Origin of the sequence: Paramesorhizobium endophyticum (assembly GCF_014640615.1) — a bacterium.
Lineage (GTDB): Bacteria > Pseudomonadota > Alphaproteobacteria > Rhizobiales > Rhizobiaceae > Paramesorhizobium > Paramesorhizobium endophyticum.
Genome location: NZ_BMHH01000003.1, coordinates 286,213 through 336,374, shown reverse-complemented (window position 1 = coordinate 336,374; position 50,162 = coordinate 286,213). Strand labels below are relative to the sequence as shown.

Genomic DNA, 50,162 nt, shown 5'->3' with positions numbered 1-50,162 from the left:
CGCCATGGCAAGATCAAAGGCAGACCGCCTTCGACTTTGCCTTGGGCTAAACCGGACAGTAGTGGGACAAGCCCGAGGATGACGGCGAGAGGGCGCTGCTTCAAGCTAATTCTGACAGACACTAAATGGGGTTGAACGTGTATGTTCTATGTCGCCCCCCTCTGCCCTACCGGGCATCTCCCCCGCAAGGGGGAGATTGGCTGGCATTGATGACGGCTTCATTCTTACAACATTGGCGATCGGCGCCGCGCGCCAATGAAGGCGTAATCTCCCCCCTCGCGGGGGAGATGGCTGGCAAGCCAGAGGGGGGCGCTGTCCCGCCAGCATTTTCGCAAAAAGCGAACCCGTTTCCCGCTACCGCCCCGTCGCCCCCAGCGCCGGCACCGATTCCGTGTTCGCCACCTTCGGCGCGCTGTCGAGGCGTTTCAGGCGCTTTTCCTCCGCTTCGATATAATTGCGCGTCAATGGCACGGCGTCCTGCCGGTGGGCGATCTGGATCTGGAACACCATCATGTTCTGCCACCGGAAGGCGCTTTCGGAGGCGGCGAGGTAGAACTCCCACATGCGGCAGAAACGTTCGTCATAGATCGCCTTGGCCTTGTCCCGGTTGGCCATGAAGGCCTCGCGCCAGGCTTTCAGCGTTTCGGCATAGTGCAGGCGCAGGATTTCAATGTCGGTGACGATCAGTCCCGCCCGCTCGATATGCGGCAGCACTTCCGAGAGGGCAGGGATGTAACCGCCGGGGAAGATATATTTGCGAATGAACGGGTTGGTCGCCCCCGGCCCGTCGCTGCGTCCGATGGCGTGCAATAGGAACACGCCGTCAGGTTTCAGCAGCCTCGCCGTGTGCTGGAAATATTCGGCGAAATGGTTGACGCCCACATGCTCGAACATGCCGACCGAAACGATGCGGTCGAACGGTTCCTGCAGCGTGCGATAATCCTGCAGATTGAAGCGCGCCTGCCCTGACAGTCCTTCCTCCGCCGCGCGCTTGTTCGCGACCGCATGCTGCTCCTGTGAAAGCGTCACGCCGGTCACATCCGCGCCGAGATATTTCGCCATGTAGAGCCCGAGGCCGCCCCAGCCGCAGCCGATATCGAGCAGCTTCTGGTCAGGCTTGACCAGGAGTTTTGCCGCGAGGTGCCGCTTCTTCGCCAACTGCGCTTCTGCAAGCGTCGTGTCCGGTGTCTCGAAATAAGCGCAGGAATATTGCATGTCGGGATCGAGGAACAGCCGGTAGAGATCGCCCGACAGATCGTAATGGTGCCGCACATGCCCGGAGGCAAGGGCGATGGTATTGATCTGCTGCAAACGCCGGCCCGCGCGCCGCGCCGCATCAATCGCCCGCATCCACGGTTCCTTGGCGGCGACCGGGCCGGCATTCTCGAAGACGAGCTGGAGGAGCCCATACATGTCGCCTTCTTCGAAATCGACATTGCCGGCCATATAGGCTTCTGCGAGCTTCAGCTCGGGATTGATCGCGACGGCGCGCTCCGCCCGGCGGGATGTGAACTTGATCCCGATGGGATCGCCGGTCCTGTCGCCAAACCGATGCGTGACGCCGTCCGCGTCGGTTACAGTCAAATCCCCCCGTTTGATCAAATGATTCAAAACGGTACGTAAAAGCGCATTCATGACCAATCTCCAATTACAAGACCGGCCCCGGTTTTTGAATTTACGGAAGATGCGGAAATAAACGGTTGACGCGATACCACCGCACCATCCGCGAAATCCCGTGAGGGGTCGCGAAAAGTGGTAAGATAGGCGCTTTTTTGCGTCTGAAAAGTGAAAATGCCCGGCTTTGAGGCCGGGCATGATCATTTATAGTTTACTGATTCGAGATGATCAGGCGTTGTCTTCGCCTTCTGCGTCGTCCTCGTCGTCGAAGACTTCGTCGGAAAGCGGCTCTTCCTCGATGCCGTAGATGGCCTGGGCGGAGGTCAGGTCCTCACCCTTCGCCTGGCGTTCGGCTTCTTCCGCCGAGCGGGCGATGTTGATGGTGATCGTGACTTCCACTTCCGGATGCAGCGCGATCTTCACCTTGTGCAGACCGATGGTCTTGATCGGCGTGTTGAGCTCGACCTGGTTGCGGTTGACGGTGAAGCCGCCCGCGGTCAGCGTGTCGGCGATATCGCGCGTCGAGACGGAACCGTAGAGCTGGCCGGTCTCGCCCGCCGAGCGCACGACGATGAAGCTCTGGCCATCAAGCTTCTCGGCAACGGCCTGAGCTTCGTTCTTCCGCTCGAGGTTGCGGGCTTCGAGTTGGGCGCGCTGGCCTTCGAACTTCTTCTTGTTGGCCTCGTTGGCGCGCAGCGCCTTGCCCTGCGGCAGAAGGAAGTTACGGGCGTAGCCGTCCTTGACCTTCACGGTGTCGCCCATCTGGCCGAGGCGGGAAATGCGTTCAAGCAGAATGACTTCCATGGGTTTGTCCTTTCAGTTTTACTTGTCGTTGGGAGGGGTGAGTTTCGTCATCGGCGCATTGCGGGATGTGTCGAACAATCCGGCGATGAGGAAGAGGAAAAGCACGAAGGCGAAGAGCGCCACGGCGAGATAGGCAAGCCACAGCGCGACGGGCCGCCAAGGCTGGCCGCGCGTGCGCATGTGCATGGTCGCGAAGCCGGCAAGCATGAAGCCTGCGCCGAGCGCGCCTGCGACTGCGGTTGCCGCATGCCCGATACCGCTGCCAAGAAAGGCAAGCGTGAGGCTGACGGCGAAGACGAGAAGCCCGATACGCGGCATTCTGAGCGTCGCTGGCCAGTCGTCGCGCGGGCGGCGAAGACGGCCCGAGATGGAGGTCAGCCGCAGCGCCAGATAGAAATTGGCGACAAGCGCGATCAGGCAGGTGGCCGCCTGGATAGCCGGAAGCAGGACGACCATGGTCGCGGCGAGGTTGTCGCGCATTTCAGGGCTGGCGGTGAAATCGGGATTGGCCTGGGTGAGGGCGGCCATGATCGCGTCGGCGAATTCACGCGCCAGATCCTGCCCGAAACCGATGATGATGCCGATGATGATGAGACCGCCTGCGACCATCAATCCGAGGCGGAAGATGATATCGGGCAGGGGATACCAGACGATCGCATCCTTGGGGCCGCCCATTTCGCTCGCGGGACGGGCGAGACCGGCCAGGTAAGCACCGGCAGCGGCGGGAATGATGCTCGTCAGCGCCACGAGTAGCGCGCCCATCGGCGCAACGATGGCGATGGCGGCGGTCGCAGCGATGGCGGCGATAATGCCGGCGGCGGTGCCCCAGCCAAGCGCGGCGATGAAAATGGGCAGCGGCGTCAGGAAATAGAGGAACATCGCCACGCCCGACTGGACGATGGCGCCAGCCGACAACAGCGCGGCTGCTAGCCCCGCCAATATGCCGACACCGGCCGATGTTGCGTCGAATTTCATAAGCGCTGTCCTGCCGGAGCAGTTAGAGGTGACGGCCTTGGCGCGTTACACCCCAACTTGGGTTTTTGATTTCACCGACCGCGCCCATCGCGGAAGGTAGAATGGAATGGAATGGGAGTAGGGGAGTAGGGGAATATGTGAAAACATACTCCCTTATTCCCCTACTCCCTTATTCCCTTACTTCACCACGTAAGGCAGCAGGCCGAGGAAGCGCGCGCGCTTAATCGCCTTGGCGAGTTCGCGCTGCTTCTTCTGGCTGACGGCCGTGATGCGGGACGGAACGATCTTGCCGCGCTCGGAGATGTAACGCTGCAGGAGCTTGACGTCCTTATAATCGATCTTCGGAGCGTTGGCGCCGGAGAACGGGCAGGTCTTGCGACGGCGATGGAACGGACGCCGGGTCGGGATCTGGTTGATGTCGACCATTATTCGGCTCCTTCCACAGCTTCGTTGTCACGCGGACGGCGCGGGCCACGGTCACCATCGCGGGGACCACGGTCGCCATCGCGCGGGCGGCGCGGACGGTCATCGTCGCGGCCGAAACGGTCGTCGCGGTCGCGGCGGTCGTCACGGCGGGCGAGCATGGCCGACTGGCCTTCCTCGTGCTTCTCCACGCGGATGGTCAGCGAACGCAGCACGTCTTCGTTGATACGTTCCTGGCGCTCCAGCTCGGCAACGGCTGCCGCCGGGGCATCGATATCGATCAGCGTGTAATACGCCTTGCGATTCTTCTTGATGCGATAGGTGAGGGGACGCAGACCCCAGTTTTCGATACGCCCGACTTTACCGCCATTGGCCTCGATGACACCCTTGTACTGTTCTACAAGCGCGTCGACCTGCTGCTGCGATATGTCCTGTCGGGCAAGGAGCACATGTTCATAAAGAGCCATTGTCTCTGCCTTTCTTCGTTTATCATCGCATGGCCCCAGCGGCTAAGCCTCTGCGACTTCCCTTAAGCCGGAATACCGGAGAAGAAAGGACGCGTGGTCGAGACGATCGAGAGCGGAGACACGGGAGGCTGAAGCGCTTTCGGCTTCTCGGATATTATCCGGCCCTCCGTTCAGCCCCCAGCTGGAGCGAGCGATGAACGGGCGGGCTAATACGGGATTTTCCGGTGTTTGGCAACAAAGGATTCGAATTTCCGACCGTTTCGCGTTAAATGTAACTGTAGGCTTGGGTGGGGGTAGGCATGGAAAATAGAAGCAATATGCGCTACGTTATAGAGGTGAAGGCATGAATGCTATGTCTGGAAACCTCTATCGGGCTTTGAAATCGGCAAATGTTTCCGATGATCTGGCCCAGAAGGCAGCGGAAGAATTGGTGAACTACGATCAACAGCTCGTGGATATCCGGTTGGACCTTGCAGCTATTAAAGCGGAGCAAATGGTCCAGCGCTGGATGTTGGGCGTAGTGGTCGCGGGCGTCATCGCTTTGATTTTGAGAAGTTTCTTCTGAACAGTAGGCTGCCATGATAGCGACCGCCGTTCATTTTGACGACGCGCAAATGTGGGTTGGCCTTGAAGATGGCCGAACTATTGGTATCCCTCTCCTCCGGTTCCCTCGATTGCAGCACGGCGCGCCGGAGGACCGCGCCAATTATTTCATCAGCCCAAGCGGCATCCATTGGGATGATCTGGACGAAGATATTTCAATCGATGGGTTGTTGGCCGGGCGGGGCGATCAAACTCGATCAAAGTCGCAGCAAAAATGAGAAATATTCGGTGGTGTTGCCGCCCTCATTATGAATTCAGAAAAAACAAACGCCGACCTTCATCAGCCGGCGTTTGTATTGTGAGCGCGGGCATCATCGTGGCGTGACGCTCTTGCACAGGCTGTCTACATTATCACTATAGAGAGCCTTGTTCTGGTTCATGGCGTTGCAGTTGGCGCGCACCCGGTCTCGCTCCCCCGGCGTCATGGCCTGCCAGCGGGCATTGAAATCGTCATTGCGGATGGAGCCGGTAGGCGCGGTATCGAGGGCAGGTTGTTCGACGCCGCGGTTCGGTTCCGTGGGGCCGAAGGTTTCCGGTCTCGGGAATGTCCGTCCGCCTTCATCTCCGGACGGGGCGTTTTGCGCTAATGCAACACCGGCACTCATCGAGAGTGCCAGAAGCGCGGCAGCGGTCGTTTTCAGGTCGAGCATGATCTTCTCCTGAATGATTGTGTTGTCTTGGGTTTTGAGTTTTTTGACAGTCAAGCCTGTCGCGCTTGACTTCTCCGTACTGTGATTGAACGGTGGTTGGGAGGATTGGTTCCCCGTTTTTGCGGCTGCCACTATTCGTAAAAAGAATCAGGGCAACCCGCATTTTTGCCCCTCTTTCTGCGCGCTTGGCGTGATTTTGCCGTGTTTTCCCTTGACTTCCAACGGCGGCAATGGTCACACCGCGCGCCAAAATGTATGAATAGAGTATTAAGCATGGTCCCGGAAAGTTGCACGCTTCCAGGATAAGGCCATGCTCAAATGAAGAGGACGGGCATGGCCGTAGTATTCACATTTCCGGGGCAGGGCAGCCAGGCGGTCGGCATGGGCAAGGCGCTGGCGGAGAATTTCGCCGAGGCGCGCGCCGTGTTTGACGAGGTGGACGAGGCGCTGGGGGAAAAGCTGTCCGCCACCATGTTCGAAGGCCCCGAGGAAACGCTCACCCTGACCGCCAACGCGCAACCCGCGCTGATGGCCGTATCCATGGCTGTTATCCGCGTACTGGAGGCGAGGGGCCTCTCGCTCAAGAACAAGGTCGCCTATGTCGCCGGCCACTCGCTGGGCGAATATTCGGCCCTTTGCGCGGCAGGCACCTTCTCACTCGCCGATACCGCCCGCCTGCTGCGCATTCGCGGCAACGCCATGCAGCGCGCCGTGCCGGTGGGCGAGGGCGCGATGGCGGCGATCATCGGGCTGGAGCATGGCGATGTGGTTGCGGTCTGCAACGAAGCGTCCGCTGAAGGCATCTGCCAGATCGCCAATGATAATGGCGGCGGCCAGATCGTGATATCAGGCACGAAGCCGGCAGTGGAAAAGGCCGCCGCGCTCGCCACCGAAAAGGGCGCGAAGCGGGCGATCATGCTGCCGGTCTCGGCTCCCTTCCATTCGGCCCTGATGCAGCCCGCGGCGGAAGCCATGCGCGAGGCGCTGGCGGAGGTGAAGAAGAACGACCCTATCGTGCCGCTCATCGCCAATGTTCGCGCCGCGCCCGTCATTGACGCCAACGAAATCGCCGCTTTGCTGGTGGAGCAGGTCACCGGGCAGGTCCGCTGGCGCGAAACCGTCGAGTGGTTTGCGGTGAACGGCGTCACCGCACTTTATGAGATCGGCTCCGGCAAGGTGCTGACCGGGCTCGCCCGCCGCATATCGAAGGATGCCACCGGAACCGCCGTCGGCACGGCGGAGGAAATCGAAGCCGCACTTGCCGCATTGAATTCATAGGCCATGGTCCCAAAAAGTTGCAGAACTTTTGGATAGGATCATGACCAAGCAACTTAGTAACGGGAAGGAACCCCGCTATGTTTGATCTGACCGGCCGCAAGGCCCTTGTCACCGGCGCCACCGGCGGTATCGGCGAAGCCATCGCCCGCACTCTTCATGCTCAAGGCGCCATCGTCGGCCTGCACGGCACCCGAGTGGAAAAGCTGGAGGCGCTCGCCGCCGAACTGGGCGACCGTGTGAAGATTTTCCCGGCCAACCTTTCCGACCGCGAGGAAGTGAAGGCGCTGGGCGAAAAGGCGGAGGAGGAACTCGAAGGCATCGATATTCTCGTCAACAATGCCGGCATCACGAGAGATGGCCTCTTCGTGCGCATGAGCGATGCTGACTGGGATGCAGTTTTGAATGTCAATCTTACCTCGGTCTTTAACCTTACCAAGGAAGTGATTCACCCTATGATGCGCCGTCGCCATGGGCGGGTGATCAACATCACGTCTGTTGTAGGCGTTACAGGCAATCCGGGGCAGGCAAATTATTGCGCCTCTAAGGCCGGTTTGATCGGCTTTTCCAAATCGCTGGCGCAGGAAATCGCGGTTCGCAACGTGACGGTGAACTGCGTCGCTCCCGGCTTCATCGAATCGGCCATGACCAGCAAGCTGAACGAGAAGCAGAAGGACGCTATCATGGGTGTCATTCCCATGAAGCGGATGGGCACAGGAGCGGAAATCGCCGCCGCAGTCGTCTATCTTGCCAGCGACGAGGCGGCCTATGTCACCGGGCAGACGCTGCACGTCAATGGCGGCATGGCGATGATTTAAATACCGTATTTCGCCGCAAATTGGCCTGAAATGGGCGGATAAGCGGGCAAAATGCGCTTTGCGCGGGACTGGAACCGTGGTAAGGCGCGCGCAGAATTGGCGTTCCGCTATGGTTGCGGGGCCGATCCTGTTCCGAAAGGAATATCCACAGGGTGCCCGTCGCCCCGCAGACACGGCAAGCGGCGGATATCTTATAGCTTGATTAGATCCACCCATGCCGCTAACCAAGGCAAGGGAAACAACAAACAGGTCGAGGTTCGGACATGAGCGACACCGCAGAACGCGTCAAGAAAATCGTTGTTGAGCATCTCGGCGTAGATGCCGACAAGGTTACGGAAGGCGCAAGTTTCATTGATGATCTTGGCGCGGACAGCCTCGACACCGTCGAGCTCGTTATGGCTTTCGAGGAAGAATTCGGCGTTGAAATCCCCGATGATGCCGCCGAAACGATCCTGACGGTCGGCGATGCCGTCAAGTTCATCGACAAGGCCAAGGCCTGATTTAGCTATTGTTCGGGCTGGAGCCGTCTGGCGTCCGGCCCGGATTCTATCTGCTGGATGTGTTTTAGCGGAGACGTTTGCGGGACAGCGCCCCCCTCTGTCCTGCCGGACATCTCCCCCGCGAGGGGGGAGATTATCTGATACGACTCATGACTCTCATTCTGCTGCGCCGGCGATTGATGCCAACGTCAATGAAGGCTCAATCTCCCCCTTGCGGGGGGTGAGGAGCGTTCGGTCGAAGGCCGAGGAAAAGCCAACGATTTGGCTCTTCTAGCGACGAACGCGCGGAGCCATAGCGGAGCGCTGGCAACCGGCAGGACAGAAGGGGGGGCGCCTAGCGATTCCGGCAAACAGGAATTGCTCTAAGGAACATTAGAAGGGTGGAATATGAGGCGTGTCGTAATCACGGGTCTGGGGCTGGTGTCGCCGCTGGCAAGTGGCGTGGAAGAGAGCTGGTCCCGGCTGCTCGCCGGCAAGAGCGGCGCGCGCCGCGTGACCGAGTTCGAGGTCGATGATCTGCCCTGTCAGATCGCCTGCCGCATCCCAGTGGGCGATGGCACGGACGGCACCTTCAATGCCGATCTCCACATGGAGCCGAAGGAGCAGCGCAAGGTCGATCCCTTCATCGTCTATGCCATGGGCGCGGCGGACCAGGCGCTCGATGACGCCAACTGGCACCCGGAAAGCGATGAGGACCAGACCCGCACCGGCGTGCTGATCGGCTCGGGCATCGGCGGCATCGAGGGCATCGTCGAAGCCGGCTATACGCTGCGCGACAAGGGGCCCCGCCGCATTTCGCCCTTCTTCATTCCCGGGCGCCTCATCAATCTCGCCTCCGGCTATGTCTCCATCAAGCACGGCCTGCGCGGGCCGAACCATGCCGTCGTCACTGCCTGCTCCACCGGTGCGCACGCCATTGGCGACGCGGCTCGGTTCATTGCCTTCGACGATGCCGATGTGATGGTCGCAGGCGGTACCGAATCGGCCGTCAGCCGCATTTCGCTCGCGGGCTTCGCCGCCTGCAAGGCGCTCTCGACGGAGCGCAACAACGATCCCACCGCCGCATCCCGTCCGTGGGACAAGGATCGTGACGGCTTCGTCATGGGCGAGGGCTCGGGCGTCGTCGTCCTCGAAGAGCTTGAACATGCGCTGAAGCGCGGCGCGAAGATCTATGCCGAGGTGATCGGCTACGGTCTTTCCGGCGACGCCTTCCACATCACCGCGCCGACCGAGAGCGGCGAGGGCGCGCAGCGCTGCATGGAAATGGCGCTGAAGCGGGCGGGAATCACCCCGGATCAGATCGATTACATCAACGCGCATGGCACCTCGACCATGGCCGACACCATCGAGCTCGCCGCTGTCGAGCGCGTCGTGGGCGGTGCCGCGTCGAAGGTCTCGATGTCCTCGACGAAATCGTCCATCGGGCATCTCCTGGGCGCGGCCGGCGCGGCGGAAGCCATCTTCTGCACGCTTGCCATCCGCGATAATGTCGCGCCCGCGACGCTTAACCTTGACAATCCCGCGGTTGAAACGAAAATCGACCTCGTTCCGCATAAGCCGCGTGAACGCAAGATCGATATCGCATTGTCGAATTCGTTCGGGTTTGGGGGCACGAACGCGTCGCTGGTCCTGCGCCGCTTTGAAGGCTGAAAGCATGGCGGACGGTTAAGTCCTTGTGGACATGACTGTTCGCAGGCTTTCCAATAAGGCTTCGTCCGCGCTTTTGCCGTAATCGCCCCCGACCTTTGGAGAGATTCTGAGTGCGCTCAGACAGGGATGGGAACTGAGGTGATCGAGTGAATTCAGACGCGAAGCCCGAGAACGAGGCCCCGGAAAACCAGCTTCCCGGAGAAGTCACGGAACAGGTTTCCACCGGCCCTGCGGATGCCGCGCCGGCGCACAAGCCGATCGTGCCGAAATCCGCGAGCGAGGCGCTGCGTCCCGAGCCGGGAACGCCGCCTCCGCCTCCCTCGCGGCGCTCCCGCCATGCGCGCAGCCAGATCGTCGTCTTCGCCAATTTCATGCTGTCGCTGCTGGTGCTGGCGGCTGTCGGCGCGTGCGCGCTTTTCTATTTCGGCAAGCAGCAGTTCGACGGGCCGGGCCCATCGGCGGTTGCCAGCACCTATCTCGTCAAGCGCGGCAGCGGCATCGTCGAGATCGCCGATGGGCTGGAGCGGCGCGGGCTCATCTCCGATGCGCGCATTTTCCGCTATGGCGTGCGCGCCTACGGCCATGAGAAGGATATGAAGGCGGGCGAGTATGCGATCCCGGCCAATGCTTCCATGCGCGAAATCATGGAAATCCTGCGCAGCGGCAAGACGATCCTCGTCTCGCTGACGATCCCCGAGGGACTGACGGTGCAGCAGATATTCGACCGGATTGCCTCCCACGAGGCGCTGTCAGGCGATATGCCCGCTACGCTACCGCCGGAGGGAAGCCTGTTCGCCGATACGCTGCGCTTTACCCGCGACACGACGCGCCAGGAGATCGTCAGCAAGCTGCAGGCCGAACAGAAGAAGCTGATCGACGATATCTGGGCCACGCGCAGTCCCGACTTGCCGCTGAAGAATGTCGAGGAATTCGTGACGCTCGCCTCCATCGTAGAGAAGGAAACCGGCATCGACGCGGAGCGTCCGCGCGTTGCCGCGGTTTTCATCAATCGGCTGCGCAAGGGCATGCGCCTCCAATCCGATCCCACCATCATCTACGGGCTGTTCGGAGGCAGGGGAAAGCCCGTCGACCGTCCGATCTTCAAATCGGATATCGAGAAGCCGACGCCCTACAACACCTACATTATCAACGGCTTGCCGCCCACACCCGTCGCCAATCCCGGCCGCGCGGCGCTGGAGGCGGTCGCCAATCCGATCAAGACCGACGATCTTTATTTCGTCGCCGACGGCACGGGTGGCCATGTCTTCGCGACGACGCTGAAAGAGCACAATGAGAATGTGCGCCGCTGGCGTTCGGTCGAGCAGCAGAAAAAGGACGAAGCTGCTGGGGATGCGGGCAGTGCGCCGGGCGGGGAGGTTGCGCCGGAGCAGGAGCCGGTTCAGGGGCAGTAGGGGAAGTAATTATTGTGTCTGGTAAAATTTAAAGGTGGAATGGAAATGTCGGCGCTCTACGTTGCCCCCTCTCTCCTGCGGGGCCGAGTTTGCGCCCTCCTTCCCCCTTGCGGGGAAGGTGCCCGCGTTAGCGGGCGGATGGGGGTGGTGACGATTATAGCTTACCATTAATCGTAGCGCGCTGCCTTTACCACCCCCACCCGACCCTTCGGGCCACCTCCCCGCAAGGGGGGAGGGGGGCGCAAACTTGGATCGGCAGGGCAGAAGGGGTGCCTAGTGGCAACAACATCAAAATAAGGCGGGGACACAATGACACTACAAAGCATGACCGGATTTGCCCGCCACGCCGCCGTCCACAGCGGCGGAGAGGGCGCCCAGAACGATGCCCGTATCGTCTGGGAGGTGCGCTCGGTCAACGGCAAGGGACTGGATGCGCGGTTTCGGCTGCCGCAAGGCTTCGAGACCATCGAGCCGCTCGCGCGTGCGGCGCTGGCGAAGCATTTCTCGCGCGGCAATTTCCAGGCCGGTCTTACCGTCGAGCGCACGGCTCCCAAAAGCGAACTCGTGCTCAACGAAGCCTATCTTGCCAATCTCCTCTCCTTGAGCGAACGCCTGCGCGCGCAATATGGCCTGACGCCGGCAAGCGTGGATGGCATCCTTTCCCTGCGCGGCGTGCTGGTCGAGCCGCAGGAGACGGAGGATGAGGAGGCGCGGGCAGGGCTGGAAAGCGCGATCATGGCCGCGTTCGACGGTGCTCTTACGGCATTGGCCAAGGCAAGGCGCGCCGAAGGAAGCTCCATCGGCGCGATCCTTTCCAGCCAGATCGACACGATTGCGGACCTCGCCAACCGCGCCCGCAACGACCCGTCGCGCGGCGTCGAGGCCATCCGTGCCCGGATCGCGGCGCAGGTGGCTCTGCTGCTCGAATCGACCAGCGGGCTCGATGAAACGCGGCTTCATATGGAAGCGGCCTTTCTTGCCACCAAGGCCGATATTCAGGAAGAGCTAGACCGGCTCGACACCCATGTCGCATCCGCCCGCAAGCTGATTGCCGAGGGCGGCCCCATCGGGCGGAAGCTCGATTTCCTCAGCCAGGAATTCAATCGCGAAGCCAATACGCTGTGTTCGAAATCGAACGCCGCGTCGATCACCGCCATCGGGCTTGAACTGAAGGCGGTTGTCGATCAGTTTCGCGAGCAAGTGCAGAATCTGGAGTAATTTTATGGCATTCCGTTCCATCGAAGGCGGCATCAAGCGTCGCGGTCTCATGATGGTGATTTCCTCGCCCTCCGGCGCGGGCAAATCCACCATCGCCCGCCTTCTGCTAGAAGACAAGGAGATGGACCTCTCCCTGTCGATCAGCGTCACCACCCGCCCGCGCCGCCCGAGCGAGATCGAGGGCGTGCATTACCATTTCATTTCGGTGCGCGAATTCGAGCGCTTGCGGGATTCCAACGCGCTGATCGAATGGGCCGAGGTCCATGGCAATTTCTACGGCACCTTACGCGAAACCGCCGAGAACGCGCTTGCCGATGGCCGCGACATGCTGTTCGACATCGACTGGCAGGGCGCCGACCAGTTGCAGGAGAAGATGCCGGCCGATGTCGTCTCGATCTTCATCCTGCCGCCCACCATGCGCGAATTGCAGCAGCGCTTGAACCGCCGCGCCGAGGATACGCCCGATGTGATCGAGACGCGCCTGCGCAATGCCCGTTTCGAGATCGAGAAGTGGAGCAAATACGATTATATTGTCATCAACGAGGACCTGAACCGCTCCTACGCCTCGGTGAAGGCCATCGTCACCGCCGAACGCCTCCGCCGCGACCGCCGCCCGGGGCTGTTTGAGTTCGTGCAGGGGCTGCTGGAGGAAAAGCCGTTTTAAGAGCCATTCATATTTTGATGGAATCAAAGCCAAGCGCCCTCGTGGTTCGAGGCTCATTCCGCTTCGCTCCAATCGCACCTCACCATGAGGGCTATTGCGACGTTGCAACCCTTCACCCTCATGGTGAGGTGCGAGCGCCAGCGAGCCTCGAACCACGGGGGTGAAGGGCGCACAGTTGGTTCCGTGCAAAACAGGGAAACTCGCTCCTCATCCCCCCGTCACGCTCATGTGCCGCGCCACGGCGGGGCGGTTGTGGCGGCGGTCGATGATGAAGTCATGGCCCTTGGGCTTGCGGCCAATGGCTTCGTCAATCACATCAGACAGAAGATCGTTGCTTTCCGAGGCGCGCAGCGCGGCGCGCAAATCCGCCGCGTCTTCCTGACCAAGGCACATATAGAGCGTGCCGGTGCAGGTGAGGCGGACGCGGTTGCAGCTCTCGCAGAAATTATGCGTCATCGGCGTGATGAAGCCGAGCCTGCCGCCTGTCTCCGCCACCTGCACATAGCGGGCCGGCCCGCCTGTTTTATATGGGATGTCGGCCATGGTGAACTGACGCCCCAGCGCCGCGCGCAGGAGCGATAGCGGCAGATATTGGTCGGCCCGGTCGAAGCCGGTTTCGCCCATGGGCATGGTTTCGATCAGCGTCAGATCCATGCCGCGGCCATGCGCCCAGCGGATCATGTCGGGGATCTCGTGCTCGTTGATGTCTTTCAGCGCCACGGCGTTGATCTTCACCTTGATCCCCGCCGCCTGCGCCGCGTCGATGCCGCGCATCACCCGCTCCATATCGCCCCAGCGGGTGATGGTGCGGAATTTCTCCGGGTCGAGCGTATCGAGCGAGACATTGATGCGCCGGACGCCGCATTCGGCCAGTTCCGCCGCATGGGTGGCGAGCTGCGAGCCGTTGGTGGTGAGCGTCAGCTCCTCGAGCGCACCGGAGGCGAGGTGCCGGGAGAGGGCGCGGATCAGGTGCATGATGTTCTTGCGCACCAGGGGCTCCCCGCCCGTCAGCCGCAATTTGCGCACGCCCTTTTCGACGAAGACGGTGCAGAGCCGGTCGAGCTCCTCCAGCGAGAGCAGGTCCTTCCGGGGCAGGAAAGTCATGTTCTCCGCCATGCAATAGGTGCAGCGGAAATCGCAGCGGTCCGTCACCGACACACGCAGATAGGTGATCGCGCGCCCGAAGGGGTCGATCATTGCCGGCTCGGCGTGCTGCACATCCGGTTTCGCGGTCAAAACGATACCTCATCGCGGCAAGTCCGTGAAAAGCGTAAAGCAGTCCAGACTTGCGCTAAACAATGCATTGATATGCCGCTTGTAGCCTGGACGCAATCGGCCTATCACGCTTTGATTTAGACACATGATCTTATTCGAAAAGTCGGCAGCTTGTCGCGATCATGGGTGAAATGGAGGGTGCCGTGGCGGATGTATGGCCCAAGGAATTGCGCGTCTCGCCGGATCGCAGGACGCTGACGATCAGTTTCGACAATGGCGAGGCCTATACGCTGCCGGCGGAGATGCTGCGTGTGCTCTCGCCCTCGGCGGAAGTGCAGGGCCATTCGCCGGAACAGCGGGTGACCGTGCCCGGCAAGATCGATGTCACGATTCTCAGGATCGATCCGGTCGGCAATTACGCCATTCGCATCACCTTCGACGACAGGCACGATACCGGGCTTTTCACCTGGACCTATCTGCGGCAGCTCGGGCTGGAAAAGGAAACCCGCTGGCAGGCCTATCTCGATGAGCTGGCTCAAAAGGGACTGAGCCGCGAGCGGTGAAAGGGCTGAAAGGGAGGAGACGATGACGATCATCAGGACGGTCGAGGAACTCGAAGCGATCTATGGCAAGCCGGGCGAGGCGTCGATTATCAAGGAAATCGACCATCTTATCCCGGAATATGCGGCCTTCATCCAGGCCTCGCCCTTCGTGTCGCTTGCAACGTCAGGACCGGAGGGGCTCGACTGCTCGCCGCGCGGCGATCTCCCCGGCTTCGTCCGCATCAGGGATGAGCGCACCCTGCTGATGCCGGATCGGCACGGCAACAACCGCGCCGATTCGCTGAAGAACATTCTCCGCGACGACAGGGTAGGGCTGCTCTTCCTGGTACCGGGTTCGGGAACCACGCTGCGCCTCAATGGCCGCGCCGTGATTTCCGTCGATCCCGAGCTTTGCGCCTCCTTCACGATGCAAGGGAAGGCGGCGCGCTCGGTGATGATCATCACGATAGAAGCGGTCTATTTCCAGTGTGCCCGGGCGATCCACCGCTCCGAACTCTGGAACCCTGAAAAGCATGCCGATCCGAAAAGCCTGCCAACTCCGGGTCAGATGCTGGCGCGCAGCCGCGACGGTTTTGACGGCGAAGCCTACGATGCCGCCTGGTGGGAACGGGCGAAGGCGACGATGTGGTAGGAGCTATCACTCCTCTTTCAGCATCTCGCTGATCCGGCGCATCATGTCGCCCATCATGTCGCATTCCTCGGGGCTCGACTGGCTCATCACCCGGTCGATGAGCTGGGTGTAAACGTCCAGCGCCTGCATCAGCCGCTTTTCGCCTTCATCCGTCAGATAGAGGCGCATGACGCGTTTGTCCCTGGGGTCGCCTTCGCGGCGCATCAGGCCCTGTTTCTCCATCTGCGGCAGGAGCATGGTAACGTTGGACCGGCCCACCAGCAACCGCCGCGCCAGATCGTGCTGCGACTGGCCGGGATGGCGGTAAAGATTGATCATCGCGTCGAACTGCGCAGGCTTCAGCTCGAACGGCGCCAGCACCCGCGTGAGCTCCCGCGCCACCGCCTTTTCCGCGCGCATCATCGCAACCCAGTTCTTGAAACGGGGATTGTCCCAGGGCAGCGACGGCGCGTCTTGCTTTTTGTTCATGTTTGTACAATGTTGTTCATGGTTGAACATTTTAGCATGATCCCGCAAAGTTGCAGACTTCCAAGTAAGATCATGCGGGTAAGAGATGGAAATTCGACTATGGCACCCTTCGCTCTCAAAATCACCCGTCTCGGTTTCGATCTTTATGGCCGCGTCGCGCCGAAGCGGGCGGGGCGCGCCGCGTTCCGGCTGTTCTGCCGCACGCCGGGGCGAAAGCCGAAAACGAAAGCCCACGCGGAAAAGCTGGCGCTTGCAGAGCCGAAATTGCGCAAGGCGCGCCGTCTCGACCTCACCATCGACCGGGGCGGTTTCACCTCCTATCTGTTCGAGCCGGCGAGGCCTTCGGAAAGCACATCGCTCGTCGTGCATGGCTGGGGCTCGCGCGCGGTGGAGATGATGACGATCGTCGATGCCTTGCTGGAAGCGGGCGAACGGGTCGTCGCCATCGACCTGCCGGGGCATGGCGCCTCGCCGGGCAAGGCGCTCAACATGATGCAGGCAATTGCCGCTGTGGATGCCGCGTGGCGGCAATATGGGCCGTTCAACGCCATGATCGGCCACTCCTTCGGCGGCGCGGTCGTGGTCAATGCAGCGGCGGGCGCGATGGCCTGCTATCCGGCGCACAGGCCGCGAAAGCTTATCACCATCGCCTCGCCGCATTCGATGACGGAGGTGTTCGACGGTTTCGGCAAAATGGTGGGTTTGAAGCCCGCCGTGCGCAACGCCATGGATGACGAGGTGCTGCGGCTCGCCTGCCGCCCGCTCGCCGGTTTCGACACGCCGCAGCATTTGCGCCAGATGGCAATCCCCGCGCTGGTCATCCACGCCCGTGACGACAAGGAAGTGCCGGCGCGGTCGGCGGAAGCCAAGGCTAAGGCCGGCCCGCATGTTGTGCTCCATTGGGCGGATGGGCTGGGCCACCGCCGGATTATCGCCAGCGCTGAGGTGGCCGCCCGCGTGGCGCGGTTTGTGAGGAGCGGGGAGGCAGTTGGGGCGGCGGCTTAGTTTCTATCTTGGCGGAAGCGCTTGCGATGTGCCCCTCACCCTTACCCTCTCCCCGCACGCGGGGCGAGGGGGACGTTAGCGCCAGTGTCTCGTTGTTTGTCTTTGGTGCCTGGCAAAAACCAAGAAAGGCGTGCTGAAAAGTCAATGTCCCCCTCGCCCCGTTTTACGGGGAGAGGGTAAGGGTGAGGGGCACTTGGCGGTGGCCCCAAACCATATTTACCCCAAATTCAACTCCTTGAAGAAATCATTCCCCTTATCGTCGATCACGATAAAAGCCGGGAAATCCTCCACTTCGATCCGCCAGATCGCCTCCATGCCGAGTTCGGGATATTCCACGACCTCGACCTTCTTGATGCAATCCTGCGCGAGGCGCGCGGCGGGGCCGCCGATGGAGCCGAGATAGAAGCCGCCATGCTTGCCGCAGGCTTCGCGCACCTGGCGCGAGCGGTTGCCTTTGGCAAGCATCACCATCGAACCGCCGAAGGATTGGAACTGGTCGACATAGGAGTCCATGCGGCCCGCCGTCGTTGGCCCGAAGGAGCCGGAGGCATAGCCGGCGGGCGTCTTGGCGGGACCGGCATAATAGATCGGGTGATTCTTGAAATAATCAGGCATCGGCTCGCCGCGCTCCAGCCGTTCGCGGATCTTGGCATGCGCGAGATCGCGGGCCACGATGATGGACCCCGAGAGCGAAAGCCGGGTTTTCACCGGATGCTTCGAAAGTCCGCTCAGGATCGCGCTCATCGGCTGGTTCAAATCGATCTTCACCACATGGGAGGAGAGCTTCTCCTCGTCGATGTCGGGCATGTATTTGGCAGGGTTCGTCTCCAGCTGCTCCAGGAAGATGCCATCCTTCGTGATCTTGCCCTTGGCCTGACGGTCGGCAGAGCAGGAGACGCCGAGACCGATAGGCAGCGAGGCGCCATGGCGGGGCAGGCGGATGACGCGCACGTCATGGCAGAAATATTTGCCGCCGAACTGCGCGCCGACGCCGAGCGACTGCGTCAGCTTGTGGATTTCGGCCTCCATGGCGAGATCGCGGAAGGCGTGGCCGCTTTCGGAGCCTTCAGTCGGCAGCGTGTCGAGATAGCGCGTCGAGGCGAGCTTCACCGTCTTTAGGTTCATCTCCGCCGATGTGCCGCCGATCACCACGGCGAGGTGATAGGGCGGGCAGGCGGCGGTGCCGAGCGTCAGGATCTTCTCCTTGAGGAAGTCGATCATCCGGTCATGGGTCAAGAGCGACGGCGTGCCCTGGTAGAGGAAGGTCTTGTTGGCCGAGCCGCCACCCTTGGCGACGAACAGGAAGTTATAGGCGTCTTCGCCTTCTTCGTAGATGTCGATCTGCGCCGGCAGATTGTTCTTGGTGTTCTTCTCCTCGAACATGGAGATGGGCGCGAGCTGCGAATAGCGCAAATTCTTCTTCTCATAGGCATCGAGCACGCCCCTGGCGAGCGCTTGCCGATCCCCGCCCTCGGTCCAGACGCGGCGGCCCTTCTTCCCCATGATGATGGCGGTGCCGGTGTCCTGGCACATGGGCAGCACGCCGCCTGCGGCGATGTTGGCATTCTTCAGGAGGTCGTAGGCGACAAAGCGGTCATTATCGGTCGCTTCCGGATCTTGAAGGATATTGGCGAGCTGCTGCAGATGGCCGGGGCGCAGCAGATGGTTGATGTCGGCGAAGGCGGCTTCCGCAAGGAGGCGCAGGCCTTCGGCATCGACGCTGAGGATGTCCTGTTCCTTGAAGCTGTCGACGGAAACATAGTCGGAGGTGAGCTTGCGATAGGGCGTTTCGCCCTCGCCCAGAGGGAAGATCGCGTCAGCCATTTGTTACCCCTTGTGGATGCATGATTTTTCGCCCCGCTTTTATCGCGGGCTTGTCTAAAATCCACTGCGGCAGATCGCGCGGCTCAAGCGAATGTGATGGGTATCCCTCCCAAGAAATTTTTGCCGTTAAAAGTTTCTATACAAAATTTAAGCAATTGTGATGTTTCCTGCACTCAAAGCACGCGGCGATGAGAATCAGCCGCGATGAAAACATTCGGGCGAACATCATGCATTTTCCTTCCAGGAACAGAGTTCTGGCCGCGGCCGCAGCGGGCGCCGCGCTTGCCGTTTCGACGGCGCTGACCGCAACCGACGCGCACGCCGCCAGCACGCTTCTGGAACTCTTCCGCCAGCGGAACCAGCCGCAGCAAACTCAGCCTGTCGCCCCCGTCGCGCCGCCTCCCGCGGCGGCCGAACGCGCGCCAGTGCCGCCCGCGCAAGCCCAGGCGCCTGCCGCGCAGACGCCGATCAAGCGCGTGATCGTGAAGGGGCCTCAGGTTTATGACTACAAGCCCGACGCGCTGGTCCGGATCGATTTCACCAAGATCGACATGCAGCTGACGGCAGCGACGAAAAACACCTCCCCAAGCGAGGCGATCACGTCAGGCATGTCGCCTCTGCCCGCCAAGGCATTGAGCGAGGAAGGAAGCTTCGCTGACGCGCTCGATCAACTGAAGACGACCGATGTGCGCGCCGAAAAGGCAATCGCCGATGCTGTCGTCGATTTTTATTCCGCGCACCAGAAATTCATCTGGTCGGAGGGGCTTGAGGTTACCGCAAAGGCCAAGCAGGTGGCGGCGCTCTTCGCCCGCGCCGGCGAGGAGGGGCTCGATCCCGAGGAATATGCAGTTACCATCCCCGCCGATACCTTCGATCCGGCGCAGAGGCAGGAGCGACTCAAGAAGCTCGCCGATTTCGAAATCCTGATGAGCGCGCGGGCGCTGCGCTATGCCATCGACGCGGGCGAGGGGCGCATCACCGCCGATCGCCTGAGCGAGATGCACGACCTGCCGCGCGGGCGCGTCAACGCGCGTGACGTGCTCGATAAGCTGGCAGCCTCCAATGATCCGGCGGCCACGCTCGCCTCTTTCCAGCCGCAGAACAAATGGTATGCGGAGTTGAAGAAGAGCCTCGCCGACCTCGACGGCAAGGCGGGTGACGTGCAGGTGCGCATCGCGGCGGGTACGCTGATCCGTCCGGGCGACGACAATCCGGAAATGGCCAATGTGGTGGCGTTGATTCTCAAGAAAGCGCCTGCCGATTATCTGGCGAAATATCAGGACGTGCTCACCGCCCATGAGGGAAAGACCGTTTACGATCCCGAACTGGTCGCGGCGATCAAGGCCTATCAGCGCCACGCCGGATCGAGCCCGGATGGCGTGATTGGCCGCAGTACAATCGCCACGCTACAGGGTGAATCCGTGGCTGTTAAGCGCGACCGCATCATCTATGCGATGGAGCGCCTGCGCTGGCTGCCGCATGATTTCGGGAACCGCTATGTGTTCGTCAACCAGCCTGCCTATCGCGCGCAATATTTCGCTGATGGCCAGGAAAAGCTGGCGATGAATGTCGTTGTCGGATCGCCCCGGCACCAGACCTATTTCTTCTATGACAAGGTCCAGACGGTGGTGTTCAACCCGTCCTGGGGAATTCCGCGCTCGATCATCATGAATGAGATGATGCCGAAAATCCTGAAGGATCCGGGCTATCTGGAGCGCAATGGCTACGAGGTCTACAAGAACGGCAAGCGTGTTCCCGCGAATTCCGTCAACTGGGCTCGAGTCGCTTCAGGCAAGGAGAATGTCGGCATTCGCCAGATCCCGAGCCTCGACAATTCGCTGGGCGAGTTGAAGATTCTCTTCCCCAACGTGCATGACATCTACATGCACGACACGCCGGCCAAATCCTATTTCAAGCGCGACATGCGGGCTTTGAGCCATGGCTGCATCCGCCTCGCGCGCCCCCGCGATATGGCTGCCGCTGTGCTCGGCCAGCCGGTGGAAAGCCTTGAGAAATATTTCGGCAAGAATGAGCGCGCGGTGAAGGTGCCGGAGCAGATTCCGGTTTATCTGACCTATTTCACAGCTTGGCCGGACGCGAGCACGGGCAAGATCCGCTATTACGACGATGTCTATGATCGTGACGCTAATCTCGCCAAGGCGTTTGAGAAAACACGGGCGTCAAGGCTGGCGAATAGCTGATTATGAACGTTGCAGCGCCATGCGTTGTTTTATACCCATGGCGCTGCATGGCTTATCCATTAAGCTGGGCCCATCGCCTCAAGCACAGAATAATGGATCGCCAGCGTTCCATTCTGCGTTGCGATATAGCTGTCCCCATACTCGTCAAAAGCCGTGGTAAATGGGCTGGGGGGCGTAGGAATAGTCCCCAGCTTGCTGTCAGTTGCAGTGTCGATGACCGCGACCAACTGGTTGCTGGCAACCGAAAGGCATGCGCGCGGGGCGGTTTTGCTGCAGGAAAGTTGACCAAAAGATTTGGGACGATACTCCGGGTAGGGAATAGAGCCTTTGACTTTGTTCTGCGCAATATCGACAATGACAACCTGGGTTTCCAGCGACACGAACAGCTTGCTCCCGTCATTACAGACATCGAAGCTGTACACAGGCTCTGGTAGTGGCAGCGTATCTTTTTCTTGCATCTTATTGAGATCGACCCTCGAAAGTGCGCTTGCATAGATGCCGCCAGCGTAGGCATAAGCTCCGTCCTGGGTAACTGCCACCCATTGGACATCTATTATGCTCAGAGGTATGGAGATGGGCGGCGCATCGGACGTTTCATCCAGCGCATAGATGATGCCATCATTGGCAGGAAAATAGGACATTTTCCCATCTGGCGAGAAGGCCAGGTTGGTTATTGGATTAACACGCTTGGGAAGACGGGACGGATAAGCCGAGTTTGTTTTCGTATCGAGGAACAGCGTTGAACCATCAGCAAACGTTACGTATGCTTTCTGTTCCGTCGGGCTGCAAACGATGCTTCCGAACATAGAGGACATTGGACTGATATTTTTAACGTCCGGCTTCGGGGTAAGTACAATTGAATGGCCATTTGGCAGCCGCCGTACAGAGAAGGGCTTGATGCTGGTTGAGCTCTGATCACCGATGTAGATTTGTTTCGACGGGATGCTATATCCGACACTGGTTGTATCATCTCCCATCAAAAGAGTAAGCGTATCGGCAAGAATATGTTCGTGTGTCATTATCAGTATTCCTTTAAAATATTTATCTTTGCGAATGCGCCTTAGGGTAGGGGCTGGAACAATCCAAAGATAACAACTCTATAGCTGATATTGCTTCAACGATTGGATACTAAATGAAATATGGATGCGCGCATAGGTAGAAATTTATCCCTTTGTGAAACATGGTTTCGCAAAGGTTAAACCGCCTATATTGTGTGCTTGCCGAGAAGCACCTAGGCCTCAAACGGCGGGAGGCTCTGAAAAGCGCGTTTAAGCGCCTCCGACCATCCCTCGGAAATCGCGGTGTAATATGGGTCGGTGCGCTCGATCCGCTTGTGGACGCCCGGCTTCAGCGAATCGGCTTCGTAGAGTTGCAAATCAAGCGGCAGCCCCACCGAGAGATTGGATTTAAGCGTCGAGTCGAACGACACGAACAGAAGTTTCACCGCGTCTTCGAACGTCATCGCCGGGTCGTAGGCGCGCACCAGAATCGGCTTGCCATATTTGTGCTCGCCGATCTGGAAAAAGGGTGTATCGTTCGAGCATTCAATGAAATTCCCCTCCGGATAGATGTAGAAAAGGCGCGGCTCGCCGCCCTTGATCTGACCACCCAGGATAAAGGAGGCGGCGAAGGCATCGGCGTTCTGGCCACCGGGAGCGGCGTCACGGATCACTTCCTTGACCGTCTCGCCGATCAGCCGCGCCGTCTGGAACATGGAGGGCGTCTCAAAGATCGAGGGATGACGGTCGGCGGGGGCTTTCGAGCGCTCTTCGATGAGGCTCACCACCCCTTGCGTCGTGGCAAGATTGCCCGCCGATAAGAGCACGACGACGCGATCGCCCGTCTTCGACCATGTGTGCATCTTGGTGAAGGTGGAAATGTTATCGAGGCCGGCATTCGTCCGCGTATCGGACATGAAGACCAGGCCACGGTCCATCTTGAGGCCGACGCAATACGTCATGGGATAGTTCCGAATAATGATTTGACGGCGTATTACTGCTCTACATTGATTTCGACCGCAAGCTTCTCGGCGGCGCTGCCAAAGCGGATCCCCGAAACTGGCGCTGCGTCGCGGTAGTCGAGGCCACAGGCGATGCGCACATAGCGCTCGTTCGGGCAGACGCAATTGGCGGCGTCGAAGCCGACCCAGCCTAGCCCCGGCACATGGGCTTCCGCCCAGGCATGGCTGGCCGTCTGTTCCTCGACTCCCTCCATCATCAGATAGCCGGAGACATAGCGCGCTGGGATATCGAGAAGGCGGGCGGCGGCGAGGAAGACATGGGCATGGTCCTGGCAGACACCCTCGCCATTCTGCAGTGCGCTTTCGGCGATGGTGCCGACATTGGTAGCGCCCGGCACATAGGCGATGCGTTCGTGAATGGTTTCCATCAGCGCGTGGAGCAGGGAGAGCCTGTCATCGCTATCAGGAATATCCGCCGCCATGGCCTTGATGCTTTCACCAGGTTCGGTGAGGGGAGTGCGCCGGTGGAACAGCCAGAGCGAGGCGAAGCCGCCGGTCTCGCCCAGCACGCCCGCTCGGTCTTCCGTCTCGATCTGGCCCTGCGCGGTGATGACGATTTCCTGCGCGTTGCGGTCGTGGCGGACGAGATCGACCCGGTTGCCGAATCCATCAGTGTATGAAACCTCCGGCGCCGCGCCATCCACATCCACCTGCCAGTTATGCACCTTCTGGCCAGCCAGCGTCTGTGGTCGCAGCCTCAGCCGCTGCACCGCATAGGGCACGGGGAAATCATAACGATAGCGGGAGGTGTGGCGGATCGTCAGCAGCATCACATATCAATCGAAGTTATAGGCTTCGGCGATCTGCGAGCCGAGGCGGTTGTTCTTGACGATGAAATCGGAGAGGAATTCATGGAGGCCGGTTTCGAAAATCCGGCTGATATTATTGTCCGCCAAGGTCGCGTGGATCTTTTCCGCCGTCTCGTGCGCTGCGTGGCGCGCGCCGTAATCCGCAGCGAGGAACCCGAGATTATCGACGATGTTGCGATAGCAGAAATGCAGCGACCGCGGCATCCGGCCGTTGAGTATCAGATAATCGGCGATGTGCGCGGGCTTGTAATCGCCGTCATAGACCCAGCGATAGGAGCGGTGGGCCGAAACCGAGCGCAGGATCGATTCCCACTGATAGTTGTCGAGCGTGGTGCCGACATAGGAAATGGCGGGTAACAGCACGTAATATTTAACGTCGAGAATGCGTGCAGTGTTGTCCGCGCGTTCGATGAAGGTGCCGATGCGGGCGAAATCGAAGATCTCGTTGCGCAGCATCGTGCCATGGAACGCGCCGCGGATCAGCGCCGCTTCGCGCTTGATCTGATCGAGCACCGGCGGGAGATCGCTGTCCGGCACCGAGCGGGCGAGGGCCTTTTTCAGCACCATCCAGGCTTCGTTGACGCTCTCCCACGCCTCGCGCGTCAAGGCCGTGCGCACCATGCGGGCATTGGAGCGCGCGGCTTCCAGACAGGACATGACGCTTGATGGATTGTCGGTGTCCCGCAACAGGAAATCCGACACAGTGGCGGCGGTATAGGCATTGTGCTTCTGCGAGAAGGCGGATGCCGCGCCGGCGCTGACGATCACGGAAGACCATTCCTCCGGTGCGTCGGACGTCTTGGTCAGCGCCATTCTCAATCCCGCATCGACGATGCGCGCCATGTTCTCCGCCCGCTCGATATAGCGGTGCATCCAGTAGAGGCCGTTAGCGGTGCGTCCGAGGAGCATCAGGACGCTCCCAGTGAGATAGTGAGATAGTGAGATAGTGAGTAGTTCATGGGGTGCTCACTGGTTCTTTTGTTGCAGGTTGCGGATTAACGTGTGCAACATTTTTCCAAGTTCATCGGCTTGGCTGAGGAGTCGTTGAACGGTCAGGTCAGGCATCAGCCCTGTTCTGCCGCAAAGAATTGTGTGCGTCTCGAATTCCTTGAGTGATCCCTGGGCTATTCGAAGAAATTGAACGAACGAGTTTCTGTGCTCTCGGCCATAACCTTCCGCGATATTGGCGGCAATGGAGGCGGAAGCTCGTCTTAATTGCGAGGTCATTCCATACATTTCACTGTTGGGAAGAATTTTGGTTGCCGAGTAGCAATCGACCGCAAGTTCGATAGCCGCTTTCCAAACGAGCAAATCCTTATAGGATTTAACCGCTGTCCGAACTGCGTCTTTTTCTATCTCACTACTCACTATTCCCTACTCACTAATCTTCCAGAACCCACGTGTCTTTCGTCCCGCCGCCCTGGCTTGAATTCACCACCAGCGATCCTTCCTTCAGCGCCACGCGGGTAAGGCCTCCCGGCGTGATGCGGATGCGGTCGGAGACGAGGACGAAGGGGCGCAGATCGACGTGACGAGGGGCGAGGCCTTTCTCGGTGAGAATGGGTGTGGTGGAGAGCGCCAGTGTCGGCTGGGCGATGTAGTTGCCCGGGCGGGCTTTGAGTTTCGCGGCGAAAGCTTCGCGCTCGGCCTTTGAAGCGGCGGGGCCGACGAGCATGCCGTAGCCGCCGGAGCCGTGAACCTCCTTCACCACAAGCTCTTCGAGATGCTCTAGCACATAGGCGAGGCTGTCTTTCTCCGCGCAGCGCCAGGTCGGCACGTTCTGGAGGATCGCCTTGCGTCCGGTGTAGAACTCGATGATTTCAGGCATATAGGAATAGATAGCCTTGTCGTCGGCGATGCCGGTCCCGGGGGCATTGGCGATGGTGATGTTGCCGGCGCGGTAGACATCCATGATGCCCGCCACGCCCAGCGTCGAATCGGGGCGGAAGGTGAGGGGGTCGAGGAATGCATCGTCCACGCGGCGATAGAGCACGTCGATGGGCTGAAAGCCTTGCGTCGTGCGCATCGCGACGCGGCCATCGACGACGCGCAGATCGCTGCCCTCGACCAGTTCCACGCCCATCTGGTCGGCGAGAAAGGCGTGTTCGAAATAGGCGGAATTGTAGATGCCGGGCGTCAGCACCGCGATGGTCGGCGCGCCCTTGGTGACCGCAGGGGCGACGGCGGAGAGCGACTGGCGCAGCAATTGCGGATAGGTCTCGACCGGGCGCACCTTCACATGCTGGAACAGCTCGGGGAAGAGCTGCATCATGGTTTCCCGGTTCTCCAGCATATAGGAGACGCCCGATGGCGTGCGGGCATTGTCCTCGAGCACATAGAACTGGTTTTCCGCCGTGCGGACGATATCGACGCCGATGATGTGGGTGTAGACATTGCCGGGCGGGCGAAAGCCGATCATCTCCGGAATGAACGCCTCGTTATGAGCGATCAACTCCTTCGGGATGCGTCCCGCGCGCACAATCTCCTGCCGGTGGTAGATGTCGTCGAGAAAAGCGTTGAGCGCCATCACGCGCTGCTCGATGCCCTGCGACAGGCGCCGCCACTCCTGGCCGGAAATGATTCTGGGAATGATATCGAAGGGAATCAGCCGCTCGGCCGCCTCTTCATCGCCATAGACGGCAAAGGTGATGCCCGTCTTGCGGAAAACATGCTCGGCATCGACCGTCTTTTGGGCAAGCTTGTCCTGGTTCTGCGTATCGAGCCATGTTTTCAGGGCTTTATAAGGTGGGCGGACGCCGTCGTCCCCCGCCAGCATCTCATCGAATGGATTCACCCATTGTCCCCATCTTTATTGGTGTTCCCGTTTTTATTGTGGTTGAACACCATTCAAGCGCATTCGGGGAAAAAAGCAAGCGCCATCCGCTCCTTTCGAAAGCAGATGGCGCATTTGCCTAAAAAGCAGGCTGCAGGCTTATTGAATGATCTCGCCATAGACTTCGGCTATCGCCCAGGCGACGAGCACGAGCATCACCGAAGCGGCCAGAATTGTGAGCACCCGCGTGCCCCACCGGCCCTGTTTTGCCTCTTGCTGATCGATAATCTTGGCCATGATATATACCCTCTCGTTTTATCGGAAACGGGAGAAGGCCGGAGGAGTTCCGCGAAAATCCGGATTGTTCTGGAAGATGCTCAAGACGGCTTGACGGGCGGGATCGTCCCACGTATATCCGCCACACTCCACCAAGGGCCCAAGGGCCTTGGACGGGCGCGTAGCTCAGCGGGAGAGCACTCCCTTCACACGGGAGGGGTCACAGGTTCAATCCCTGTCGCGCCCACCATAAGTATTTCCGACGTTCCCCCGTCTGTGCTGGCCAGGTTGATACTAACTTCAATCATTCAGTACGACCGAACAAGTCCTGCAACAATAGATTGATAATCCTGTCTTTCTGTGCCATCGGGTGCGCTGAAAGCTTGGAATCGTGGCAGGGGCGGTAAGTGGAAACGAATAGAGCGGAAACAGGGAAGATCGATCACCGGCCGCAGGTGGTCTTGATAACCGACCGCGGTTTTCTTCCGCCCACTCTTTTCGCATTGTGGGGGCTGCTGCGCCATCTGTCGGTGCCTGGAACCGTACATTTTTGGGGAAGCCAGCTTACGGAAAAGGATTGGGATGACGTCAGGCGCGTGGTGCAGACGAACCCTCTTGTTACGCTAAAATGCCTCGACCTCACCGAAGACGAATTGGGAGGCGACACCGGAAATGCCGGGCTTACGGCGGCTGGGCTGGGCCGCTTGAAAATAGCGGAGAAGCTCTCCGGCCGGGTCCTCTACCTGGATGGCGATACCCATGTCAGGGAAGATATCGCGCCTCTGTTCTCGCTCGACCTCGATGGCTGCCCCATTGCTGCGGTCCGGGATTATGTGGTGGCCAAATGGGCGGCTCGTAAGATTCTGGTTTCCAGAAAGTACGCGCACCGTATGAAATATCTCCAGGATATGCTGCAGCAAAACGACTTTTCAGCATATTTTAATGCCGGCGTGCTGCTCATCGACACCGATGCCATCCGCGCTGAACCGGATATTTACGAGGCAATGCGAGACATTGCCGGCGCCAAAACTTATGCGCTGGCGGATCAGGATCATCTCAACAAAGTATTCAACGGCAGGGCATTCATGCTCAACCCGGCCTTCAATTCGTCCTGGTCCCGCACCGCAGGTCAGCGCCGCAACAGTAGAGCGCTTGGCGGCAGCGCTCATGAATACGCGCCGCTACCCGACTGCATCGTACATTTCCATGGCGGGCCCAAGCCGTGGAAGAAAGCGAGGAAAGACATATGGAAAAGCCGTGGCCGCGCGGCCTGGCGGTACAGGCGGGAATTGACGATATTTCGAGGATTATATCCCGGCATAAAAATATAAGCCGTGGGCCAAAGGTGGAGTCGGTAAATCATCTGATCGCTCAAGACGCCGGATGACAGCGCCTCACGCGCGAAATGGGATCTTTCCCCACCGTTTGGTGGTAAACAGGTTCATAAATAATCCATTCGCCTTGATTTTCATCTTCTTGAAAGGCCTGACGATCTCCCTTCCGAGTTTCCGAAGCCCGGAAGGCTTTACAAATTCGGTCTTTTTCCTCTCCCGCTCGATCAAACTCTCAGGGGCGTTCTCGTCGACAAAGCAGCGTTGGATGCAGATCGCGGGCGTTAATTGATATATATTCATGGTTTCGAAGGGACCGGAGCCCGGCTTGAACAAGAAATGATCCACGGGCACGGCGACCTCTTGCGTCTGCTGGATGAGGATTGCCGCACATTCTCTGGAAAGAACGTATCCGCCCGCGCCGACATGACTTTGGAGCAAACGGCTAATGTGATATCCAGGAATAACCGCTCCCATGACCTTATCAATGATGGTATTTCTCTGGAAGGTTTCGAGCTTGATCAAATCGAATCCTTCGGGCAGCCAACAGGGGTCTGCGAGAATAAGGCCTGCTTCGGCCGAAAATATAATGTCATCCTCGAATATTGCGGCGTAAGGATCATTACTCTCAAGGAGCTTCTGCCAGCATTTTTGATGGCTCAGAAAGCAGGCGACCGTTTCGGCGGCAAGTCGGTCATTGCTGGTCAGGGCAGCAAGGTAGCCGGGGGCGAATTCCCGCGCGTCAATCGCGGAAACCCGTTCGAAGCCCAATTCTATGCGGTTGAACGATCGGGCAATCGCGTCCAGGCGATCCGCGGACCGGTCTAAATTAATGACATAGCACTGCATATCCCACCCCAAGGCAATACAACATTGCCGCGAAAGCGCATTATCTATCGCGGTAGGATAAGTCAATGCAACCAATGGCCGTATGCGTCACGCTGGAGAGCGTCGAAGCGATCCGGGCGGATCCTGGCGGATCACTTCCAGGCGTGCCGGAGCCCGTTGTCACCTTCAAACCCCGTTCGCCAGCCTGTCCTCGATATAGGCGGCGCGGAGGCGCAGGGTGACCGGACCGGGCTTGCCCGTACCCACGGTTACGCCGTCGATTCGCGTTACCGGCGTGACGAAACCTGTTGCGGAGGTGCTGAAGGCTTCCGCCGCCTGTTTCGCTTCGTCCGGCGTGAAGGCGCGTTCCTCGAAGGGGATGCCGAGATTGCGGGCGAGATCGAGGATGGAGGCGCGGGTGATGCCGGGAAGGATCGCCGATGAGAGGCTGCGGGTGATGAGCTTGCCTTCCTGCGTCACGATATGCGCGTTGGAGGAGCTTCCTTCGGTGACATAGCCGTCTTCCACCAGCCAGGCATCATCGGCGCCGCGATGCGTGGCTTCCGTCTTGGCGATGGAGGGGTAGAGCAGTTGCACCGTCTTGATGTCGCGCCGCGCCCAGCGCAAATCCGGCATGGTGATGATGGAGAGGCCGGTCTCCACCTTGGGATTGGCAAGAACGGCTCTCGCCTGTGTGAAAAGCGTAACCGTGGGGACGGGATTTGCCGGGAAGGTAAAATCGCGGTCGGCGGGGCCGCGCGAGATCTGGAGATAGATCATGCCTTCGTCGAGCTTGTTGCGGGCGACGATCTGGCGATGAATGTCGAGGAGTTGGTCGTCTTCCAGCGGGGCGGGGATCCTGAGTTCACCCAGCGAGCGCTTCAGCCGCACGGCATGGCCGGGATAATCGATCAGCTTGCCGCCGATGACGGCGGTGACTTCATAGACGGCATCGGCAAAGAGAAAGCCGCGGTCGAAGACGGAGACCTTGGCCTCGCTTTCCGGAAGCCACTCGCCGTTCACATAGACGATGCGCTGCATGGCCGTCTCCTTTACGTTCACCTGATCATGTATATCTGGCATGGGTCGCCCGCCCGCGCGGGGGCAGTGTGTGGCTCGCGAATAATGAGCGCGTCGGCGCGGGCAAGCGCGCTCAGCACGGAAGAATCCTGCTGGGGCAAGGGCGAGGCGAACAACGCGCCGTCCCTGCCAACGATGATCTGCGCGCGGATATGGTCGCGCCGGCTGCCGTTGGCGGGAAGATCGCTTTCGAGCCGCGCCGTGCGAATGTCCGGCTTGTAAGCCCTGCCGCCGAGTGCGGCGACGAGCGGGACGAGGAAGAGATGCGCGCAGATAAGGCTGGAGACCGGATTGCCCGGCAGGCCGAGCACGCGGAGGGTCTTCAACCGCCCGAACATCAGCGGCTTGCCGGGGCGCATGGCGATTTTCCAGAAGTCGAGTTCCATGCCGCGCGCGGATAGTGCCGCGTGGACGAGATCATGATCGCCCACCGACGCGCCGCCCGAGGTGACGAGAATATCCACGCCTTCTTCGACCGCCGTGCCGATGGCCGCCTCGATACGCTCGACCTTATCGGGAACGATACCGAGATCACATACCACACCGCCGTTGCGGCGGACGATCTCGGCAATTCCCACCGTGTTGGAGGCGATGATCTGATCGGGCCCGAGCGTTCCGCCGGGAGGCACAAGCTCGTTGCCGGTCGCGAGGATCGCCACCTTCGGCTGGCGAATGGCGGCGAGCGCGGCATTGTTGGCAGCGGCGGCAAGGGAAAGGTCGGCGGCATCGAGCACGCGGCCGGGGGTAAGCAGTGTCTCGCTTTTCGTAAAGTCCAGCCCGGCGCGGCGGATATTCTTGCCCGGTGCGACGCTTGCCAGCACGCGAACCCTGTCATTGGACAGGCGCTCAGTGTTCTCCTGGATCAGCACCGTATCCGCACCATCGGGTACGGGAGCGCCGGTGAAGATGCGGACGGCCTCGCCGGGAGCGACGGTGCCTGAAAAGCGTTTGCCCGCAGCCGATTCGCCGATAACCGTAAGCTCAACCGGTACGCTTGCGACATCGGCGCCCCGCAGTGCATAGCCATCCATCGCCGAGGCGTCGAAAGGCGGCTGAGTGTGCCGGGCGGTGACGGGCCGAGCCAGAACGCGCCCGCCGGCTTGCATAAGAGGGATGGTTTCTTCGCCAAGCGCCGTTGCGTCGGCCAGAAGCCGCGCCAGTGCCTCATCGACAGGTAACAGCGCCATGTCAGTCACCTCCAGGCAAGAGAGCGGACCAATCGCCGGACTTGCCGCCGCTCTTCGAGAGAAGCCTTATATTGCCGATCACCATGGCTTTGTCGGCGGCCTTGGCCATGTCGTAGATGGTGAGGCAGGCGACGGAAACCGCCGCCAGCGCCTCCATCTCCACCCCAGTCTTTCCCGTCAGCTTCGCCATCGCCTCGACGCGCAGGCCAGGCAGAGACTCGTCGGCCTCGATGGTGACAGCAACTTTCGTCAGCATCAGCGGATGGCAGAGCGGGATCATCTCAGCGGTCTTCTTGGCCGCCATGATGCCGGCAATACGCGCCGTCGCGATCACATCGCCCTTGGCGGCGTTGCCATCGAGGATCAGATCCAGCGTCTCGCGGCGCATGGTGACGAAACCTTCCGCCACGGCGACCCGCTCGGTTTCGGCTTTCGCCCCAACATCGACCATGTGGGCCGCGCCGGTTTCGTCGAGATGGGTGAGGGGGGAGGTCATAGGGCGCGATTCGTTTAGGCGTTTCGTCACTGTCACATCCCCCTCTGCCCTGCCGGGCATCTCCCCCCCAAGGGGGGAGATTGGACTTCATCCATGACGGCGCTCAATTCTATGACGTCGATGATTGGCGAAAGCGGGTGTGACAGCCAATCTCCCCCCTTGTGGGGGAGATGCCCGGTAGGGCAGAGGGGGGTGTATGGAACCGAGGTTTCCAATTATCCACCTAACCACGCAGCAGCTTCGCCGTTGCAGCAGCAACATCCTCCTGCCGCATCAGGCTTTCGCCCACCAAAAACGTCCCAATGCCGGAGCGCTCCAGCCGCAGGCAGTCGTCATGGGTGAAGATGCCGCTCTCGCCGACCAGCAGCCGGTCATCGGGCACCATAGCGGCAAGGCGTTCCGACGTTGCAAGATCGACCTCGAAGGTGCGCAGGTTGCGGTTGTTGATGCCGATCAGCGGCGAGGCGAGCTTCAGCGCGCGCTCCATCTCCGCTTCGTCATGCACCTCGATGAGCGCATCCATGTCGAGCGAGAAGGCGGTTTCCTCCAGTTCGCGGGCAAGATCGTCGGAGACGCTCGCCATGATGATCAGGATGCAATCCGCGCCCCAGCTGCGCGCCTCATAGACCTGATAGATATCGAACAGGAAATCCTTGCGCAGGGCGGGAAGGGCGCAGGCATCGCGGGCGGCGGTGAGGAATTCCGGGGCGCCCTGGAAGGATGGCGTATCCGTCAGCACGGACAGGCAGGCCGCGCCGCCGCGCTGATAGGCGTCCGCCAGCGCAGGAGGATTGAAATCGGGCCGGATCAGGCCCTTGGACGGGCTGGCCTTCTTGATTTCCGCAATCAGCGCAAACTCGTTTCGGGCGCGCTTGGCCTGCAAGGCATTGAAGAACCCGCGCGTCGGCGCCTGGTACGCTATCTTTGCCTTGACCTCGGCGAGCGGCATGCGCGCCTTGGCGGAGGCGATTTCCTCGCGCTTGTAGGCTTCGATCTTTTGCAGAATGTCGGCCATGGCTCACACAGCGCCTTCGCGATTGGAAACGGCGACCAGTTTCTCTAATACAGCATTCGCGGCGCCGCTATCGATCGAATGGGCGGCGAGGGCGATCCCTTCCTCGAGGTTTTCAGCCCTGCCAGCAATCACCAGCGCCGCGCCGGAATTCAAAAGCGTGATGTCGCGAAAAGCGCCCTTGGCCCCTTCGAGCACGCCGCGCAGCGCCTCGGCATTATGCACCGCATCGCCGCCCTTCAATTCCGCCGGATCGGCACGCCGCAGGCCGACGCTCTCAGGTGTGATTTCGAAGGTGCGGATTTCGCCATTCTCCAGCGCCGCCACATGGGTGGTGCCTGAGGTCGTCATTTCGTCGAGCCCGTCGCCATGGACGACCCAGACCGTATGCGAGCCGAGTTCCTTCAGCACATGGGCGAGGGGCTCCACCCATTGGCGCGCGAAGACGCCGACGAGCTGGCGCTTGACGCCCGCCGGGCTGGAGAGCGGTCCCAGCAGGTTGAAGATCGTGCGGGTGCCGAGCTCCACGCGGCTCGGGCCGACATGCCGCATCGCCGAATGGTGCGACGGGGCAAACATGAAGCCCAGCCCGGTCTCGCGGATGCAGGCGGAAATCAGTTCCGGCCCGGCCTCGATATTGATGCCGAGGGCGGCGAGAGTGTCCGCCGCGCCGGATTTCGAGGAGAGCGCGCGGTTGCCATGCTTGGCCACCGGAACGCCCGCGCCTGCCACCACGAAGGCGGAGGAGGTGGAGACATTGTAGGAGCCGGACTGGTCGCCGCCGGTCCCGACGATATCCACCGCATCGTCAGGCGCTTCCACCAGCAGCATCTTGGCGCGCATGGCAGCAACCGCACCTGCGATCTCATCCACCGTTTCACCGCGTACGCGCAGCGCCATCAGGAAGCCGCCGATCTGCGAAGGCGTCGCCTCGCCGGACATCATGATGCCGAAGGCTTCCTCCGCTTCCGCCCGGGTGAGGGGCGTGCCCAGCGCGACCTTACCGATATGGGTCTTCAAGTCAGCCATGGCGTCCTCAAAAAGCCAGCGCGCGGTCAATGGCGGCCTGGTTGACGCTGACAGGATATTGCGTCTGCAGCTTCGCCACCAGTTGGTCGAGAAGATCGTCCGACAGGCGGGCGGACATGGCGTCGCGCTCGTTCGCCGGGATGGAATCAGGGGCGGTGGCTGCGGGCTCGACCGCATCGACGACCTTGAACACGATCTGCGCTCCGTCAGTTGCGGCAGGCGCGATGCCGGCCGTGCCGTTCGGGCCGCTGAACACCTGGGCCACGGCTTCGGTCCCGAGCTCGGTATCGTTGCCGACGCGGGTGATGCCGCGCTTGGTCTGCTTCGGCAGGTTCAATTCCCCAGCGATCTGGTCAATGGTCGCGCCGCCGTCGAGGCGCTTCTTCAACTCGTCGACCTTGGCGGTCAAGCGCTTTTCAGCCTCTTCCTCTTTCCACTGGGTAATGACCTTGTCCTTGACCTCGTCCAGCGTGCGGTCGCGGGCAGGGGTGACGCTATCGACCTGATACCAGATATAGCCATTGTTGCCGACCGTCAGCGCGTCATTGTCGACGCCTGCGTCGGTCTGGAAGGCTGCGGGGAGGAGACGCTGCTTTTCCGGCACATCGACCGGCTTGCCATCAGGGCCGTTGCCGTCCTTGTCCATGGCGGCGATGGTCACCGCCTTCAGGTTCAGCTTGGAGGCCGCATCGGCCATCGTCATGCCGGATGAGCGTTCATCCTCGTAATGATCGTGGATCGAGGGGATTTCGTTCATGGCCGCGGATACGGCGATGGTCTTGCGGATGTCAGCCTCGGCCTCGGCAAGCGGCTTCACATTCTGCGGCGTGATGGCGGTGACGCGCAGGATGACGGGGCCGAACGCGCCGGTCACCACATCGCTCACGCCGCCCTGGGGGAGCGCAAAGGCGGCATCGGCGATCGGCTTCTCTGGCAGCGCATCCCTGGTATAGGTGCCGAGCGTCACGTCCTGTTCCGACTTGCCCTGTTCCTTCACCAGATCGTCGAAGGATGTCCCGGCGGCGATCTTGTCATGCGCGGCCTTGGCAGCGGCGGCATCGGGGTAGGTCAATTGCTGGATCGTGCGGGTCTCGGGCGTCGTATAGCGCGCGAGGTTCTTGTCATAATAGGCCTTGATCTCCTCCGGCGTGACGGAGGGGAGATTGGCGATATCTTCCGGCGTCAGCTTCACATAGCTGATCTTGCGATACTCAGGCGCGCGGTATTCGCTCAAATGCGCGTCGAAATAGGTCTTGAGCTCGCTGTCGGACGGGTTGGGGATCGTTCCGACGCTGGAAAGGGGCACGGTGATATAGTCGATCGTGCGGCTTTCACCCTGATAGAGCGCCAGCGCCTTCAGAAGCGTGGCGGGAGCCTTCACACCATCGGCGACCGCCTCGACGATCTGCTGGCGGCGCGCGATCTCGGCGCGATTCTTCAGGTAATCGTCCGGAGTCATCCCGATCTGGCGCAGCACATCGGTGAAGCGCGTCCGGTCGAACTGGCCGGCACCATTCTGGAAGGCGGGATCCTGCGCGGTCAGTTGCAGCAAACGGTCCTCGGAAAGGCCGAGTTTCATATGCCGCGCTTCCTCGTCGAGAACGACACCGGCGGCAAGCTGTGCGAGCACCTGGTTGGTAATGCCGAGAGCCTGCGCCTGGTCGCGCGTCAGCCGCTGGCCGAACTGCTGCGACAGCGCCATCAACTGCCGGTCATAGGCAAGGCGGAACTGCGTCGCGGTCACCTCGGACTTGCCGGCGGAGATAACGGCATTGCCGCTCATATCGCCCCGGAACGCATCCGCAATGCCCCAGGCGGCAAAACTCAACACCAGGACACCGAGTAGAAGCTTGGCGACCCAGGAGCGGGCGGCATTACGCAAACTGTCGAGCATAGGACTATCCTGGCAATGATAATTTCTCTTTCGAAACTCGGGGATAGCCGCAAGTGCAGGCGGGATCAAGGATTCATTGAGTTGCGCAAGCTTGCATTGCAATCCGGATTTGATAGTCAGACGCTTGGAAAACATTAGGGAGGAGACGCACAATGACTCCAGGCATCCGTCCAATGGTCGCCGGCAATTGGAAAATGAACGGCACAGGGGAGGCTCTCGTCGAATTGCGGGCCATCGCTACCGGGTTCAGCTCCGATGGCCTTGCCGGCAAGCTCGATGCCGTCATCTGCGTCCCCGCGACATTGATCTCCCGCGCTGCCGAAGTGCTCGCCTCGACGCCGGTCGGCCTCGGCGGACAGGACTGCCACATGAAGGAATCGGGCGCGCATACGGGCGATATCTCCGCCGCCATGCTGAAGGAAGCAGGTGCGAATTATGTCATCGTCGGGCATTCCGAGCGCCGCACCGATCACCATGAGACCGATGCGCTCGTGCGGGCCAAGACCGAGGCCGCATGGAAAGCCGGGCTGACGGCCATCGTCTGTGTCGGCGAGACAGCGGCGGAGCGCGAGGCTGGTAAGACGCTTGACGTCATCGGCCGCCAACTCGCGGACTCGCTGCCCGATGGAGTGACGAGCGGGACGACGATCATCGCCTATGAGCCGGTCTGGGCCATCGGCACCGGCCTGACGCCTACGGCGGAAGATGTGGAAAAGGCCCACGCCTTCATGCGCAGCGAATTGATCGCGCGTTTCGGCGAAGAGGGGGCGAAGCTCCGGCTGCTCTATGGCGGGTCTGTGAAGCCCTCGAACGCGGTCGAGCTTCTCGGCATCATGAATGTCGATGGCGCGCTTGTCGGCGGGGCGAGCTTGAAAGCGTCGGATTTCCTCGCTATTTGCCACGCTTATACCAGCTTATAGACGAGGAAACGCCGTATTTCACCCCTGATACGGCTTGGATTATCCGGCAATAGAGTGTAAAGAGCGCCAACAAAAGCGAGAAAGCAGACTCAGTTCCATGCAATCCCTGCAGCCCATTATCATCGTGATCCATCTCCTGATCGTCATCGCGCTCGTCGGCGTGGTGCTTATCCAGCGCTCCGAAGGCGGCGGGCTTGGCATCGGCGGCGGCTCCGGCTTCATGACCGCGCGCGGCGCGGCTAACGCGCTGACCCGGACGACGGCGATCCTCGCGGCTGCTTTCTTCGCCACCTCCATCATGCTCGGCGTCATGGCGCATCGCGGCGGCAGCTCCAGCGATATTCTCGACCGTATCCCGGCTGCGGTTCCAGGCAGCCAGACCACTCCGGCGGCTCCGGGCTCGGGCGGCGTTCTGAACCAGCTTGGCGGCGCGTCATCGCAGCCTACGCCTCCCGCAGCAACGGCACCGGCTGAAACGGCTCCAACGCAAGCAACGCCAGAGAAGCCCGCAGATACGGTTCCTAATTCGCAGTAAAGCCTAAAGTATTAACGGCGTTATCCACATATATTTGAAAGCCCCTCGAAGTATCGAGGGGCTTTTAATCTTTTTTAATATGTTTGGTATTACTGATGTGAATTGTCGGAGAGCCTAAGTGTTGCAGTCGGGCCATACATCAGGCCCTATTCTCTTGATCACAGCGATTGTGCGTTGAGTGAAAAACATGTTTGGCGTATCTGAAATCAAAAGGCCGGTACCCGAGATTTTCCCGATCCGCTCCGGCTTGCCAGGTCTCATTCTTTCCAGGGGTAATCCCATGTTTTCACGCCTTGTCCTCCTCGCGAGCGTCGCGGGATTGTGTCTGACTGTTCCGGCGATGGCGCAGCCCGCCGTGCAGGGCGCCGCCACCAGGGCGTCGGTCGGCGCTGACGCGCTGCTCAAGGAAGTTTCGCTTGCCACCGGCAGCAAGGAATCGCCCGCCAAAAAGCCGCAGGCGCGCAAGAAGGGCGGAACCCAGCAGAGCAAGGCTCCGTCGGGCCGCAACAAATACAATATCGATCCGAAGTTCATGCCGCAGGAAGTTGCGTTCTCCGGCTACAAGCCCGGAACGATCGTGATCGATCCGAGACAGAAGTTTCTCTATCTGGTCGAGACCTCCACCACGGCGCGCCGCTACGGCATCGCGGTGGGCAAGGAAGGCCTGCAATGGAAGGGCACCGCCGTCATCGGCACCAAGCGCGAATGGCCGCGCTGGATTCCCACCAAGGAAATGATCCAGCGCAGCCCGGCGCAGTACGCCAGATACAAGGACGGCATGGACGGCGGCCCCGGCAACCCGCTCGGCGCCCGCGCGCTCTATCTCTCGCAGGGCAACAAGGACACCTATATCCGCATCCACGGCACCACGCAGCCCTGGACCATCGGCAGTTCCGCCTCCAATGGCTGCTTCCGCATGGTCAACGAGCATGTGATGGACCTTTACAACCGCGTCGATGTCGGCACGGAAGTCATCGTCCGCTGATATCAGGCGTACAGGCAAAGTCGAAAGCCGGGTTCAGGCCCGGCTTTTTTGCTGCTTGAAACTATCGGTGGAATTACGATTCAATCGCGGCTTCATTGATTGAAAACAAACAGATAGCGCCGCATCTAAAAGCAACGAATAAATTAGCGCCATGAAACGAACTCGGGGGAAAACGCCTCCGGGATGGATTTTTTTGTGGCGGAATCGATCAGGAGGGTCTAACGACGTAAGCCCATGGCGCGATATGTATTCATCACAGGCGGCGTGGTTTCTTCCCTTGGAAAAGGCATCGCTGCCGCAGCACTTGCGGCTCTCCTCCAGGCACGCGGCTACCGCGTGCGCATCAGGAAGCTTGACCCTTATCTGAATGTCGATCCGGGCACGATGTCGCCTTACCAGCATGGTGAGGTGTTCGTGACGGATGACGGGGCGGAAACCGACCTCGACCTCGGACATTACGAACGGTTCACCGGGCGTCCCGCGAACAAGCAGGACAACATCACCACGGGCCGCATCTACCGCAACATCATCGAGAAGGAACGCCGCGGCGATTATCTGGGCGCGACCGTCCAGGTCATTCCGCACGTCACCGACGAGATCAAGAGCTTCATCACCGAAGGGAATGAGGATTTCGATTTCGTGCTGTGCGAGATCGGCGGCACCGTCGGCGATATCGAGGCGATGCCGTTCCTGGAGGCGATCCGCCAGCTCGGTAACGAACTCCCGCGCGGCAGCGCCGTCTATATCCATCTGACGCTGATGCCCTATATCCCGGCGGCGGGAGAGCTCAAAACCAAGCCGACGCAACATTCGGTCAAGGAACTGCGCTCCATCGGCATTGCGCCGGATATTCTTCTGGTCCGTGCCGACCGGCCCATTCCGGAATCGGAGCGGCGCAAGCTGTCGCTGTTCTGCAATGTGCGTCCGTCTGCGGTTATCCAGGCGCTGGACGTGGCGAGCATCTATGACGTGCCGACCGCATACCATGCGGAAGGACTCGATTCGGAAGTGCTGGCCGCCTTCGGTATCGACCCCGCGCCCAAGCCGCGCATGGAGCGCTGGCAGGAAGTCTCGAGCCGCATCCACAACCCGGAAGGCGAAGTGACCATCGCCATCGTCGGCAAATATACCGGCCTCAAAGACGCCTACAAGTCGCTGATCGAGGCGCTGCATCATGGCGGCATGGCCAACCGGGTGAAGGTCAATCTCGACTGGATCGAATCGGAAGTGTTCGAGCAGGAAGACCCGGCCCCGCATCTGGAAAAGGTGCATGGCATCCTCGTGCCGGGCGGCTTCGGCGAGCGCGGCTCGGAAGGCAAGATCCTGGCGGCGAAATTCGCCCGCGAGCGCAAGGTGCCCTATTTCGGCATCTGCTTCGGCATGCAGATGGCCTGCATCGAGGCGGCGCGCAATCTGGCCGGCATCGAACAGGCTTCCTCGACCGAGTTCGGCCCCACGGGCGAGCCGGTCGTCGGCCTGATGACGGAATGGCTCAAGGGCAACATGCTGGAGAAGCGCTCGAAATCGGGCGATCTGGGCGGCACCATGCGCCTCGGCGCCTATGAAGCAAGGCTCAAGGCCGGAACCCGCATTGCCGACATCTATGGCTCGCCGGAGATTTCCGAACGCCACCGCCACCGCTACGAGGTCAACATCGACTATAAGGAGCGGCTGGAGCAATGCGGGCTGGTCTTCTCGGGCATGTCGCCGGACGGCGTCCTGCCGGAAACGATCGAATATGCTGACCATCCCTGGTTCATCGGCGTTCAGTACCATCCGGAACTGAAATCCCGCCCCTTCGAGCCGCATCCGCTGTTCGCCTCCTTCATCGAGGCGGCGGTGGAGCAGAGCAGGCTCGTCTGACGCGATGCAGTCTCCCGCTCCGTTACGCAAGGCTCGCCCGGTCGACCATCTGGTGCTTCCCACGGCGAGCCTCGGCGCGGCGCGGGATCGGCTGGCGAAATTGGGCTTCACGGTGGCGCCGGAGGGCAGGCATCCCTTCGGCACCATCAATGCCTGCACCTATCTGGCGGACGGCACGTTTCTCGAATCGCTGGCGATAGGCGAGCGTGAAAACTACGAGCGAGCCGCGATTGAGGGAAATGTCTTCGTCGCCCGCGACCGGGCATATCGCTTCCGCCATGGAGAAGAAGGCTTTGCCGCCCTCGTCATGGGGACTGAGGATGCGAGGGCCGATCATGTGGCTTTCACCCATGCAGGCATCTCGGCCGGCAGCATTCTTGACTTCTCGCGCCCTTTCCTCACACCCGACGGAAAGCAGGACGAGGCGGCATTCCGGCTCGCCTTTGCTGCCGATCTGCGCGCGCCAGACGTCTTCTTCTTCACCTGTCAGCGGGTGAATGTGCCTGACGTGGACCGCAGCGCGCTGCAAAGGCATGAAAATGGCGTGGTTGCCATCCGCCAAGTGGTGTTGAGCGAGCCGAACCCGAGCGATTTCCAGTATCTGTTGCAGGAAGTGGTCAACAGGCGCGATGTAAACGCCCATTCCTTCGGTATGGATATTCGCGCCGCCAATGCCGATATAGCGGTTCTGACGCCGGCTGGGCTTGAGGCTTTCCTGGGAGCCAAAGCGCCGCAGGGCGAGCGGGGATTGCGATTGCAGGGCATTGTCTTCACCGTAGGCGACCTGGAAAAGCTTCAGAACCTGCTATCCGCCAATGGCGTCGCATTTGAAAAACGCGGCGCGCGCATCATCGTTCATCGCGCCGCAGGGCAGGGCGCAACATTCGCATTCGAGGCATGATATGACTTCTCCCAGTTCCACCGTTTCCGCAGGCTCGGTCTCGTTCTCCAATTCCGGTCCCCTGTCCCTCATCGCCGGGCCATGCCAGATGGAGAGCCGCCAGCACGCCTTCGACATGGCGGGCGCGCTCAAGGAATTGACGGAAAAGCTGGGCATCGGCCTCGTCTACAAGTCGAGCTTCGACAAGGCGAACCGCACTTCGCTTACGGCCACGCGCGGCATGGGCTTGGAAAAATCGCTGGAAGTCTTCGCCGACCTCAAAAAGGAATTCGGCCTGCCTGTTCTGACCGACGTGCATACGGAAGAGCAATGCGCCATCGTCGGCGAGGTGGTGGATATCCTGCAAATTCCGGCCTTCCTCTGCCGCCAGACCGACCTTCTCATCGCTGCCGCCAAGACGGGCCGCGTCATCAACATCAAGAAGGGCCAGTTTCTCGCGCCATGGGACATGAAGAATGTCATCGCCAAGGTCACGACAAGCGGTAATCCGAATGTGCTGGCGACGGAGCGCGGCGCTTCCTTCGGCTATAACACGCTCGTCTCCGACATGCGCGCCCTGCCGATCATGGCCGGCTTCGGCGCGCCCGTCATCTTCGACGCCACCCATTCGGTGCAGCAGCCGGGCGGGCAGGGTGCTTCCTCGGGCGGCCAGCGTGAATTCGTCGAAACGCTGGCGCGCGCCGCCGTTGCCGTGGGCGTCGCCGGTGTCTTCATCGAGACCCACGAAGACCCCGACAACGCGCCTTCGGACGGCCCGAACATGGTGCCCCTCGGTGAGATGCCGCGGCTTCTGGAAACGCTGATGGCGTTTGATCGGATCGCGAAGGGGTAATCTTCGCCTTTCCCGTATTGCTTTACACCGGGCGTCCGCCGCTATAAGCCTGAAACCTATAGGGGAAGGGGGACGGCGCTATGCGCGACGACACGATTGCATTGCGGACCGGAGATTTCCTTATGCCGGCAGGGGAAGCACGCCCATCGACAGCACAAAAGATACCCGCTCTCGACGGGTTCCGTGCGCTGAGTATCCTGATCGTCATGGCGTCGCATTCGGGCTTGCAGGATCGCATCCCCGGCGTCTTCGGCGTTACAGTCTTCTTCTTTATCAGCGGCTTTCTCATCACAACGCTGCTCATCGACGAACATAGACGTAGCGGGACAATCGCCGTAGGCGCCTTTTACATGCGGCGCTTCCTGCGCCTGTTTCCGCCGCTCTTCGTCTTCGTTGCCTTGAGCGGAGCGGTCTGGGTGGCGATTGGCGAGCGGTTGCATCCACTCGGCGTGGTAGGCGCGCTCGCCTACATGACCAATTATCTCGTGATCTTCGTGCCTGATATCATGCAGGGGATCGGTGGCCAGCTATGGTCGCTTGCCGTGGAGGAGCATTTTTACATTTTCTTTCCCTGGCTGATGCTCTTCGTGCTGCCGCGCCGGAGCATGCTGGTGCCTACGCTCGTCGGCCTGTGCATTGCCTCGCTCGCGGTGCGTATCGGCGTGGCACTGGCTGCGCCAGAGGAGGCGACACAGTATAACGGCATTGCAACGGAAGCCCGGATGGATGCCATCCTCTATGGTGCGCTTGCTGCCATACTTCGCGACGCCCCGAAGGCCCGCGGACTTATGGACCGCCTGACGCGTCCATCCGTCGTCGGCATCGCGCTGATAATCCTGCTTGCAACCTTCCTGATCCGCGATCCGTTCTTCCGCAGTACCCTACGCTACACGATCCAAAGTCTCGCGCTGATGCCCCCAATCCTGGCGCTGACAAGCACCAGCCGCTTCCCCGTAGTCCGAAAGCTGCTCGATAGCCGGCCACTCGTCATGATAGGCCTGTTGAGCTACTCGCTCTATCTATGGCACCTCGCCGGTTTGGATCTGGGCAATTTCGCGGCCAGGCATCTCAGCCTGCCTGGTATCTTGGGTTGGGTACTCGGCTGGATCATCACCTTCGGGGCCGCAGCGCTCTCCTATCGTTTGGTCGAGCGTCCCTTCTTCTCTCTGCGACGTCGGTTCGGGTCGCATTTGCATACGCAGCAGACCGCGGCTCCCGCCCTTGTCTCTCCGACCCTGAAATTGCAGGACGGGCGAGTGGCGTAATGGCCGCTATTGCCCTGCAGCAGGGGAATTCGCGCTTCTGGCGATTTTCGCTCAATTTTTCCCGTGGCGCTGTGACGGATGTGTCTTTTACCGTAGCGCTTTTCACGCGGTATCTGTCACTATCGGTCTAAACCTGATGGGGAGGGATGCCGCATGCACAAGTTACTGTTGATCGTCGCCTTATTGGTCGGTGGTGTTGGCGCACCGCAATCTGCATCGGCCGAGACTGCGCCATATCATGCCGGTGTCGTTCGTCTGACGATCCCGGATGCGGACGGGGCGTTCAACGCCATCGTCTGGTATCCCACATCCACTCCCGAAAAGCCGTGGCAAGCTGGTCCTTTCACCATTTCCGCCAGCCAGAATGCGCCTGTTGCCACTGGCCAGCGTTTCCCGGTGGTGCTTTTTTCGCATGGCCGCGGCGGCTCTCCGTTGAGTCATCGAGATCTCGAAGCCAGTTTGGCGCGCGAGGGGTTCGTGGTTGTTGCGCCGGCGCATCTCGGGGATACGGTCGGCCAGCCTCGGGCCAAGAATCAGGCGCAAATCCTCAGGGCGCGTCCGCGCCAGGCGCTGGAGGCCCTCAACGCGGTGCTGGCGGACAGCCGCTTTGCGGAGCATGTCGACCCTCAGCGCATAGGCATGATCGGCTATTCAGCCGGTGGATACACCGCTCTGGCGCTGGCAGGCGCTCGCCCGGACTTCGCTGCAGTAGCGGCCTATTGCGGCGGCGAGGGGCAGGGCGATATCGGCTCCTGCGGCCCTGCCAATGACAATGATCCCGATGCCGTCAAGCAATTGGGATCATGGCAGCCGCAGGCGGAGCCGCGCTTGAAGGCGCTGGTTCTGATGGACCCGCTGAGCTTCATTTTCAGCAAGGCCAGCCTCGCGGCGATTAAAATTCCTGTCCTGCTGCTGCGGCCAGAAGACGACGCCTATATGAGCGCGGTGCCCAACGCCCTTGCGCTGGCCAAGGACCTCCCTACGCCTCCGGAGCAGATTGTCGTGCCGGGCCGTCACTTCGTCTTCATCGATCCGTGTCCCGAAAAACTGGCGGCGGAGGCTCCGCTCATCTGCAAGGATGGCCCGGATATCGATCGCGCGGCGATCCATCGTCGGATCGAGCGCGCGGTGGCGGCGTTTCTTCAAGCGAAGCTTTAAGGGCATATCGCCACTCTTCCACTTCCCCCGGCCTTTGTGACGGCGATTTCATCTGAACAGGGATTTTCCTTCTCCCTTCCTTTCGCTATGGAAAGCACGCGGGCCCTTCGCGCGCTTCATTCGTTTTGCGAAATTGGAAGGAACATCCACCATGACTGCTATCATCGACATCGTCGGTCGTGAAATTCTCGACAGCCGCGGCAATCCGACCGTGGAAGTCGATGTGAGGCTGGAGGACGGATCCTTCGGCCGGGCGGCGGTGCCATCAGGTGCTTCCACGGGCGCGCATGAGGCGGTGGAGCTGCGCGACGGTGGCGCCCGCTATCTGGGCAAGGGCGTCGAGAAGGCGGTCGAGGCGGTCAATGGCGCGATCTTCGACGCGCTGGCTGGCATGGACGCAGAAAACCAACTTCATGTCGATCAGACCATGATCGAGCTCGACGGTACGCCGAACAAGAGCAACCTGGGCGCCAATGCCATTCTCGGCGTCTCGCTCGCCGTTGCAAAGGCCGCCGCGCAGGCCACCAACCTGCCGCTCTACCGCTATGTCGGCGGCGTCAACGCGCATGTCCTGCCCGTGCCGATGATGAACATCATCAACGGCGGCGCGCACGCTGACAATCCCATCGATTTCCAGGAATTCATGATCCTGCCGGTCGGCGCGTCCTCGCTGCGTGACGCGGTGCGCTATGGCGCGGAAGTGTTCCACACCCTGAAGAAGCGCCTCAAGGATGCCGGGCACAACACCAATGTCGGCGACGAGGGCGGCTTTGCGCCCAACTTGAAGAGCGCCGAGGCCGCGTTGGATTTCATCGTGGAATCCATCGAAAAGGCCGGTTTCAAGCCGGGCGAGGAAATCGCCATCGGCCTCGATTGCGCCGCGACCGAATTCTTCAAGGACGGCAATTACGTCTATGAAGGCGAGGGACAGACGCGCGACGCCAAGGCTCAGGCCGAATATCTCGCCAAGCTCGCCACCGACTATCCGATCATCACCATCGAGGACGGCATGGCCGAGGACGATTGGGAGGGCTGGAAATATCTGACCGACCTCATCGGCAAGCGCTGCCAGCTCGTCGGCGACGATCTCTTCGTCACCAATTCCGCGCGCCTGCGCGACGGCATCAAGCAGGGCGTCGCCAACTCGATCCTCGTCAAGGTCAACCAGATCGGCTCCCTGTCGGAGACGCTCGACGCCGTCGAGACGGCACACAAGGCCGGCTACACCGCCGTCATGTCGCATCGCTCGGGCGAGACCGAGGATTCGACGATCGCCGACCTCGCCGTCGCGACCAATTGCGGACAGATCAAGACCGGCTCGCTGGCCCGCTCCGACCGGCTTGCGAAATACAACCAGCTCATCCGCATCGAGGAGGAGCTTGGACCTCAGGCGCGCTACGCGGGCTATTCGGCTTTCAAGCGGTTCTGATTGTTCTTTTTCGCCGCGCGCTTCCTTGGCGCGCGGCGATTCATTGATAATAGTTGATAAAACTGATATGTGTATCCATCCCGTATTGGATGGAGAAACGCACATGATCAGCGCAGACCTTGGCAAGCAGCTCGAAAGCTACATCCAGGAACTCGTCGATACGGGCCGCTACGGCTCGAAAAGCGAGGTTCTGCGCGAAGGGGTAAGGCTTGTACAGGAGCGGGAGGCAAGACTGGCCGCGCTCGATGCATCTATCATGCGAGGCTTGGCTGATATCAAAGCAGGTCGCACGGTACCTGCGGATGAAGTATTTGATCGGCTTCAAGCCAAATATCGGGCGATGGCTGAACAGGCTGAAAATAGGCATGATCGTTGAGTTTTTTCGCGAAGCGGTGTCTGATTTAGAGAAAATCTCCGATTATATTGCTCAGGATAATCCCCGCCGCGCAGACTCATTTGTCAATGAAATACGTATTAAGTGCAAGGCTTTGGTACATAGTCCCAATGGCTTTCCGCTGGTGGCCAGATATGAGGAATACGGTATTCGTCGCCGGATGCACGGAAGCTATGTGATTTTTTACCGAGTGGAAGAGGAGCGGATCGTCATTCTCCGCATCTTGCATGGTGCAATGGATTATGCTGCCATATTGTTCGGCGATTAAGCATCAACGACGCTTCCGGCCTTTTGACCTACGGACGCAAATCTCCTCCCCGGAAAAACCACAATAACGAGACCTATCAGCACCAGGCCCATGCCGGCCATGCGGGCAGGGCCGAAGCTTTCGCCGAGAAACAGCGCCGCCGAGGCCGCGCCGAAGATTGGCACGAGCAGGGAAAAGGGCGCCACGGTGGCCGCGGTATAGCGCTTGAGCAGTTGGCCCCAGATCGCAAATCCGAGAATGGTGGATAGCACGGCGATGTAGAGCACCGCCCCCGCACCGCTCCAGTTGATGCTCAGCAGCGCATGGCCGACCGTCTGCGGGCCGTCCAGCAGCAGCGACAACAGGAGCAGCGGGATTGGCGGGATGAGGCTGAGCCAGACCACTAGTGCAAGCATATCCACCTTTCCGGCGCGTCTCAGAAGCACGTTGCCGATAGCCCAGCACAGGGCGGCGGCAAGGCAGAGGCCAAGACCGGCAATCGTAAAATCCCCGCCATTCGCCGTCGCGGAAATCGCCACCAGCCCAGCGAATGCCACCAAGGTTCCCGCCACCTGCTGGCGCGTCGGCCTTTCGCGCAGGAATGCCGAAGCGATCAGGATCGTCAGGAAAGCTTGCGATTGCAGGACGACCGAGGCGAGGCCCGCGGGGAGGCCTACCGCCATGCCGGTGAACAGCAGGGCGAACTGGCCGAAGAACAGCATCACTCCGATCCAGAGGAAAAGCGGCCACGTTATGTTCGGGCGCGGGAGAAATAAGACGGGGAGGGCCGCGATGGCAAATCGCAGCGCGGCAAGCAGCAATGGCGGAAAGCTGCCAAGCCCGACCCGGATCACGGTGAAGTTTATGCCCCATATCGCCGCGACGAGGAGGGCAAGGAGAAAATGCCTGGGTTTCATGTCGGATAGCCTGCCTGCGCGAAGCGACGGAAATGTCTTCTGCGTGGAAAGCTTATCGGGTTATACGACATAAATGAAACAAACAGAGTGGAATTCAGATATAAACAAAACGAAAGACCGGGGCGTCGATCTCAACCTCCTCACCGTCTTCCAGGCGCTGATGAGCGAGATGAACGCGACGAAGGCCGCCGCTCGCCTGGGTGTCAGCCAGGCGGCCGTCAGCGCGTCGCTGCGGCGCTTGCGCATGGTCTATGACGACCCGCTGTTTGAGCGGACGCAACGCGGGCTCCGGCCGACGCCGCGCGCCATCCTCCTGCGGCCTGCGATAGAAGAGGCGCTGCAGATCATCGCGGGAACCTTGGGCGGCGCGAATCCGCACGAAGGCGAGGGCGCGCCCGTGGTGCCGGTGCGGATCGGCCTATCCGACGATTTCGAGATGGCCTTCGGCGCGCGGATTCTCGACCTGGCAAAAAGGGAAATGCCCCATGTCCGAATCGTGCTGCGCCAGACCAACAGCTTCGTGGCGGCGCAGGCGATGCATGACAGGGAAATCGACCTCGCCATCACCTCCGGCAGGCTGGGGGACGAGCGGCTGAAGCACCTTTCCCTAGGCAGTTCCGATTATCTCATCGTCTATGACCGGCGCGCCAGAAGCACCGACGCTCCGCTGACGATCGAGGAATATGTGGCCAGCGAGCATATCCTCGTTTCCTATTCCGGGCTTCGCGGGATCGTCGATGACGTGCTTGCCGAGCGCGGCCTGCGACGGTCGGTTCGGGCGGCGACGACTCACTTCTCCGCCCTGCCGTTCCTGTTGCGGGGAACCGATGCCATAGCGACGGTTCCGGCCCATGCGGCGCGGGCGCTGCGTGATCTCGGCCCGTTCGCGCTGTCTGCCTGCCCGCTACCGTTTCCGCGCTACGCCTATGGTATAAGCTGGCGTTTCGATGCCGTGCGCAATCCAGCCATCGGCAGGATGCGCGATTTGATTACGGCGGAGTTCGGTCAGGAAGCCGGACTGTAAGCCTCTGTTAAGCAAAACAATGTTTGTGTGCTGCCTTGGTAGCCGCATGATCCTGACCGAAAAGTCAGCACCTTTTGGATCATGCGCGAAGGTATCGGGGCCATGTGGACAAAACAGAAGCGCAAATCGATTCGTGGACGGCTGATCGTGCCGGCTCTTACAGCCGCGTTTCTCTATTATTTCGGCTTCCACGCCTATCATGGCGAATATGGCATCAATGCCCGGGTGAAGCTGGAAGAGCAGATCAGGATCATGAACGATCAGCTCGCCGACTTGACGCGCCGGCGCACCGATCTGGAGCGGGAAGTGGCGCTGGTGCGCGACGGTTCCATCGAGAAGGACATGCTCGATGAGCAGGCGCGCCGCGCCCTGAATCTGTCACGCCCGGATGAGGTGACGATCATGCTGCCGCACTGAATTTTGATCGCGCGGGCGAGGCGGGGAGATGATCCGCAACCCACGAGTCGGCGCGAAAACGCATAGCTAATTAACCGAAACCAGGTTAATCGCCTTTTTATTGTGTATTATTAGGATGTTATAATCTCATAGCAGCCATGCGCTGGGCGCATATTGTATCTTGTGTAACACCCGTTTATCCTCCCCGCCAACCATAACAGGGAGTGAGTAATGGCACCGAGGGCTAATCAAGCTCCTGCGCCGAAAGCGCAGGCGGCTTCTTCGAACGCACCCAAGGCACCCAAGCCTGCCGATTTCACCAAGGAACAGGAAATTAACGCCTACCGCGAAATGCTGCTGATCCGGCGTTTCGAGGAGAAGGCCGGCCAGCTCTACGGCATGGGCCTCATCGGCGGTTTCTGCCATCTCTATATCGGCCAGGAAGCGGTCGTCGTCGGCATGCAGCTTGCGCTGAAGAAGGGCGATCAGGTCATCACGGCCTATCGCGACCATGGCCATATGCTTGCCACGGGCATGAGCCCGCGCGGTGTCATGGCGGAGCTGACCGGACGGCGCCACGGCCTTTCCAAGGGGAAGGGCGGCTCGATGCACATGTTCTCCAAGGAAAAGTTTTTCTATGGCGGCCATGGCATCGTCGGCGCGCAGGTGCCGCTCGGCACCGGCCTTGCCTTCGCCAACAAATATCGCGGCAATGACAATGTCTCGATCACCTATTTCGGCGATGGCGCGGCCAATCAGGGCCAGGTCTACGAGAGCTTCAACATGGCCAAGCTCTGGAGCCTGCCGGTCGTCTATGTGATCGAGAACAACCGCTACGGCATGGGCACTTCGACGGCCCGCGCATCGGCGCAGACGGATTTTTCGAAGCGCGGCGCGTCCTTCGATATCCCCGGCATCCAGGTCGATGGCATGGATGTGCGCGCGGTGAAGGCCGCGGCCGACCAGGCGGTGGAATGGACCCGCGCCGGCAAGGGCCCGATCATCCTGGAAATGCTCACCTACCGCTATCGCGGCCACTCCATGTCGGACCCGGCAAAGTACCGCTCCAAGGACGAAGTGCAGAAAATGCGCTCCGAGCATGACCCCATAGATCAGGTGCGCAATCGCCTCCTTGAAAAAGGCTGGGCGAGCGAGGACGAGTTGAAGGCAATCGACAAGGACGTGCGCGATATCGTCGCCGATTCGGCGGATTTCGCGACAAACGATCCTGAGCCCGACGCGTCCGAACTTTACACCGATATCCTGCTCTAAGGGGAGGGAAGACATGCCCGTAGAAATCCTCATGCCCGCCCTTTCCCCGACGATGGAAGAGGGCAAACTGTCCAAATGGCTGAAAAAAGAGGGTGACAAGGTCACCTCCGGCGATGTGATCGCCGAAATCGAGACCGACAAGGCAACGATGGAAGTCGAAGCCGTCGATGAAGGTACGCTCGGCAAGATCCTCGTCCCTGAGGGCACCGAGAGCGTGAAGGTCAATACGCCGATCGCCGTTCTGCTCGGCGAAGGCGAAAGCGCCGATTCCATCGGTTCCTCCGCTGCCCCGAAGGCGGACGCGGA

The 50,162-nt window shown here is 60.5% G+C and carries 53 protein-coding genes and 1 tRNA gene (1 of these 54 running past the window's edge); 30 read left to right on the top strand and 24 right to left on the bottom strand.

Annotated elements, in window-relative coordinates; all coding sequences use genetic code 11:
• Positions 1-354 precede the first annotated feature (354 nt).
• From IEX53_RS06060 to rpsF, 5 genes are all read right to left on the bottom strand, one after another.
• Entirely contained in the window at positions 355-1,635 is a 1,281-nt protein-coding gene (locus tag IEX53_RS06060; protein ID WP_188822422.1) for a cyclopropane fatty acid synthase, read from the bottom strand.
• 210 nt (positions 1,636-1,845) lie between these two features.
• On the bottom strand, positions 1,846-2,421 hold the full coding sequence (gene rplI / locus IEX53_RS06055; RefSeq protein WP_188822421.1) for a 50S ribosomal protein L9: 576 nt from the start codon (positions 2,419-2,421) through the stop codon (positions 1,846-1,848).
• 18 nt (positions 2,422-2,439) lie between these two features.
• Positions 2,440-3,396 (bottom strand): DUF2232 domain-containing protein, encoded by a 957-nt coding sequence (locus IEX53_RS06050; RefSeq protein WP_188822419.1) that lies wholly within the window; start codon positions 3,394-3,396, stop codon positions 2,440-2,442.
• A 177-nt stretch (positions 3,397-3,573) separates the two neighbouring features.
• Positions 3,574-3,822, bottom strand: coding sequence for a 30S ribosomal protein S18 (gene rpsR, locus IEX53_RS06045; protein ID WP_002963610.1), 249 nt, complete (start codon positions 3,820-3,822; stop codon positions 3,574-3,576).
• Complete coding sequence (rpsF, locus tag IEX53_RS06040; RefSeq protein ID WP_188822417.1) at positions 3,822-4,286, bottom strand: 30S ribosomal protein S6; 465 nt, start codon at positions 4,284-4,286, stop codon at positions 3,822-3,824. The genes rpsR and rpsF overlap by 1 nt, the downstream gene beginning before the upstream one ends.
• 343 nt (positions 4,287-4,629) lie before the next feature.
• Between rpsF and IEX53_RS06035 the strand changes: the two genes are divergently transcribed.
• Together IEX53_RS06035 and IEX53_RS06030 are read left to right on the top strand one after the other, a co-directional pair.
• The gene (locus IEX53_RS06035; RefSeq protein WP_188822415.1) at positions 4,630-4,851 is read left to right on the top strand and encodes a hypothetical protein; all 222 of its coding nucleotides are present in this window, start codon (positions 4,630-4,632) and stop codon (positions 4,849-4,851) included.
• 13 nt (positions 4,852-4,864) lie between these two features.
• Positions 4,865-5,107 (top strand): DUF2442 domain-containing protein, encoded by a 243-nt coding sequence (locus IEX53_RS06030; RefSeq protein WP_188822413.1) that lies wholly within the window; start codon positions 4,865-4,867, stop codon positions 5,105-5,107.
• A gap of 93 nt (positions 5,108-5,200) precedes the next feature.
• On the opposite strand, the gene IEX53_RS06025 is transcribed toward IEX53_RS06030, so the two are convergent.
• Complete coding sequence (locus IEX53_RS06025; RefSeq protein WP_188822411.1) at positions 5,201-5,593, bottom strand: hypothetical protein; 393 nt, start codon at positions 5,591-5,593, stop codon at positions 5,201-5,203.
• 279 nt (positions 5,594-5,872) lie between these two features.
• Between IEX53_RS06025 and fabD the strand changes: the two genes are divergently transcribed.
• From fabD to gmk, 7 genes are all read left to right on the top strand, one after another.
• A complete protein-coding gene (gene fabD, locus IEX53_RS06020; RefSeq protein ID WP_188822409.1) occupies positions 5,873-6,817 on the top strand; it encodes an ACP S-malonyltransferase in 945 nt (314 codons plus the stop codon).
• A gap of 77 nt (positions 6,818-6,894) precedes the next feature.
• Positions 6,895-7,632 carry a 3-oxoacyl-[acyl-carrier-protein] reductase gene (fabG, locus tag IEX53_RS06015; protein ID WP_188822407.1) on the top strand — a complete coding sequence of 246 codons (738 nt, stop codon included), beginning with the start codon at positions 6,895-6,897 and terminating at the stop codon, positions 7,630-7,632.
• 263 nt (positions 7,633-7,895) lie between these two features.
• Complete coding sequence (locus IEX53_RS06010; RefSeq protein WP_068881166.1) at positions 7,896-8,132, top strand: acyl carrier protein; 237 nt, start codon at positions 7,896-7,898, stop codon at positions 8,130-8,132.
• 387 nt (positions 8,133-8,519) lie between these two features.
• A complete protein-coding gene (gene fabF, locus IEX53_RS06005) occupies positions 8,520-9,782 on the top strand; it encodes a beta-ketoacyl-ACP synthase II (RefSeq protein WP_188822405.1) in 1,263 nt (420 codons plus the stop codon).
• A gap of 146 nt (positions 9,783-9,928) precedes the next feature.
• Positions 9,929-11,194 carry an endolytic transglycosylase MltG gene (gene mltG, locus IEX53_RS06000; protein ID WP_188822402.1) on the top strand — a complete coding sequence of 422 codons (1,266 nt, stop codon included), beginning with the start codon at positions 9,929-9,931 and terminating at the stop codon, positions 11,192-11,194.
• Between the two features lie 309 nt (positions 11,195-11,503).
• Positions 11,504-12,412 carry a YicC/YloC family endoribonuclease gene (locus tag IEX53_RS05995; protein ID WP_188822401.1) on the top strand — a complete coding sequence of 303 codons (909 nt, stop codon included), beginning with the start codon at positions 11,504-11,506 and terminating at the stop codon, positions 12,410-12,412.
• Between the two features lie 4 nt (positions 12,413-12,416).
• Entirely contained in the window at positions 12,417-13,076 is a 660-nt protein-coding gene (gmk, locus tag IEX53_RS05990; RefSeq protein WP_188822399.1) for a guanylate kinase, read from the top strand.
• 207 nt (positions 13,077-13,283) lie between these two features.
• Here gmk and moaA read toward each other — a convergent pair whose 3' ends face one another.
• Positions 13,284-14,273, bottom strand: coding sequence for a GTP 3',8-cyclase MoaA (moaA, locus tag IEX53_RS05985; protein ID WP_188822485.1), 990 nt, complete (start codon positions 14,271-14,273; stop codon positions 13,284-13,286).
• A gap of 209 nt (positions 14,274-14,482) precedes the next feature.
• Here moaA and IEX53_RS05980 point away from each other — a divergent pair, with 209 nt between their 5' ends.
• Entirely contained in the window at positions 14,483-14,854 is a 372-nt protein-coding gene (locus tag IEX53_RS05980; RefSeq protein WP_373288587.1) for a gamma-butyrobetaine hydroxylase family protein, read from the top strand.
• A 22-nt stretch (positions 14,855-14,876) separates the two neighbouring features.
• Positions 14,877-15,485 (top strand): pyridoxamine 5'-phosphate oxidase family protein, encoded by a 609-nt coding sequence (locus IEX53_RS05975; protein ID WP_188822395.1) that lies wholly within the window; start codon positions 14,877-14,879, stop codon positions 15,483-15,485.
• Between the two features lie 6 nt (positions 15,486-15,491).
• On the opposite strand, the gene IEX53_RS05970 is transcribed toward IEX53_RS05975, so the two are convergent.
• Positions 15,492-15,953 carry a MarR family winged helix-turn-helix transcriptional regulator gene (locus IEX53_RS05970; RefSeq protein WP_188822393.1) on the bottom strand — a complete coding sequence of 154 codons (462 nt, stop codon included), beginning with the start codon at positions 15,951-15,953 and terminating at the stop codon, positions 15,492-15,494.
• Positions 15,954-16,052: 99 nt separating this feature from the next.
• Between IEX53_RS05970 and IEX53_RS05965 the strand changes: the two genes are divergently transcribed.
• Complete coding sequence (locus tag IEX53_RS05965) at positions 16,053-16,958, top strand: alpha/beta fold hydrolase (RefSeq protein WP_188822391.1); 906 nt, start codon at positions 16,053-16,055, stop codon at positions 16,956-16,958.
• A gap of 216 nt (positions 16,959-17,174) precedes the next feature.
• On the opposite strand, the gene IEX53_RS05960 is transcribed toward IEX53_RS05965, so the two are convergent.
• Positions 17,175-18,782, bottom strand: coding sequence for a fumarate hydratase (locus tag IEX53_RS05960; protein ID WP_188822389.1), 1,608 nt, complete (start codon positions 18,780-18,782; stop codon positions 17,175-17,177).
• 227 nt (positions 18,783-19,009) lie between these two features.
• Here IEX53_RS05960 and IEX53_RS05955 point away from each other — a divergent pair, with 227 nt between their 5' ends.
• Entirely contained in the window at positions 19,010-20,983 is a 1,974-nt protein-coding gene (locus IEX53_RS05955) for a L,D-transpeptidase family protein (protein WP_373288581.1), read from the top strand.
• A 59-nt stretch (positions 20,984-21,042) separates the two neighbouring features.
• Here IEX53_RS05955 and IEX53_RS05950 read toward each other — a convergent pair whose 3' ends face one another.
• The 7 genes from IEX53_RS05950 to IEX53_RS05920 all read right to left on the bottom strand — a co-directional run bounded on the left by IEX53_RS05950 (position 21,043) and on the right by IEX53_RS05920 (position 26,882).
• Entirely contained in the window at positions 21,043-22,002 is a 960-nt protein-coding gene (locus IEX53_RS05950; RefSeq protein WP_188822386.1) for a YncE family protein, read from the bottom strand.
• Between the two features lie 212 nt (positions 22,003-22,214).
• A complete protein-coding gene (locus IEX53_RS05945; RefSeq protein WP_188822384.1) occupies positions 22,215-22,943 on the bottom strand; it encodes a proteasome-type protease in 729 nt (242 codons plus the stop codon).
• A gap of 32 nt (positions 22,944-22,975) precedes the next feature.
• Positions 22,976-23,773, bottom strand: coding sequence for a transglutaminase family protein (locus IEX53_RS05940; RefSeq protein WP_188822383.1), 798 nt, complete (start codon positions 23,771-23,773; stop codon positions 22,976-22,978).
• 6 nt (positions 23,774-23,779) lie between these two features.
• Positions 23,780-24,721 carry an alpha-E domain-containing protein gene (locus IEX53_RS05935; RefSeq protein ID WP_188822381.1) on the bottom strand — a complete coding sequence of 314 codons (942 nt, stop codon included), beginning with the start codon at positions 24,719-24,721 and terminating at the stop codon, positions 23,780-23,782.
• A gap of 57 nt (positions 24,722-24,778) precedes the next feature.
• Positions 24,779-25,180 (bottom strand): four helix bundle protein, encoded by a 402-nt coding sequence (locus tag IEX53_RS05930; protein WP_236016054.1) that lies wholly within the window; start codon positions 25,178-25,180, stop codon positions 24,779-24,781.
• A 13-nt stretch (positions 25,181-25,193) separates the two neighbouring features.
• A complete protein-coding gene (locus IEX53_RS05925; protein WP_188822379.1) occupies positions 25,194-26,606 on the bottom strand; it encodes a circularly permuted type 2 ATP-grasp protein in 1,413 nt (470 codons plus the stop codon).
• A gap of 138 nt (positions 26,607-26,744) precedes the next feature.
• Positions 26,745-26,882: a hypothetical protein gene (locus IEX53_RS05920; RefSeq protein WP_188822377.1), complete on the bottom strand. Its 138-nt coding sequence runs from the start codon at positions 26,880-26,882 to the stop codon at positions 26,745-26,747.
• Between the two features lie 154 nt (positions 26,883-27,036).
• On the opposite strand from IEX53_RS05920, the gene IEX53_RS05915 reads away from it, so the two are divergent.
• Positions 27,037-27,111, top strand: a tRNA-Val gene (locus tag IEX53_RS05915).
• 157 nt (positions 27,112-27,268) lie between these two features.
• On the top strand, positions 27,269-28,192 hold the full coding sequence (locus IEX53_RS05910) for a glycosyltransferase family 8 protein (protein WP_188822375.1): 924 nt from the start codon (positions 27,269-27,271) through the stop codon (positions 28,190-28,192).
• A gap of 63 nt (positions 28,193-28,255) precedes the next feature.
• Here IEX53_RS05910 and IEX53_RS05905 read toward each other — a convergent pair whose 3' ends face one another.
• The 7 genes from IEX53_RS05905 to IEX53_RS05875 all read right to left on the bottom strand — a co-directional run bounded on the left by IEX53_RS05905 (position 28,256) and on the right by IEX53_RS05875 (position 35,718).
• Positions 28,256-29,041, bottom strand: coding sequence for a glycosyltransferase family 25 protein (locus IEX53_RS05905; protein WP_188822373.1), 786 nt, complete (start codon positions 29,039-29,041; stop codon positions 28,256-28,258).
• A gap of 165 nt (positions 29,042-29,206) precedes the next feature.
• On the bottom strand, positions 29,207-30,103 hold the full coding sequence (locus IEX53_RS05900; protein ID WP_236016053.1) for a D-amino-acid transaminase: 897 nt from the start codon (positions 30,101-30,103) through the stop codon (positions 29,207-29,209).
• Positions 30,079-31,287 carry a molybdopterin molybdotransferase MoeA gene (locus IEX53_RS05895; protein WP_188822371.1) on the bottom strand — a complete coding sequence of 403 codons (1,209 nt, stop codon included), beginning with the start codon at positions 31,285-31,287 and terminating at the stop codon, positions 30,079-30,081. Before IEX53_RS05895 ends, IEX53_RS05900 begins: the two co-directional genes overlap by 25 nt.
• A gap of 1 nt (position 31,288) precedes the next feature.
• A complete protein-coding gene (gene moaC / locus IEX53_RS05890; RefSeq protein ID WP_188822479.1) occupies positions 31,289-31,783 on the bottom strand; it encodes a cyclic pyranopterin monophosphate synthase MoaC in 495 nt (164 codons plus the stop codon).
• Positions 31,784-32,006: 223 nt separating this feature from the next.
• Positions 32,007-32,798 carry an indole-3-glycerol phosphate synthase TrpC gene (gene trpC / locus IEX53_RS05885; protein ID WP_188822369.1) on the bottom strand — a complete coding sequence of 264 codons (792 nt, stop codon included), beginning with the start codon at positions 32,796-32,798 and terminating at the stop codon, positions 32,007-32,009.
• 3 nt (positions 32,799-32,801) lie between these two features.
• Positions 32,802-33,824 (bottom strand): anthranilate phosphoribosyltransferase, encoded by a 1,023-nt coding sequence (gene trpD, locus IEX53_RS05880; RefSeq protein ID WP_188822367.1) that lies wholly within the window; start codon positions 33,822-33,824, stop codon positions 32,802-32,804.
• A gap of 7 nt (positions 33,825-33,831) precedes the next feature.
• Positions 33,832-35,718: a peptidyl-prolyl cis-trans isomerase gene (locus IEX53_RS05875; protein WP_188822366.1), complete on the bottom strand. Its 1,887-nt coding sequence runs from the start codon at positions 35,716-35,718 to the stop codon at positions 33,832-33,834.
• 152 nt (positions 35,719-35,870) lie between these two features.
• Here IEX53_RS05875 and tpiA point away from each other — a divergent pair, with 152 nt between their 5' ends.
• From tpiA to IEX53_RS05820, 11 genes are all read left to right on the top strand, one after another.
• The gene (gene tpiA, locus IEX53_RS05870; protein ID WP_188822364.1) at positions 35,871-36,638 is read left to right on the top strand and encodes a triose-phosphate isomerase; all 768 of its coding nucleotides are present in this window, start codon (positions 35,871-35,873) and stop codon (positions 36,636-36,638) included.
• 106 nt (positions 36,639-36,744) lie between these two features.
• The gene (gene secG, locus IEX53_RS05865) at positions 36,745-37,173 is read left to right on the top strand and encodes a preprotein translocase subunit SecG (RefSeq protein WP_188822477.1); all 429 of its coding nucleotides are present in this window, start codon (positions 36,745-36,747) and stop codon (positions 37,171-37,173) included.
• Positions 37,174-37,453: 280 nt separating this feature from the next.
• Positions 37,454-38,158 (top strand): L,D-transpeptidase, encoded by a 705-nt coding sequence (locus IEX53_RS05860; protein WP_188822362.1) that lies wholly within the window; start codon positions 37,454-37,456, stop codon positions 38,156-38,158.
• A 234-nt stretch (positions 38,159-38,392) separates the two neighbouring features.
• On the top strand, positions 38,393-40,021 hold the full coding sequence (gene pyrG / locus IEX53_RS05855; RefSeq protein WP_188822360.1) for a CTP synthase: 1,629 nt from the start codon (positions 38,393-38,395) through the stop codon (positions 40,019-40,021).
• A 4-nt stretch (positions 40,022-40,025) separates the two neighbouring features.
• Positions 40,026-40,922 carry a VOC family protein gene (locus IEX53_RS05850; protein ID WP_188822358.1) on the top strand — a complete coding sequence of 299 codons (897 nt, stop codon included), beginning with the start codon at positions 40,026-40,028 and terminating at the stop codon, positions 40,920-40,922.
• 1 nt (position 40,923) lies between these two features.
• Positions 40,924-41,754 (top strand): 3-deoxy-8-phosphooctulonate synthase, encoded by an 831-nt coding sequence (gene kdsA / locus IEX53_RS05845; protein WP_188822356.1) that lies wholly within the window; start codon positions 40,924-40,926, stop codon positions 41,752-41,754.
• A gap of 80 nt (positions 41,755-41,834) precedes the next feature.
• Positions 41,835-43,019: an acyltransferase family protein gene (locus IEX53_RS05840; protein ID WP_188822354.1), complete on the top strand. Its 1,185-nt coding sequence runs from the start codon at positions 41,835-41,837 to the stop codon at positions 43,017-43,019.
• Positions 43,020-43,172: 153 nt separating this feature from the next.
• Positions 43,173-44,177: an alpha/beta hydrolase family protein gene (locus IEX53_RS05835; protein WP_188822352.1), complete on the top strand. Its 1,005-nt coding sequence runs from the start codon at positions 43,173-43,175 to the stop codon at positions 44,175-44,177.
• 151 nt (positions 44,178-44,328) lie between these two features.
• Positions 44,329-45,606: a phosphopyruvate hydratase gene (gene eno / locus IEX53_RS05830; protein WP_188822351.1), complete on the top strand. Its 1,278-nt coding sequence runs from the start codon at positions 44,329-44,331 to the stop codon at positions 45,604-45,606.
• Between the two features lie 103 nt (positions 45,607-45,709).
• Positions 45,710-45,982, top strand: a complete 273-nt coding sequence (locus IEX53_RS05825) for a type II toxin-antitoxin system ParD family antitoxin (RefSeq protein ID WP_188822349.1) — start codon at positions 45,710-45,712, stop codon at positions 45,980-45,982.
• On the top strand, positions 45,972-46,268 hold the full coding sequence (locus IEX53_RS05820) for a type II toxin-antitoxin system RelE/ParE family toxin (protein WP_188822347.1): 297 nt from the start codon (positions 45,972-45,974) through the stop codon (positions 46,266-46,268). The genes IEX53_RS05825 and IEX53_RS05820 overlap by 11 nt, the downstream gene beginning before the upstream one ends.
• On the opposite strand, the gene IEX53_RS05815 is transcribed toward IEX53_RS05820, so the two are convergent.
• Complete coding sequence (locus IEX53_RS05815; RefSeq protein ID WP_188822345.1) at positions 46,265-47,164, bottom strand: EamA family transporter; 900 nt, start codon at positions 47,162-47,164, stop codon at positions 46,265-46,267. The genes IEX53_RS05820 and IEX53_RS05815 overlap by 4 nt on opposite strands.
• A gap of 73 nt (positions 47,165-47,237) precedes the next feature.
• Between IEX53_RS05815 and IEX53_RS05810 the strand changes: the two genes are divergently transcribed.
• The 4 genes from IEX53_RS05810 to IEX53_RS05795 form a co-directional block, all read left to right on the top strand.
• A complete protein-coding gene (locus IEX53_RS05810; RefSeq protein WP_188822344.1) occupies positions 47,238-48,188 on the top strand; it encodes a LysR family transcriptional regulator in 951 nt (316 codons plus the stop codon).
• A gap of 102 nt (positions 48,189-48,290) precedes the next feature.
• Positions 48,291-48,605, top strand: coding sequence for an FtsB family cell division protein (locus tag IEX53_RS05805; protein ID WP_188822342.1), 315 nt, complete (start codon positions 48,291-48,293; stop codon positions 48,603-48,605).
• Positions 48,606-48,815: 210 nt separating this feature from the next.
• Entirely contained in the window at positions 48,816-49,856 is a 1,041-nt protein-coding gene (gene pdhA, locus IEX53_RS05800; protein ID WP_188822341.1) for a pyruvate dehydrogenase (acetyl-transferring) E1 component subunit alpha, read from the top strand.
• A 13-nt stretch (positions 49,857-49,869) separates the two neighbouring features.
• On the top strand, positions 49,870-50,162 hold the beginning of the coding sequence (locus IEX53_RS05795; protein ID WP_188822339.1) for a pyruvate dehydrogenase complex E1 component subunit beta. The gene runs 1,126 nt beyond the window's last position; only the first 293 of its 1,419 coding nucleotides appear in the window; it begins with the start codon at positions 49,870-49,872; its stop codon lies beyond the right edge, outside the window.

Coding starts and splice junctions, on each gene's coding strand:
- IEX53_RS05820 (WP_188822347.1), top strand. CDS start 45,972: ATGATCGTTGAGTTTTTTCGCGAAGCGGTGTCTGATTTAGAGAAAATC.
- IEX53_RS05960 (WP_188822389.1), bottom strand. CDS start 18,782: ATGGCTGACGCGATCTTCCCTCTGGGCGAGGGCGAAACGCCCTATCGC.
- IEX53_RS05835 (WP_188822352.1), top strand. CDS start 43,173: ATGCACAAGTTACTGTTGATCGTCGCCTTATTGGTCGGTGGTGTTGGC.
- IEX53_RS06010 (WP_068881166.1), top strand. CDS start 7,896: ATGAGCGACACCGCAGAACGCGTCAAGAAAATCGTTGTTGAGCATCTC.
- IEX53_RS05815 (WP_188822345.1), bottom strand. CDS start 47,164: ATGAAACCCAGGCATTTTCTCCTTGCCCTCCTCGTCGCGGCGATATGG.
- IEX53_RS05850 (WP_188822358.1), top strand. CDS start 40,026: ATGCAGTCTCCCGCTCCGTTACGCAAGGCTCGCCCGGTCGACCATCTG.
- IEX53_RS05895 (WP_188822371.1), bottom strand. CDS start 31,287: ATGGCGCTGTTACCTGTCGATGAGGCACTGGCGCGGCTTCTGGCCGAC.
- IEX53_RS05900 (WP_236016053.1), bottom strand. CDS start 30,103: ATGCCAGATATACATGATCAGGTGAACGTAAAGGAGACGGCCATGCAG.
- fabD (WP_188822409.1), top strand. CDS start 5,873: ATGGCCGTAGTATTCACATTTCCGGGGCAGGGCAGCCAGGCGGTCGGC.
- tpiA (WP_188822364.1), top strand. CDS start 35,871: ATGACTCCAGGCATCCGTCCAATGGTCGCCGGCAATTGGAAAATGAAC.
- IEX53_RS05980 (WP_373288587.1), top strand. CDS start 14,483: ATGGAGGGTGCCGTGGCGGATGTATGGCCCAAGGAATTGCGCGTCTCG.
- IEX53_RS05840 (WP_188822354.1), top strand. CDS start 41,835: ATGCGCGACGACACGATTGCATTGCGGACCGGAGATTTCCTTATGCCG.
- eno (WP_188822351.1), top strand. CDS start 44,329: ATGACTGCTATCATCGACATCGTCGGTCGTGAAATTCTCGACAGCCGC.
- IEX53_RS05810 (WP_188822344.1), top strand. CDS start 47,238: ATGAAACAAACAGAGTGGAATTCAGATATAAACAAAACGAAAGACCGG.
- trpD (WP_188822367.1), bottom strand. CDS start 33,824: ATGGCTGACTTGAAGACCCATATCGGTAAGGTCGCGCTGGGCACGCCC.
- IEX53_RS05940 (WP_188822383.1), bottom strand. CDS start 23,773: ATGCTGCTGACGATCCGCCACACCTCCCGCTATCGTTATGATTTCCCC.
- kdsA (WP_188822356.1), top strand. CDS start 40,924: ATGACTTCTCCCAGTTCCACCGTTTCCGCAGGCTCGGTCTCGTTCTCC.
- IEX53_RS06030 (WP_188822413.1), top strand. CDS start 4,865: ATGATAGCGACCGCCGTTCATTTTGACGACGCGCAAATGTGGGTTGGC.
- pdhA (WP_188822341.1), top strand. CDS start 48,816: ATGGCACCGAGGGCTAATCAAGCTCCTGCGCCGAAAGCGCAGGCGGCT.
- IEX53_RS05935 (WP_188822381.1), bottom strand. CDS start 24,721: ATGCTCCTCGGACGCACCGCTAACGGCCTCTACTGGATGCACCGCTAT.
- IEX53_RS06050 (WP_188822419.1), bottom strand. CDS start 3,396: ATGAAATTCGACGCAACATCGGCCGGTGTCGGCATATTGGCGGGGCTA.
- rpsF (WP_188822417.1), bottom strand. CDS start 4,286: ATGGCTCTTTATGAACATGTGCTCCTTGCCCGACAGGACATATCGCAG.
- IEX53_RS05950 (WP_188822386.1), bottom strand. CDS start 22,002: ATGACACACGAACATATTCTTGCCGATACGCTTACTCTTTTGATGGGA.
- gmk (WP_188822399.1), top strand. CDS start 12,417: ATGGCATTCCGTTCCATCGAAGGCGGCATCAAGCGTCGCGGTCTCATG.
- IEX53_RS05970 (WP_188822393.1), bottom strand. CDS start 15,953: ATGAACAAAAAGCAAGACGCGCCGTCGCTGCCCTGGGACAATCCCCGT.
- IEX53_RS05955 (WP_373288581.1), top strand. CDS start 19,010: ATGCATTTTCCTTCCAGGAACAGAGTTCTGGCCGCGGCCGCAGCGGGC.
- IEX53_RS05805 (WP_188822342.1), top strand. CDS start 48,291: ATGTGGACAAAACAGAAGCGCAAATCGATTCGTGGACGGCTGATCGTG.
- IEX53_RS05860 (WP_188822362.1), top strand. CDS start 37,454: ATGTTTTCACGCCTTGTCCTCCTCGCGAGCGTCGCGGGATTGTGTCTG.
- IEX53_RS06060 (WP_188822422.1), bottom strand. CDS start 1,635: ATGAATGCGCTTTTACGTACCGTTTTGAATCATTTGATCAAACGGGGG.
- moaA (WP_188822485.1), bottom strand. CDS start 14,273: ATGATCGACCCCTTCGGGCGCGCGATCACCTATCTGCGTGTGTCGGTG.
- moaC (WP_188822479.1), bottom strand. CDS start 31,783: ATGACCTCCCCCCTCACCCATCTCGACGAAACCGGCGCGGCCCACATG.
- IEX53_RS05905 (WP_188822373.1), bottom strand. CDS start 29,041: ATGCAGTGCTATGTCATTAATTTAGACCGGTCCGCGGATCGCCTGGAC.
- IEX53_RS05995 (WP_188822401.1), top strand. CDS start 11,504: ATGACACTACAAAGCATGACCGGATTTGCCCGCCACGCCGCCGTCCAC.
- pyrG (WP_188822360.1), top strand. CDS start 38,393: ATGGCGCGATATGTATTCATCACAGGCGGCGTGGTTTCTTCCCTTGGA.
- trpC (WP_188822369.1), bottom strand. CDS start 32,798: ATGGCCGACATTCTGCAAAAGATCGAAGCCTACAAGCGCGAGGAAATC.
- IEX53_RS05875 (WP_188822366.1), bottom strand. CDS start 35,718: ATGCTCGACAGTTTGCGTAATGCCGCCCGCTCCTGGGTCGCCAAGCTT.
- rpsR (WP_002963610.1), bottom strand. CDS start 3,822: ATGGTCGACATCAACCAGATCCCGACCCGGCGTCCGTTCCATCGCCGT.
- rplI (WP_188822421.1), bottom strand. CDS start 2,421: ATGGAAGTCATTCTGCTTGAACGCATTTCCCGCCTCGGCCAGATGGGC.
- IEX53_RS05920 (WP_188822377.1), bottom strand. CDS start 26,882: ATGGCCAAGATTATCGATCAGCAAGAGGCAAAACAGGGCCGGTGGGGC.
- fabF (WP_188822405.1), top strand. CDS start 8,520: ATGAGGCGTGTCGTAATCACGGGTCTGGGGCTGGTGTCGCCGCTGGCA.
- IEX53_RS05945 (WP_188822384.1), bottom strand. CDS start 22,943: ATGACGTATTGCGTCGGCCTCAAGATGGACCGTGGCCTGGTCTTCATG.
- IEX53_RS05975 (WP_188822395.1), top strand. CDS start 14,877: ATGACGATCATCAGGACGGTCGAGGAACTCGAAGCGATCTATGGCAAG.
- fabG (WP_188822407.1), top strand. CDS start 6,895: ATGTTTGATCTGACCGGCCGCAAGGCCCTTGTCACCGGCGCCACCGGC.
- IEX53_RS05825 (WP_188822349.1), top strand. CDS start 45,710: ATGATCAGCGCAGACCTTGGCAAGCAGCTCGAAAGCTACATCCAGGAA.
- IEX53_RS05965 (WP_188822391.1), top strand. CDS start 16,053: ATGGCACCCTTCGCTCTCAAAATCACCCGTCTCGGTTTCGATCTTTAT.
- IEX53_RS06035 (WP_188822415.1), top strand. CDS start 4,630: ATGAATGCTATGTCTGGAAACCTCTATCGGGCTTTGAAATCGGCAAAT.